Annotated in this window: 46 protein-coding genes and 1 pseudogene; 26 read left to right on the top strand and 21 right to left on the bottom strand. The window is 67.5% G+C overall.

From position 1 onward, the window contains the following. Nucleotides 1–39: 39 nt before the first annotated feature. Nucleotides 40–939: a DUF58 domain-containing protein gene (locus GBZ26_RS02135; RefSeq protein ID WP_174437386.1), complete on the bottom strand. Its 900-nt coding sequence runs from the start codon at nt 937–939 to the stop codon at nt 40–42. 10 nt (nt 940–949) lie between these two features. After that, nucleotides 950–1,993, bottom strand: coding sequence for an AAA family ATPase (locus GBZ26_RS02130; protein ID WP_376998767.1), 1,044 nt, complete (start codon nt 1,991–1,993; stop codon nt 950–952). Nucleotides 1,994–2,197: 204 nt separating this feature from the next. Here GBZ26_RS02130 and GBZ26_RS02125 point away from each other — a divergent pair, with 204 nt between their 5' ends. From GBZ26_RS02125 to GBZ26_RS02110, 4 genes are read left to right on the top strand one after another with little or no spacing between them, the layout of a single operon-like run. Next, a complete protein-coding gene (locus GBZ26_RS02125) occupies nt 2,198–2,755 on the top strand; it encodes a DUF1285 domain-containing protein (RefSeq protein ID WP_174437384.1) in 558 nt (185 codons plus the stop codon). Further along, the gene (locus GBZ26_RS02120) at nt 2,752–3,411 is read left to right on the top strand and encodes a CoA pyrophosphatase (RefSeq protein ID WP_343207260.1); all 660 of its coding nucleotides are present in this window, start codon (nt 2,752–2,754) and stop codon (nt 3,409–3,411) included. The genes GBZ26_RS02125 and GBZ26_RS02120 overlap by 4 nt, the downstream gene beginning before the upstream one ends. Nucleotides 3,412–3,424: 13 nt before the next feature. Beyond that, a complete protein-coding gene (locus tag GBZ26_RS02115) occupies nt 3,425–3,715 on the top strand; it encodes a DUF6111 family protein (protein WP_174437382.1) in 291 nt (96 codons plus the stop codon). A 25-nt stretch (nt 3,716–3,740) separates the two neighbouring features. Continuing rightward, nucleotides 3,741–5,024, top strand: a complete 1,284-nt coding sequence (locus tag GBZ26_RS02110) for a CCA tRNA nucleotidyltransferase (protein ID WP_174437381.1) — start codon at nt 3,741–3,743, stop codon at nt 5,022–5,024. A 106-nt stretch (nt 5,025–5,130) separates the two neighbouring features. Here the strand turns inward: GBZ26_RS02110 and hemF are convergent, their stop codons facing one another. Together hemF and GBZ26_RS02100 are read right to left on the bottom strand one after the other, a co-directional pair. Then, nucleotides 5,131–6,018, bottom strand: coding sequence for an oxygen-dependent coproporphyrinogen oxidase (gene hemF, locus GBZ26_RS02105; protein ID WP_246653869.1), 888 nt, complete (start codon nt 6,016–6,018; stop codon nt 5,131–5,133). A 20-nt stretch (nt 6,019–6,038) separates the two neighbouring features. After that, on the bottom strand, nt 6,039–6,512 hold the full coding sequence (locus GBZ26_RS02100) for a tRNA (cytidine(34)-2'-O)-methyltransferase (RefSeq protein WP_174437380.1): 474 nt from the start codon (nt 6,510–6,512) through the stop codon (nt 6,039–6,041). Nucleotides 6,513–6,768: 256 nt separating this feature from the next. Between GBZ26_RS02100 and petA the strand changes: the two genes are divergently transcribed. The 4 genes from petA (at nt 6,769) to GBZ26_RS02080 (ending at nt 10,068) form a co-directional block, all read left to right on the top strand. Next, the gene (gene petA / locus GBZ26_RS02095) at nt 6,769–7,338 is read left to right on the top strand and encodes a ubiquinol-cytochrome c reductase iron-sulfur subunit (protein WP_014198445.1); all 570 of its coding nucleotides are present in this window, start codon (nt 6,769–6,771) and stop codon (nt 7,336–7,338) included. Nucleotides 7,339–7,367: 29 nt separating this feature from the next. Beyond that, nucleotides 7,368–8,636 (top strand): cytochrome b, encoded by a 1,269-nt coding sequence (locus GBZ26_RS02090; RefSeq protein WP_041812444.1) that lies wholly within the window; start codon nt 7,368–7,370, stop codon nt 8,634–8,636. After that, complete coding sequence (locus tag GBZ26_RS02085; RefSeq protein ID WP_035676897.1) at nt 8,636–9,400, top strand: cytochrome c1; 765 nt, start codon at nt 8,636–8,638, stop codon at nt 9,398–9,400. The genes GBZ26_RS02090 and GBZ26_RS02085 overlap by 1 nt, the downstream gene beginning before the upstream one ends. 116 nt (nt 9,401–9,516) lie before the next feature. Continuing rightward, nucleotides 9,517–10,068: a DUF924 family protein gene (locus tag GBZ26_RS02080; protein ID WP_174437379.1), complete on the top strand. Its 552-nt coding sequence runs from the start codon at nt 9,517–9,519 to the stop codon at nt 10,066–10,068. Here GBZ26_RS02080 and GBZ26_RS02075 read toward each other — a convergent pair. Further along, entirely contained in the window at nt 10,043–10,597 is a 555-nt protein-coding gene (locus GBZ26_RS02075) for a response regulator (protein WP_174437378.1), read from the bottom strand. The two genes, GBZ26_RS02080 and GBZ26_RS02075, sit on opposite strands and share 26 nt — an antisense overlap. Nucleotides 10,598–10,781: 184 nt before the next feature. On the opposite strand from GBZ26_RS02075, the gene GBZ26_RS02070 reads away from it, so the two are divergent. Next, on the top strand, nt 10,782–11,186 hold the full coding sequence (locus GBZ26_RS02070; protein ID WP_174437377.1) for a DUF423 domain-containing protein: 405 nt from the start codon (nt 10,782–10,784) through the stop codon (nt 11,184–11,186). Between the two features lie 32 nt (nt 11,187–11,218). On the opposite strand, the gene GBZ26_RS02065 is transcribed toward GBZ26_RS02070, so the two are convergent. Beyond that, nucleotides 11,219–11,578 (bottom strand): ArsR/SmtB family transcription factor, encoded by a 360-nt coding sequence (locus GBZ26_RS02065; RefSeq protein WP_174437376.1) that lies wholly within the window; start codon nt 11,576–11,578, stop codon nt 11,219–11,221. A 256-nt stretch (nt 11,579–11,834) separates the two neighbouring features. Here GBZ26_RS02065 and GBZ26_RS02060 point away from each other — a divergent pair, with 256 nt between their 5' ends. The 7 genes from GBZ26_RS02060 to GBZ26_RS02030 all read left to right on the top strand — a co-directional run bounded on the left by GBZ26_RS02060 (nt 11,835) and on the right by GBZ26_RS02030 (nt 18,383). Beyond that, nucleotides 11,835–12,062: a sulfurtransferase TusA family protein gene (locus GBZ26_RS02060; RefSeq protein WP_174437375.1), complete on the top strand. Its 228-nt coding sequence runs from the start codon at nt 11,835–11,837 to the stop codon at nt 12,060–12,062. Between the two features lie 168 nt (nt 12,063–12,230). After that, nucleotides 12,231–13,160: a histone deacetylase family protein gene (locus tag GBZ26_RS02055; RefSeq protein WP_174437374.1), complete on the top strand. Its 930-nt coding sequence runs from the start codon at nt 12,231–12,233 to the stop codon at nt 13,158–13,160. 156 nt (nt 13,161–13,316) lie between these two features. Then, nucleotides 13,317–13,571, top strand: a complete 255-nt coding sequence (locus tag GBZ26_RS02050; protein ID WP_149167076.1) for an exodeoxyribonuclease VII small subunit — start codon at nt 13,317–13,319, stop codon at nt 13,569–13,571. A 25-nt stretch (nt 13,572–13,596) separates the two neighbouring features. Beyond that, nucleotides 13,597–14,463: a polyprenyl synthetase family protein gene (locus GBZ26_RS02045; protein WP_174437390.1), complete on the top strand. Its 867-nt coding sequence runs from the start codon at nt 13,597–13,599 to the stop codon at nt 14,461–14,463. An 18-nt stretch (nt 14,464–14,481) separates the two neighbouring features. Next, nucleotides 14,482–16,398 carry a 1-deoxy-D-xylulose-5-phosphate synthase gene (gene dxs, locus GBZ26_RS02040; RefSeq protein WP_174437373.1) on the top strand — a complete coding sequence of 639 codons (1,917 nt, stop codon included), beginning with the start codon at nt 14,482–14,484 and terminating at the stop codon, nt 16,396–16,398. A 237-nt stretch (nt 16,399–16,635) separates the two neighbouring features. Continuing rightward, nucleotides 16,636–17,541, top strand: a complete 906-nt coding sequence (locus tag GBZ26_RS02035; RefSeq protein WP_174437372.1) for a sensor histidine kinase — start codon at nt 16,636–16,638, stop codon at nt 17,539–17,541. 89 nt (nt 17,542–17,630) lie between these two features. Continuing rightward, entirely contained in the window at nt 17,631–18,383 is a 753-nt protein-coding gene (locus tag GBZ26_RS02030; protein ID WP_174437371.1) for a TlyA family RNA methyltransferase, read from the top strand. A 49-nt stretch (nt 18,384–18,432) separates the two neighbouring features. Here the strand turns inward: GBZ26_RS02030 and GBZ26_RS02025 are convergent, their stop codons facing one another. The 9 genes and pseudogenes from GBZ26_RS02025 to GBZ26_RS01985 all read right to left on the bottom strand — a co-directional run bounded on the left by GBZ26_RS02025 (nt 18,433) and on the right by GBZ26_RS01985 (nt 32,955). After that, complete coding sequence (locus tag GBZ26_RS02025) at nt 18,433–19,557, bottom strand: AI-2E family transporter (protein ID WP_211104534.1); 1,125 nt, start codon at nt 19,555–19,557, stop codon at nt 18,433–18,435. A 130-nt stretch (nt 19,558–19,687) separates the two neighbouring features. Then, nucleotides 19,688–22,468 (bottom strand): MGH1-like glycoside hydrolase domain-containing protein, encoded by a 2,781-nt coding sequence (locus GBZ26_RS02020; protein ID WP_174437370.1) that lies wholly within the window; start codon nt 22,466–22,468, stop codon nt 19,688–19,690. Nucleotides 22,469–22,571: 103 nt separating this feature from the next. Further along, on the bottom strand, nt 22,572–25,697 hold the full coding sequence (locus GBZ26_RS02015; RefSeq protein WP_174437369.1) for an efflux RND transporter permease subunit: 3,126 nt from the start codon (nt 25,695–25,697) through the stop codon (nt 22,572–22,574). Continuing rightward, nucleotides 25,694–26,821, bottom strand: coding sequence for an efflux RND transporter periplasmic adaptor subunit (locus tag GBZ26_RS02010; RefSeq protein ID WP_174437368.1), 1,128 nt, complete (start codon nt 26,819–26,821; stop codon nt 25,694–25,696). Before GBZ26_RS02010 ends, GBZ26_RS02015 begins: the two co-directional genes overlap by 4 nt. 35 nt (nt 26,822–26,856) lie before the next feature. Beyond that, a complete protein-coding gene (locus GBZ26_RS02005) occupies nt 26,857–27,969 on the bottom strand; it encodes an efflux RND transporter periplasmic adaptor subunit (protein WP_174437367.1) in 1,113 nt (370 codons plus the stop codon). A gap of 27 nt (nt 27,970–27,996) precedes the next feature. Beyond that, complete coding sequence (locus GBZ26_RS02000; protein WP_174437366.1) at nt 27,997–29,184, bottom strand: acetate/propionate family kinase; 1,188 nt, start codon at nt 29,182–29,184, stop codon at nt 27,997–27,999. 7 nt (nt 29,185–29,191) lie between these two features. Then, nucleotides 29,192–30,121: pseudogene (locus GBZ26_RS01995) on the bottom strand (bifunctional enoyl-CoA hydratase/phosphate acetyltransferase); the annotation flags it as partial. Between the two features lie 42 nt (nt 30,122–30,163). Continuing rightward, on the bottom strand, nt 30,164–30,640 hold the full coding sequence (locus GBZ26_RS01990) for a hypothetical protein (RefSeq protein ID WP_174437364.1): 477 nt from the start codon (nt 30,638–30,640) through the stop codon (nt 30,164–30,166). A gap of 47 nt (nt 30,641–30,687) precedes the next feature. Beyond that, entirely contained in the window at nt 30,688–32,955 is a 2,268-nt protein-coding gene (locus GBZ26_RS01985) for a DUF3141 domain-containing protein (RefSeq protein WP_345772033.1), read from the bottom strand. Nucleotides 32,956–33,861: 906 nt separating this feature from the next. On the opposite strand from GBZ26_RS01985, the gene GBZ26_RS01980 reads away from it, so the two are divergent. Next, nucleotides 33,862–34,263: a Rap1a/Tai family immunity protein gene (locus tag GBZ26_RS01980; RefSeq protein ID WP_174437363.1), complete on the top strand. Its 402-nt coding sequence runs from the start codon at nt 33,862–33,864 to the stop codon at nt 34,261–34,263. A gap of 72 nt (nt 34,264–34,335) precedes the next feature. Further along, complete coding sequence (locus tag GBZ26_RS01975; RefSeq protein ID WP_174437362.1) at nt 34,336–34,620, top strand: glycine zipper family protein; 285 nt, start codon at nt 34,336–34,338, stop codon at nt 34,618–34,620. Between the two features lie 186 nt (nt 34,621–34,806). Here the strand turns inward: GBZ26_RS01975 and GBZ26_RS01970 are convergent, their stop codons facing one another. Both GBZ26_RS01970 and GBZ26_RS01965 read right to left on the bottom strand, forming a co-directional pair. Continuing rightward, nucleotides 34,807–35,352 carry a hypothetical protein gene (locus GBZ26_RS01970; protein WP_174437361.1) on the bottom strand — a complete coding sequence of 182 codons (546 nt, stop codon included), beginning with the start codon at nt 35,350–35,352 and terminating at the stop codon, nt 34,807–34,809. A gap of 248 nt (nt 35,353–35,600) precedes the next feature. Beyond that, nucleotides 35,601–36,449, bottom strand: a complete 849-nt coding sequence (locus GBZ26_RS01965; protein WP_174437360.1) for a DUF2092 domain-containing protein — start codon at nt 36,447–36,449, stop codon at nt 35,601–35,603. A gap of 620 nt (nt 36,450–37,069) precedes the next feature. Between GBZ26_RS01965 and GBZ26_RS01960 the strand changes: the two genes are divergently transcribed. Next, nucleotides 37,070–37,693, top strand: coding sequence for a hypothetical protein (locus GBZ26_RS01960; protein WP_174437359.1), 624 nt, complete (start codon nt 37,070–37,072; stop codon nt 37,691–37,693). A 150-nt stretch (nt 37,694–37,843) separates the two neighbouring features. After that, nucleotides 37,844–39,769 carry an esterase/lipase family protein gene (locus GBZ26_RS01955; RefSeq protein WP_174437358.1) on the top strand — a complete coding sequence of 642 codons (1,926 nt, stop codon included), beginning with the start codon at nt 37,844–37,846 and terminating at the stop codon, nt 39,767–39,769. A gap of 70 nt (nt 39,770–39,839) precedes the next feature. On the opposite strand, the gene ppk2 is transcribed toward GBZ26_RS01955, so the two are convergent. Together ppk2 and GBZ26_RS01945 are read right to left on the bottom strand one after the other, a co-directional pair. Then, the gene (gene ppk2 / locus GBZ26_RS01950; RefSeq protein ID WP_174437357.1) at nt 39,840–40,670 is read right to left on the bottom strand and encodes a polyphosphate kinase 2; all 831 of its coding nucleotides are present in this window, start codon (nt 40,668–40,670) and stop codon (nt 39,840–39,842) included. Between the two features lie 89 nt (nt 40,671–40,759). After that, nucleotides 40,760–41,011, bottom strand: a complete 252-nt coding sequence (locus tag GBZ26_RS01945; RefSeq protein ID WP_174437356.1) for a hypothetical protein — start codon at nt 41,009–41,011, stop codon at nt 40,760–40,762. Nucleotides 41,012–41,517: 506 nt separating this feature from the next. On the opposite strand from GBZ26_RS01945, the gene GBZ26_RS30825 reads away from it, so the two are divergent. From GBZ26_RS30825 to GBZ26_RS01930, 3 genes are all read left to right on the top strand, one after another. After that, nucleotides 41,518–43,395, top strand: a complete 1,878-nt coding sequence (locus GBZ26_RS30825) for a tetratricopeptide repeat protein (RefSeq protein ID WP_174437355.1) — start codon at nt 41,518–41,520, stop codon at nt 43,393–43,395. Nucleotides 43,396–43,526: 131 nt separating this feature from the next. After that, the gene (locus GBZ26_RS01935; RefSeq protein WP_174437354.1) at nt 43,527–43,934 is read left to right on the top strand and encodes an EF-hand domain-containing protein; all 408 of its coding nucleotides are present in this window, start codon (nt 43,527–43,529) and stop codon (nt 43,932–43,934) included. A gap of 210 nt (nt 43,935–44,144) precedes the next feature. Further along, on the top strand, nt 44,145–44,717 hold the full coding sequence (locus GBZ26_RS01930) for a DUF2087 domain-containing protein (protein ID WP_174437353.1): 573 nt from the start codon (nt 44,145–44,147) through the stop codon (nt 44,715–44,717). 30 nt (nt 44,718–44,747) lie between these two features. Here GBZ26_RS01930 and GBZ26_RS01925 read toward each other — a convergent pair whose 3' ends face one another. Further along, a complete protein-coding gene (locus GBZ26_RS01925; protein WP_174437352.1) occupies nt 44,748–45,476 on the bottom strand; it encodes an aspartate/glutamate racemase family protein in 729 nt (242 codons plus the stop codon). A gap of 61 nt (nt 45,477–45,537) precedes the next feature. Next, complete coding sequence (locus GBZ26_RS01920) at nt 45,538–46,986, bottom strand: helix-turn-helix domain-containing protein (protein ID WP_174437351.1); 1,449 nt, start codon at nt 46,984–46,986, stop codon at nt 45,538–45,540. Between the two features lie 219 nt (nt 46,987–47,205). On the opposite strand from GBZ26_RS01920, the gene GBZ26_RS01915 reads away from it, so the two are divergent. Genes GBZ26_RS01915 through GBZ26_RS01905 form a run of 3 tightly spaced genes read left to right on the top strand, consistent with a single transcriptional unit; the run spans nt 47,206 to nt 51,394 of the window. Continuing rightward, nucleotides 47,206–48,738: an acyl-CoA carboxylase subunit beta gene (locus GBZ26_RS01915; RefSeq protein WP_137141242.1), complete on the top strand. Its 1,533-nt coding sequence runs from the start codon at nt 47,206–47,208 to the stop codon at nt 48,736–48,738. A 23-nt stretch (nt 48,739–48,761) separates the two neighbouring features. Further along, nucleotides 48,762–50,762: an acetyl-CoA carboxylase biotin carboxylase subunit gene (gene accC / locus GBZ26_RS01910; RefSeq protein ID WP_174437387.1), complete on the top strand. Its 2,001-nt coding sequence runs from the start codon at nt 48,762–48,764 to the stop codon at nt 50,760–50,762. A 38-nt stretch (nt 50,763–50,800) separates the two neighbouring features. Continuing rightward, a complete protein-coding gene (locus GBZ26_RS01905) occupies nt 50,801–51,394 on the top strand; it encodes a biotin transporter BioY (protein WP_174437350.1) in 594 nt (197 codons plus the stop codon). The last annotated feature ends 44 nt before the right edge of the window (nt 51,395–51,438 follow it).

Raw genomic sequence — 51,438 nt, 5'->3', positions numbered from 1 at the left:
GCTCCGCATGGGGAGGGTTGGGGCAACGCGCCGCCCCACCTAAACCGCCTCGCGCGCCAGGGCGCCCCACAGCCCGAGCAGGGCGGTCTGGGGCGGCCGGTCGGTGCGGTGGACGGCGTAGGTCCAGCCGGCGGTGCGGGCGAGCGCGTCCAAACCGTCCTGGTGGGCGCGCAGCCGCTCCAGATAGGTCTCGCGCACCGCCTCGACCCGCGGGACCAGCAGTTCCTCCTCGCCTTCGAAGCCCTCGAACTCGACGCGGCCCTCGTAGGGCAGGGTCTCCTCCGCCGGGTCGAGGATCTGCAGCAGTTGGCCGCGCACGCCGCGTCCGGTGAGCGCCGACACGGTGGCGTGGATCTCCGGCAGCGGCGACAGCAGGTCGCCCACCAGGACCACCTGGGCGTGGCGCGGCAGCGGCTCGGGCTGCGGCAGCGCGTCGGGGGAATGGGCGTTGCGCGGGTCGGTCATCTGCCCGGCCATGCGGTTCAGGGCGAACTTGCCATGGTCCGGGCGCTGGCCGGAGTTGAGCAGGCCAACCCGCTCGCCGCCGCGCACCAGCAGAACCGCGGTGGCGAGGGTCAGCAGGTCGGCGCGCTCGCGCTTGGTCGGCAGGCCGTTGACGGAGCGGTAGTCCATGGAGGGCGAGCGGTCGCGCCACAGCCAGACGGTCTGGGCGGCCTCCCACTCGTTCTCGCGCACATAGACGGGCTGGGTCTTGCCGGACTGCCGCCAGTCGATCATCTGCGGCGAGTCGCCGGGCTGGTAGCGGCGGAACTGCCAGAAGGTCTCGCCCAGCCCGACGCGGCGCCGCCCGTGCACGCCCTGCGCCACCGTGGAGGCGACGCGCTCCGCCGCGACCAGAAGCGGCGGCAGGGTGGCGGCCAGCCCCTCCGCGCGCTGCTGCGCCCGCAGGGTGGTGGCGCCGAGGGTGGGGGAGGCCATCGGCGGGTCCTTACGACAGCGGGGCGCAGAGGCGGTTGATGATGTCGTCCAGCGTGATCCCGTCCGCCCGCGCCGCGAAGTTCAGCGCCATGCGGTGCCGCAGCACGGGCTTCGCCAGGGCCACCACGTCGTCCAGCGACGGCGCCAGCCGCCCGTCCAGCACCGCGCGGGCGCGGGCGGCGAGCATCAGCGCCTGGCTGGCGCGCGGGCCGGGACCCCAGGCGACGTGGCGCTGCACCTCCGGCAGGTCGGTCGCCTCCGGACGGCCCCGACGCACGAGGTCGAGGATGCCGTCGACGACGCCCTCGCTGACCGGCACGCGGCGGACGAGCCGTTGCGCGACCTGGAGGTCGGCGGGGGAGAGCACCGTCACCGCCTGCTCGTCCAGCGAACCGGTGGTGGCGATCATCATCCGCCGCTCGGCGTCGCGGTCCGGGTAATCGACGTCGATCTGCATCAGGAAGCGGTCGAGCTGGGCTTCCGGCAGCGGGTAGGTGCCTTCCTGCTCCAGCGGGTTCTGGGTGGCCAGCACGTGGAAGGGCTGGGGCAGGGCGTGGTAGTGGCCGGCGACCGACACGCGCCGCTCCTGCATCGCCTGGAGCAGGGCGGACTGGGTGCGCGGGCTGGCGCGGTTGATCTCGTCCGCCATCAGGAGCTGGCTGAACACCGGCCCGGGAATGAAGCGGAAGGAGCGGCGGCCCTGCTCGTTCTCCTCCAGCACCTCCGATCCCAGGATGTCGGCGGGCATCAGGTCGGGCGTGCACTGGATGCGCTTCTCCGCGAGGCCGAGCACGGTGCCCAGCGTCTCGACCAGCCGCGTCTTGGCGAGGCCCGGCACGCCGATCAGCAGCACGTGGCCGCCGGCCAGGAGCGTGATCAGCGTGAGGTCGATGACCTCCTGCTGGCCGAAGATGATCCGGCCGATGCGGTCGCGGACATGGGTCAGCCGGCCGCCCAGCGCCTCGATCTCCGCCATGAGCTGATGCGGGTTCTCGCCGGCGGGAAAGTTCTGGCCCGGATTGGCCCCCGGATTGACGGCGTCGGTTGCGCTCACGTCTCTGCTCCCGTTTAAGACCATGCACTCGGTGGGCAATCATGACCGCCCGATCATGACCGCCCAATCATGACCGCTGGGGGTCGAAACGGCCATCGTGGCAAATCCGCCAGTCCGGACCTATGTGACGAGTATGGCGAAATTACGTTGCGCGGCCAGTTCCCTCTGCGCCCCTCAGGGCCGAAAAACACGAGAAGGCTAGCGATGAAGGTCGGCAATGAACGGACGAATGACAAGCGCCCAGGTGAAGAGAGCGGCGAAAGCCTGCCCTTGACCCTGAGGGAGCAGCGGTTCGACATCCGCATCGCCCGCGACGGCACCTGGTTCCATGAGGGCGACCCGATCCGGCGGATCGAACTGGTCAAGCTGTTCGCCACGGTCCTGCGGCGGGACGAGGCGGGTGACTTCTGGCTGGTCACCCCGGTCGAGCGCGGGCGGATCGTTGTCGAGGACACGCCGTTCGTCGCCGTGGAAATGGCCGCAAGCGGACATGGAGACGAACAGGTCCTGTCTTTCCGTACAAATTTAGACGAATGGGTCGAATGCGGGCCGGATCATCCGATCAGGGTCGTCCACAATCCTGAAAATGGCGAACCGACGCCCTATATCCTCATAAGAAACGGGCTCGAAGCGCGAATTCTCCGGCCGGTCTACTACGAAATGGTGGACCGGGCCGACACGCGCGGCCATGATGGTGAGGCTGAGGTGGGGGTATGGAGCAAGAAGGTCTTCTTCGCGCTGGGCAGGCTGCCTGGCGGGTGAGTCTCGATGAGATCCGCAAGCGCTTTCCGGGAAGCGCCGCCGCCGGCCTGCACCCCGTCAAGGTGCGCGGCGACCATGATCTGAATCCCGGTTTCGAGCCTTCCCAGGCTAAGCTGCGGGAGGCCGCCGTCCTGGTGCCGCTGGTCGACCGTCCGGAGGAACTGACGGTCATCTTCACCCAGCGCACCGCCAACCTGACCGCCCATGCCGGGCAGATCAGCTTCCCCGGCGGGCGGATGGAGAGCGACGACCGCGACCCGGAGGACACCGCCCTGCGCGAGACCGAAGAGGAGATCGGGCTGGCGCGCGACCATATCGAGGTGCTGGGACGGCTCGACACCTATGTGACGCGCACCGGCTTCCGGGTGACTCCGGTGGTCGGGCTGGTGCGCCCGCCCTTCCAGGTGACTCCCGACCCGACCGAGGTGGCGGAGGTGTTCGAGGTGCCGCTGGCCGCCATCCTCGACCCGACCAACCCGCAGCGCCACAGCCGCGAGTTCCAGGGAGCCCAGCGCTATTTCTACGCCTTCCCCTACCAGCAGCGCTTCATCTGGGGAGCGACGGCGGGGATGCTGGTGAATCTTTGCGATGTCCTGCGCGCCGAAGGGCTGGGGTGCGACGGCCTGGGCGACGTGCCTGCCGGCGAACCATCGTAGGGCGGGTGGCGCGGTGCTTCGGATCTTCCTGACGGTCATCCTGCCCCTGGTCCTGCCCACGGTGGGTTACGTTCTGTACGTCTTCGTCGTCGAGCGCCGCCGCCGCGAGGCGGAGGAGGCCCACACCCCGGCCCCCTGGTGGGCGACGGCGCCCTGGCCATGGCTGGTCTTCGCCGGGGTGGCGGCGATGGCGGTGACGCTGGGCTCCGTCGCCCTGACCAGCGGGGTGGCGCCGCACACGCCCTACACCCCGGCCCATGTCGAAGACGGGCGGGTGGTCGGCGGCGGGCCGTCTGGCAATTGAGCGTTCCGCGGGCTAGCCTGCCGCCATGACCATCAACGCCCGCATCGCTCCCCAGCCCTGGATGACCGCGTCCGAGACGCGCGCCGTGTTCGACGCCCTGGCCGCCGGAGGGGCGGACGCCCGCTTCGTCGGCGGCTGCGTGCGCGACGCGTGGCTGGGCCGCAAGGTCAAGGACATCGACATCGCCACCCACGCTCCGCCGGAGCGGGTGATGGAACTGCTGAAGGCCGCGGGCATCGGCGCCATCCCCACCGGGATCGACCACGGCACCATCACCGCCGTGGTCGGGAAGGCCCATTACGAGATCACCACGCTGCGCCGCGACGTCGAGACCTTCGGGCGCCACGCCCGTGTCGAGTTCACCGACGACTGGCGTGAGGACGCCGCCCGGCGCGACCTGACCATGAACGCGCTGAGCTGCACGCTGGACGGCTGCGTCTACGACCCCTTCGGCGGGTTGGCGGACATGGCCGCCGGGCGGGTGCGCTTCGTCGGCGAGCCGCGCGAGCGCATCGAGGAGGACGTGCTGCGCCTGCTGCGCTTCTTCCGCTTCCACGCCCATTACGGCCGGGGCGCACCGGACGCGGCGGCGCTGGCCGCCTGCGCGGAGATGGCCCCCCGCCTGCCCACCCTCTCGGGGGAGCGGGTCCGGGGCGAGCTGTCCCGTCTGCTGGCGGCGCCCGACCCGGCGTCGGCCTGGGATTTGATGATCCGGCTCGGCGTGATGGCCCATCTGCTGCCGGACGCCGTCCGCACCGCCCGGCTGGATGGGCTGGTCCGGCTGGAGCATGACCTGGACGAGCCGCCCGAGGCGGTGTGCCGCTTCGCCGCCGTGCTGGACACCGACCGGGCGGGGGCGCTGGCCGTGGCGCAGACCCTGCGCCTGTCCAACGCCGACCGCGACCGCCTCGCCGCCCTGACCGAGCCGCCGATATCAGTGGCGCCGTCCGACGGGCCGGTGAAGCGGCGGCAGGCGCTCTACCGGCTGGGCGACGCCGGGCTGTACCGCGACCTCGTGCTGCTGGCGGCGGTGGACGCCCCCGGCCCGATGGCGCTCGACGCGGTGAAGGCGGCGCTGGCAACCGCCGAGGATCTGCCGTCCCTGGTTCTTCCCATCGCCGGGCGCGACCTGCTGGCCATGGGGATGCCGCGCGGCCCGGCGGTGGGCGCGCTGCTGAAGCAGGTCGAGGCGTGGTGGATCGCCGAGGACTTCCGGCCGGGACGGGACGAGTGCTTGGCGGAGGCAAAAAGGCGGTTGGATAAACCCTCTCCCGCCCCGGGAGAGGGTGCCCGCGTAGCGGGCGGGTGAGGGTGCCGGCAAAGATCAACGCACTATTCTCGGCGGTACCCTCACCCTCCCGCCGCTTTGCGGCGGGTCCCTCCCTCTCCCGGGGCGGGAGAGGGGATTATAAAGGTTACGGCCACTTCACCTCGGGCGGCATGCTCATCAGGATGGCCTCGGTGTTGCCGCCGGTCTTCAGGCCGAAGGTCGTCCCGCGGTCGTAGAGCAGGTTGAACTCGACGTAGCGGCCGCGGCGGATCAACTGGTGCTCGCGCTGCTCCGGGGTCCAGGGCCGGTTCATGTGGCGGCGGACCAGGGTGGGGAAGACCTCCAGAAAGGCCAAGCCCACGTCGCGGGTGAAGGCGAAGTCGGCCTCCCAGTTCCCGGAATCCAGGTTGTCGTAGAAGATGCCGCCGACGCCGCGCGCCTCGCCCCGGTGCGGCAGGAAGAAGTAGCGGTCGCACCACTCCTTGTAACGTGCGTAGCAGGTCGGGTCGTGGCGGTCGCAGGCGCTGCGGAAGGCGGCGTGGAAGTCGGCGGTGTCCTGATCGTCGGGCACCATCGGGGTCAGGTCGGCGCCGCCGCCGAACCAGCCAAGGCTGGTCACGATGTGGCGCGTGTTCATGTGGGTGGCCGGCACCAGGGGAGAGCGCATGTGTGCGACGAGGCTGATGCCCGACGCCCAGAACCGCCCGTCCTCCGCGGCGCCGGGAATGTTGGCGCGGAATTCCGGGCTGAAGGTGCCGTGCACCGTGGAGACGTTGACCCCCACCTTCTCGAAGACGCGGCCGCGCATCACCGACATCACGCCGCCGCCGCCCTCGCCGCCGCCATGGTCGGGGCGCTGCCAGGGCTTGCGCTCGAAACGGCCCGGCGGCAGGTCGGAATGGGTGCCGGTCAGCTCGTCCTCGATCCGTTCGAACTCGGCGCAGATGCGGTCGCGCAGCTCGGCGAACCAAGCGCTGGCCTGGGCCTGACGGGCGGCTCTGATGTCCATGGCGTCGGCGGGGGAGGTGGTCATGGGCGGGCGTCCGGCATCGGTCAGGGCGAGGGGAGGGGCGAGGGGCTCGGCAATGCGGCCGTCTGCCGCAGCGCCTCACCCAACACCATCGCGGCACTCAGCGCACCATTCAGCGACCGGGCGGGCGGCATCAGGGGGATGACCAGCCGGGCGTCGGCCGCCGCATGCACCTCGTCGGGCACCCCGGCGCTCTCGCGCCCGACCATGATCCGGTCGTCCGGCGCGAAGGCGAAATCGGTGTAGGGAACGGCGCCGCGGGTGGTCAGAAGCACCAGCCGCCCGCCCTGCGGCAGCGCCCGGTAGGCCGCCCAGGAACTGTGCCGGACCAGGGAAAGCTGGTCAATGTAGTCCATGCCGGCCCGCCGCAGCTTGCGGTCGTCCAGAACGAAGCCGCAGGGCTCGATCAGGTCCAGAGGCACGCCGAGTCCCGCCGCGAGACGCATCAGAGTCCCGGCGTTCTGGGGAATGTCCGGTTCGAAGAGAACGAGGCGCATGAAATTCCCTTTTGGTTCAGCGAAGTCTAATGGTGCACCGCAAAGCGCGACAAGTTGTCCCGATGACAAAACCTTTTCAAGGCGTTGCCGCGACTGTATACCGCACCCCGGATACCCGGGAGATACAACCCCGGTCGACGCGGCGCGCACCCACCCACCCAGTGAGCGGACATGCCCGTCAAGTCGTGATAAACACTGGTCCACGTGTCTTAGGGCGCTTCGGCGCGCCGCGTATGCCTTGAGGAGATTAACGCTTATGGCTCAGACCACGCATCCGCCCGGGACGGGTGGCCACGCGGCCCCCGGCGGCGAGGGGGCTTCCCGCCGTGATTTTCTCTACCTCGCCACCGGGGCCGTGGGTGCCATTGGTGTCGCGTCGGCCGTGTGGCCGTTCATCGACAGCATGAACCCGGCCGCCGACACCCTCGCGCTGGCTTCGATCGACGTGGATCTGGCCCCGGTCCAGGAAGGCCAGGCGATCACCGTCACCTGGCGCGGCAAGCCGGTCTTTGTCCGCCACCGCACGGCGAAGGAGATCGAGGAGGCCCGCACCGTCAACCTCGGCGAGCTGCGCGACCCGGCCGCCGACGACGCCCGCGTCAAGAAGCCGGAATGGCTGATCGTCGTCGGCATCTGTACGCACTTGGGCTGCGTGCCGCTGGGCCAGAAGCCGACCGATCCGCGCGGCGACTACGACGGCTGGTTCTGCCCGTGCCACGGCTCGCACTACGACACCGCAGGGCGCATCCGCAAGGGTCCCGCCCCGGCCAACCTCGTCGTCCCGCAGTACGCTTTCACGAGCGACACCGCGGTTCGGCTCGGCTAAGCGGCCCTTAAGGTTCTGGAGACCCCAAGATGGCTCAGGCTCACGCCCCCCAGTTCAAGAATCCCGTCGTGAAGTGGATCGACAGCCGCCTGCCGATCTTCACGATGCTGGACCATGAGTACAACCAGTATCCGATGCCCCGGAACGTCAACTATCTGTGGGCGTTCGGTGCCATCGCCGGCATCATGCTGGTCATCATGATCGCCACCGGCCTCGTGCTGGCGATGCAGTATGCGGCCAACACGCACATCGCCTTCGAGTCGGTGGAGCGCATCATGCGCGACGTCAACTACGGCTGGCTGCTGCGCTACGTCCACGCCAACGGCGCGTCGATGTTCTTCATCGCCGTCTACATCCACATGTTCCGCGGTCTCTACTACGGCTCCTACAAGGCGCCCCGCGAGATCCTGTGGATCCTCGGCGTGCTGATCCTGCTGGCCATGATGGCGACCGCCTTCATGGGCTACGTGCTGCCGTGGGGCCAGATGAGCTTCTGGGGCGCCACCGTCATCACGAACCTGTTCTCGGCCTTCCCGCTGGTCGGCGACCCGATCGTGACCTGGCTGTGGGGCGGCTTCTCCGTCGACAACCCGACGCTGAACCGCTTCTTCGCGCTGCATTTCCTGCTGCCGTTCGTGCTGCTGGGCCTGGTCGTCCTCCACACCGCCGCCCTGCACGTCTCCGGCTCCAACAACCCGCTGGGCATCGACGCCAAGGGCCCGCAGGACACCGTGCCGTTCAACCCGTACGTCACGATCAAGGACGGCTTCGCGGTCGTCGTGTTCCTGATCTTCTACGCGGCCTTCGTCTTCTTCGCCCCGAACTACCTCGGCCACCCGGACAACTACATTCCGGCCAACCCGCTGGTCACGCCGGCGCACATCGTTCCGGAATGGTACTTCCTGCCGTTCTACGCGATCCTGCGCGCGATTCCGGACAAGCTGGGCGGCGTGCTTGCCATGTTCGGCGCCATCGCGGTGCTGGCGGCCCTGCCGTGGCTCGACACCTCCAAGGTACGCAGCTGCAAGTTCCGTCCGATCTACCGCCAGTTCTTCTGGATCCTGGCCATCGACGCCCTGGTTCTGGGCTACGCCGGCGCGATGCCCGCGGAAGGCGTGTGGCTGCTGGTCGCCCGCATCGGCACGGCCTACTACTTCTTCCACTTCCTGATCCTGCTGCCGCTGCTGGGCAAGCTGGAGCGTCCGCTGCCGCTCCCCGCCAGCATCTGCGAACCGGTTCTGAAGGGCGGTGGCCGCGTTGCCGCCGGCGCCCACGCCAAGCCCATGGAGAAGGCATAATGCGCTCTCTGAAGTCTGCCATCCTCTCCGCGGCCGTCGCCCTGGGCCTGGCCGGCGCCGCGCAGGCGTCGGAAGCGGTGCACATTCCCAAGCAGGAGTGGTCGCACAGCGGCGTCTTCGGCACCATCGACAAGGCCTCGGCGCAGCGCGGCTTCCAGATCTACAAGGAAGTCTGCTCGACCTGCCACTCGGCCAAGCTGGTCCCGATCCGCACGCTCGCCGGCATCGGCTTCAACGAGGACGAGCTGAAGGCGATCGCCGCCGGCTATGAGGTCCAGGCCGGTCCGAACGACGCCGGCGAGATGTTCATGCGTCCGGGCATCCCGGCCGACCGCTTCCCGTCGCCGTTCCCCAACGACAACGCCGCCCGCGCCGCCAACAACGGCGCCCTGCCGCCGGACCTGTCGCTGATGGCGAAGGCCCGCGTCGGCGGCGAGGACTATCTCTACGCCTTCCTGACCGGCTTCGAGGAGAACCCGCCGGAAGGCGTGACCCTGATGCCGGGCATGAACTACAACAAGTACTTCCCGGGCCATCAGGTGGGCATGCCCAACATCCTGATGCCGGACGGCGTGACCTACGCCGACGGCACCCCGGCGACGGTGCAGCAGCAGGCCCACGACATCAGCACCTTCCTGACCTTCATCGCCGAGCCGCACATGGATGCGCGCAAGCAGATGGGCGTGAAGGTGATCCTGTTCCTGATCGTGCTGGCCGGCCTGATGTACGCCACCAAGCGCAAGCTGTGGAGCACCCTGCACTGAGCCGTGTCCCAGCCCGGTGTGGATGATCGAGACTGGACAGGGCGCCTTCGGGCGCCCTGTTCTTTTGTGGCCGAGGCTTTTACCGACGACCCCATTTCCAGGCGAAGGTGGTGCAGATGACCGACAGTCTGATCGACGAGATCGTGGATTTCTGGTTCGACGAGGCGACGAAGCCCTACTGGTTCCGCCAGTCCGACAGCTTCGACCGGGCGGTGCGCGACACGCTGCTTCCCCATCACGAGGCGGCGGCGGCGGGCCGCTACGATCATTGGCTGGAGGATGTGGACGGCTGCCTGGCGCTCTGCGTCCTGCTGGACCAGGTGCCGCGCAACGTCTTCCGTGGTTCCCCGCGGGCCTTCGCGACCGACGGCAAGGCGCTGGCGGTGGCCCGCCATGTGGTGGAGCAGGGCTACGACCTGGAATGCACCGAGGACGAGCGCATCTTCCTCTATCTGCCGTTCGAGCATCAGGAGGACATGGACTGCCAGGATCTGTCCTGCACCCTGTTCCGGGAGCGGGTCAGCGATCCGGAGGTCGTGGATTACGCCGAACGCCACCGCAAGGTCATCGCGCGCTTCGGGCGGTTTCCCCACCGCAACGCGGTCCTCGGCCGCGAGACGACGCCGGAGGAGGCGGAGTTCCTCAAGGAGCCGGGTTCGTCCTTCTGACGGTCTCGCCCTCCGGCACCCCAGGCTCCAGCCAGCGCTTCAGGGCGGCCAGCAGTTCAGGGCGGCGGACCGGCTTGGGCACGTAATCGTTCATGCCGGCGAACACGCAACGGTCGCGGTCCTCGGCGAAGCCGTGGGCGGTGACCGCGATGATCGGCACCATGGCGCGGGGGCCGGCCATCGCCCGGATCGCCAGGGTCGCGGCGATGCCGTCCACCTCCGGCATGGCGACGTCCATCAGCACGGCGTCGTAGGGGGCCTCCGCCGCGGCGACGGAGGCGATGGCCTCCGCCCCGCCGTCCGCGGTGTCCACAGTGAAGCCGACCTTGCGCATCAGCGCCGCGGTCAGCAGCCGGTTGGTCGGGCTGTCGTCAACCACCAGCAGACGTCCGCCGCGGGCCAGGGCCCAGGCGACCAGGCGCTCCTCCCCGGACGGTGGCGGCGTGCCCAGGGAAACCGGCGAACTGGGTGGCGCCGGCTCGGTGTGGGACGTGTCTAGCGGCTGTCGGTGCAGAATGATGTGGTTCACGACGAGCCTTTGGCATTTTGCAAATCAATTTGCGCCGAACCGCCGCAGACTCCCGGTTTCCCGTGGGGGTAGGATGGCTCGCCGGCCCACATCAAGCAAAGGGTGGGCCAATTGGTTACGAGATCGAACTTTTCCCGCCGCCCGCAATGGACGGAATGCGGGAACGCCAGCGTGGAGAGGACCTATGGGATTGGTTGATCGGCTCTGGGTGGCCTTCGCGGCCCTGAACGGCGCCGTCGCGGTGGGGGCTGGGGCTTATGCCAGCCACGGACTGGCCGGCGACCCGCGCGGGCAGGAGCTGTTCCGGCTGGCCGGGCAATACCAGATGTGGCACGCGCTGGCCCTGGTCGCCCTGGTCGCGCTGCTGCGCACCGCCGACGGCCCGGCGCGCCTGGCGCTGCGCCTGTCGGGTTGGTTGTTCGTGGCGGGGATTGTGCTCTTCAGCGGGACGCTTTACGCGACCGCCGCCAGCGGCCCGCTGCCCTTCGCCATGACCGCTCCGACCGGCGGCAGCGCCTTCATTCTGGGCTGGCTGGTGCTGGCCCTGGCGGTTCTTCTGTTCGGGCGGCGCTTCTTCGGGCCAGGCTGAAACGGGAAGGGCTGAAACGGGAAGGGCGGCGCTCAGGCCGAAGCGCTGCTCGTTTCCTCGGCGGAGGTTGGCGACCCCTCGTCCGTCTTGCGGGCGACAGGCGCGCAGAACAGCTCATGGAGGGTCGCCATGATGGTCTGCGCCTCGTGCCCGTTCAGCGAGTAATAGATGTTCTGGGCGGCGCGGCGCGTCCGCACCAGCTTGTCGCGACGCAGGCGGGCCAGATGCTGGGACAGCGCCGACTGGCTGAGGTCGACCAGTTCCTCCAACTCGCCGACCGACTTCTCGCCCTCGGTCAGGTAGCACAGGATGAGGAGGCGGCGCTCGTTGCTCATGGCCTTGAGCAGCGTGCTGGCCCGCCGTGCGTTGCTCTGCAGATCGGCAATGTTCATGAAACGACCGTTTCTGTCGACGCCAAGCAACAGCGAACCGTTGCGCCCAACCCTTGCGCCGCAGCACCGCCGTTTATCGTTCGTGTTCAATCATATGGAAGAGTGTACCGCGCTGTCTACCCGTGGATGTCCCGTAGTCGAAAGAATGTTCCCCAGGCCGCGAAATCACCGTTCAACGGGTTGAGGGCCGCGCGCCGCCGTTCTAGACTCACCGTCTGGACGTGTTGCGGCGGTGCCCGAAGGAGTGCAAGGAACGATGGCCGACCAGACGCTCGACGCCAAGGGTCTGCAATGCCCGCTGCCGGTGCTGCGCGCGCGCAAGGCGCTGAAGACGGTGCCGCCCGGATCGACGCTGACCGTCGAGGCGACCGACCCCAGCGCGCCCAAGGATTTCGCCGCCTTTTGCGAAGCCACCGGCAACCGGCTGGCCGCAAGCGTGGAGGAGGGGGGCGTCTACCGCTTCGTGATCGAGCGCTGCGCCTGACGGAGTCGCGAAACAGGGTGGCCTGCACGTTCGCCGCGCAAAAGGGGTGGAGGCGGCGGTTGGGGGATGTGACGATAAGCCCTGCAATCATCCTGTACTTTCATTAGCGATCCAGGAAGAATGGGCGCAGGGAAATGCCTCGAACACGAACGAAAAAGACAGAAAAGCATGTTCACCACCCTGTTCACCCACGCCGCCTGCCTGGACCACGACACAGGGCTGGGCCATCCGGAATGCGCCGACCGGCTTCGTGCGGTGCTGGCGGCCCTTGAGACCGAAGAATTCTACATGCTGGAGCGGCAGGAGGCGCCGCTCGCCACCCTCGAGCAGCTCTCGCGGGCGCACCCGCGGGAGCATATCGAGCGCATCCTGGCCCTGGTGCCCGAGCAGGAGCACGCCGGCATCGACGCCGACACGGTGATCTCCCCCGGTTCGGGCGAGGCCGCGCTGCGCGCCGCCGGCGCGGTGGTCGCGGCGGTGGACGCGGTGGCGTCGGGCCATTCGCGCAACGCTTTCTGCGCCGTGCGCCCGCCGGGGCATCATGCCGAGCATGAAAAGGCCATGGGCTTCTGTCTGTTCAACAACGCCGCGGTCGGTGCCTACCACGCGCGGGCGGCGCACGGGCTGCAGCGGGTGGCGGTGATGGACTTCGACGTCCACCACGGCAACGGCACGCAGGACATTTTCCAGCGGGACCCGGACCTGCTCTATTGCTCCACCCACCAGTCGCCGCTCTATCCGGGCACGGGCGACGCGGGGGAGAAGGGCGATTACGGCAACTGCGTCAACGCGCCGCTCGCCGCCATGTCCGGTTCGCCGGAGTTCCGGCACGCGATGACCCACATCATCCTGCCGGCCATCGACCATTTCAAACCGGACCTGCTGATCATCTCCGCCGGGTTCGACGCCCATTCGCGTGATCCTCTGGCCGGGCTCCACCTGACCGACGACGACTTCGCCTGGGCCACGCGCAAGCTGGGCGATCTGGCCCGCACCCACTGCGGCGCCCGCGTCGTGTCCGTGCTGGAGGGCGGCTACAATCTGCGTGCCCTGGCGTCGGCCACCGCGGCGCATGTGCGCGAATTGATGTATTGCTGAGCTTTCCGATTCTTCCGGCCGATTCTTCCGGCTAGGCCCGTGGTGGGAGTGTGATACGCCCGCCGCGGGCCTTGCGCATTTGGGGGCTGAGCCATAATTTCGGTTTTCGGTCCCATCGCGGGCACCCCATCGTATGGATCATTGGCCGGATGGATCATGGCTGACCTCGCTCACATTCCCCCCGACATCGCCGCCCTCAGCTTCGAGGACGCGCTGGCCGAGCTTGAGCGCATCGTGCGCCAGCTCGAAGACGGGCGCGGCAAGCTCGACGACGCAATCTCCTCCTACGAGCGCGGCACCGCGCTGAAGCGGCATTGCGAGGCCAAGCTGCGGGAGGCCCAGGCCAAGATCGACCGCATCACCGTTGCCGCCGACGGCACCCTCGGCACCGAACCCGCCCGGATCGACTGACGTGCAGACCGACCTCAAGACAGCCATGGCCGACATGGCGGCGGATGTGGAGCGTGCGATCCTGCACCTTCTGCCGACCACCGACCTCCCCGAATCGCGCGTGCTGGAGGCGATGCGCTACGGCTGCCTGAATGGCGGCAAGCGGCTGCGTCCCTTCCTGGTCTGCCAGTCCGCCGCCCTGTTCGGCGTCAACCCGGACTGCGCGCTGCGCGTCGCCGTGGCCGTGGAGTTCGTCCACAGCTACTCGCTGGTCCACGACGACCTGCCGGCGATGGACGACGGCGACCTGCGCCGCGGCCAGCCGACCGTGCACCGCAAGTTCGACGAGGCCACCGCGATCCTGGCCGGCGACGGGCTGCTGACCTACGCCTTCGAGGTGCTGGCCGATCCGGCCACCCACGAGGACCCGAACGTGCGCTGCCAGCTGGTGGCGGCGCTGGCCAAGGCCGCCGGGCCGCACGGCATGGTCGGCGGCCAGATGCTCGACCTGATCGCCGAGCATGAGACCTTCGACCTCGGCACGACGACACGGCTCCAGCGCATGAAGACCGGCGACATGATCGCCTTCTCCTGCGAGGCCGGCGGCATCCTGGGCAAGGCCCCGCCGCCGCAGCGCCTCGCGCTGCGCGCCTACGCCCACGATCTCGGGCTGGCCTTCCAGATCGTCGACGACCTGCTGGACGTGGAAGGCACGGAGGCGGAGACCGGCAAGTCGGTCGGGCGCGACGCGGAGGCCGGAAAATCGACCTTCGTGTCCATCCTCGGGCGGGACCGCGCCCGCTCGCAGGCCGCGATGCTGGCTGTCCAGGCCAAGGCGCACCTGGAGATCTTCGACGGGCGCGCCGATATCCTCAAAGCGGTCGCCGACTTCGTCGTCGCGCGGCGGACCTGAACGGAGGACGTTTCCAACGTGACCCCCAACGACAAGACGCCGCTTCTCGACCTCGTCCACACCCCCGCCGATCTGCGGGCGCTCAAGCCCGAACAACTCCGGCAGGTGGCCGACGAGTTGCGAACGGAGACCATCAGCGCGGTGTCGGTGACCGGCGGGCATCTGGGCGCCGGGCTGGGGGTGGTCGAACTGACCGTCGCCCTGCATTACGTGTTCCAGACTCCGGCCGACCGGCTGATCTGGGACGTCGGGCACCAGTGTTACCCGCACAAGATCCTGACCGGCCGCCGCGACCGCATCCGCACGCTGCGCACCGGCGGCGGGCTGTCGGGCTTCACCAACCGGTCGGAGAGCGAATACGACCCGTTCGGCGCCGGCCACAGCTCCACCTCCATCTCGGCGGGGCTGGGCATGGCGGTGGCGCGCGACCAGCTGGGCCGCGACAACCATGTGGTCGCCGTGATCGGCGACGGCGCCATGAGCGCCGGCATGGCCTATGAGGCGATGAACAACGCCGGGTCGGCGAACAGCAAGCTGATCGTCATCCTGAACGACAACGACATGTCCATCGCCCCGCCGGTCGGCGCGATGAGCGCGTACCTGTCGCGGCTGATTTCGTCGAAGCCCTATCTCAGCCTGCGCCATCTGGCCAAGGACATCGCGGAGCAGCTGCCGCGTCCGCTGCGCACGGCGGCGCGGCGGGCGGAAGAGTACGCCCGCGGCATGGTCACCGGCGGCACGCTGTTCGAGGAGATGGGCTTCTACTACATCGGGCCGATCGACGGGCACAATCTGGACCATCTGCTGCCGGTCCTGCAGAACGTGCGCGACGCCGAGGACGACAAGCCGGTCCTGATCCACGTCGTCACCAAGAAGGGCAAGGGCTACGGCCCCGCCGAGGCCTCGGCCGACAAGCTGCACGCGGTCGCCAAGTTCGACGTCGTGACCGGCGCCCAGTCCAAGCCCAAGTCCAACGCCCCGACCTACACCCGCGTCTTCGCCAACGCCCTGATCGCCGAGGCCGAGCGCGACTCCCGGGTCCTCGGCATCACCGCGGCCATGCCGTCGGGCACCGGGCTCGACCTGTTCGGCCAGCGCTTCCCCGACCGCTGCTTCGACGTCGGCATCGCCGAGCAGCATGCCGTGACCTTCGCCGCCGGGCTGGCGACCGAGGGCTTCAAGCCCTTCTGCGCGATCTACTCGACCTTCCTGCAGCGCGCCTACGACCAGGTGGTGCACGACGTGGTGCTGCAGCGCCTGCCGGTGCGCTTCGCGCTCGACCGCGCCGGTCTGGTCGGGGCGGATGGGGCGACCCACGCCGGGGCCTTCGACGTCGCCTATCTCGGCTGTCTGCCCGACATCGTGCTGATGGCGGCGGCGGACGAGCTGGAGCTGATGCACATGGTGGCGACCAGCGCCGCCATCGACGACCGCGCCTCGGCGCTGCGCTACCCGCGCGGCGAGGGGGTGGGGCTGGAGCTGCCGGAGCGTGGCGAGGTGCTGCCCATCGGCAAGGGGCGCATCCTCCAGGAAGGCACCAAGGTGGCGATCCTCAGCTACGGCACGCGTCTGGCCGAGGCGCGCAAGGCGGCGGCGGAGCTGGGCGCGCGGGGCCTGTCGACGACGGTGGCCGACGCGCGCTTCGCCAAGCCGCTGGACGAGGAGCTGGTGCGCCGTCTGGCGCTGGAGCACGAGGTGCTGATCACCATCGAGGAGGGCTCGGTCGGAGGTTTCGGCAGCTTCGTGCTGCAGCATCTGGCGATGACCGGGCTGCTGGACGGCGGCCTGAAGATCCGCCCGATGGTCCTGCCCGACCGTTTCCTCGACCATGACAGCCCAGCCAAGCAATATGAGGAAGCCGGGCTGACCGCCCGCCACATCGTCGCCACCGCCTTGCAGGCGCTGGGGATCGAGGCGGCGGCGGTGCGAGCCTGAATCCGGAAGGAAAGCGTCACCGATTCGACCCTGGTCGAAGGAGCTAATGCCATTAGCCTAAGGTCGGGCGGGGCGCTTTCTCTGGTGCGGCTGGGATCGCTGTCTTACAATTCGAAAACAATAGATAATTAACGTATCGGCCGGGACTGGATGTTGTCGAACATGCCTCAGGTGTTTGCAGCGGGCGCTGGGCGCGCATCCGACGAAAACAGAGCTTCGGCTCAGGATGGTCCGGAGATGTTCCGGTCCATCGTTGAAACGTCGCCGATGCCCACCGCCGTGATCGACGGCGCATCCTTCCGTTGTCTTTACGCCAACGCGACCATGCGCGCCCTGGGCTTGGAAGCGGGTCATCCCTTGGCGGACCGATTCCCGGAGGTTTCCGCCGATCGGATCGCCGAGGCGCTGAGCAGAGCCGAGGGCACCCGCCTGCGAATCAGCGGACCGGAAGAGGTGTCCTGGAACCTGGAGTTGGCCGCGCTCGACGGCGGTCCGACGCTGCTGGTCACCCTGCGTCCCGCCGAATCCGAATCGACCGAGACCGCCCACCATCACGCGCGTGAGGTCAGCCACCGGGTCAAGAACACGCTCCAACTGGTGTCCAGCCTTCTGACGCTCCAGACCCTGTCGGCCAAGGACCCGGACATGCGCCGCGCTTTTCAGGAGGCGTGCAGCCGCATCGGCACGGTGACCCAGGCGCATCAGCGCGTCCACGCCGCCGCCCGTGGCAGCCTCGTCGATTTCGGGGCCTATCTGAGCGATGCCTGCCGGGAGATGGAAAGCCATTTCGCGGTCGGTGGGCCGGAACGGCGCATCGCCGTGACGGTTGAGCAGGCGATGTTGCCGGTGGATTCGGTGATTCCGCTCGCGCTCATCGTCAACGAACTGGTCGGCAACGCCACCAAATACGCCTACGCGGCCGGCAGTCCGGGAGACATCGAGGTCAGCCTCGTGCCGCAGGAGGGTGGCCGCCGCCTGACCGTCGCCGATCACGGGCGCGGTCTGCCGCAGGGATTCGAGGTGGCGCGCGCCGACTCGCTGGGCATGAAGGTGGCGCGGGCCTTCGCCGGCCAGTTGAAGGGCAAACTGCGCGCGGAGCCGAACGTCCCCGGTGCGCGCTTCGTCCTGGACCTGCCTTTCTGACCGTCCTTCGCTTGTGATGGTCCATCGCCTCTTGCCGAACGCCGCATCCTGCGCCATGCATCCACCCTCTTCGATGGGGGAGTTCTGAGATGGCGCGTGTGCGTGCGGATGTGGCGCTGGTGGAGCGCGGGCTGGCCGAAAGCCGCGCCAAGGCGCAGGCGCTGATCCTGGCCGGGCTGGTCTATTCCGACACCAAGCGCATCGACAAGGCCGGCGATCCGATCGCCGAGGACGCACCGCTGTCGGTGAAGGGGCAGGACCATCCCTGGGTGTCGCGCGGCGGGCTGAAGCTGGTCAAGGGACTGGACGCCTTCGGCATCGACCCCACCGGCCTGACCGCCGTCGACGTGGGTGCCTCGACCGGCGGCTTCACCGACGTGCTTCTGACCCGCGGTGCCGCCAAGGTCTACGCGGTGGACGTCGGGCACGGGCAATTGGCCTGGAAGCTGCGCAACGACCCGCGCGTGGTGGTGCTGGAGAAGACCAACGCCCGCCACCTGACCAGCGCCGAGATTCCCGATCCCGTGGACATCGTGGTGTGCGACGCCAGCTTCATCGGGCTGGAGGTTGTGCTGCCGGCGGCGCTCGCCCTGGCCGTGCCGGGCGGGCGGCTCGTCGCCCTCATCAAGCCGCAGTTCGAGGTCGGCAAGGGCCGCGTCGGCAAGGGCGGGGTGGTGCGCGAACCGGAACTGCACCAGGAGGTCTGCGACCGCATCCGCGAATGGCTCGACGCCTTGCCGGGTTGGCGCGTGCTGGACATCACCGAAAGCCCGATCACCGGCCCCGAGGGAAACAAGGAGTTCCTGATCGGGGCGGTGAAAGACCTCCCGGTGGAACCATAAATTTTTGCGGGAACATCCGTGAACCGCACTTCCGAGATTTGCAGGGAGCCTACTCCGCCGCAGCGTCGCCGGGCTCGTTCCCCCCGCTCCATTCCCGAATGAGGCCGTACGCCACGGCGAGCAGCGTCGGGCCGAGAAAGATGCCGATCAGGCCGAAAGCGACGAGACCGCCGATGATGCCCAGGAAAATGATGATGAAGGGAAGATCGCTGCTTCGGCCGATCAGGATCGGGCGCAGGACGTTGTCGAGGCTGCCGACCAGAACACCGACCCAGGCCACCAGAAAGATCGCCATGGCGGTGCGACCCTGGCTGGCCAGCCAGATCGCGGCGGGCAACCAGATCAACACTGGCCCCATCGGCACCAGCGTCAGAAAGAAGGTGACGAAGCCAAGGAACAGGACGCCGGGAATTCCTGCAATCCAATAGCCCACGGTGGCGGCGATGGCTTGCACCAGAGCGGTGCCGAGCACGCCATGGACGACCCCGTTGATCGTTTCGGCGGCAACGTCGAGGGACTGCCGTGCGCGGGCACCGGCGATCCGTCCCACGACGCTGCGCAGCCGGCGCACGGCGGTGCGGCCGTCCCGATAGAGGAAGAAGGCGATCAGGACGCTCAGCGCGATCAGCGACGTCCCTGAGAGAAGATGCCCGCCGCTCTCCAGCACCCAGTCGCGGATCTGGCCGGAATAGGGCTGGAGCGTCATGCGAAGATTGGATTCGCCGCTCACCAGCACGCTCCAGATCCCCTGCAACTGGTCCCCGAGGATCGGGAGGCTGACCAGCCAGTCCGGCAGCGGTGGAAGTCCCCGGTCCATGGCCGCATGAACCGCCTCGAAGACCCGGACAACACTTTCCGACAGTTTCATTCCGAGCGCCGCGAGGGGGCCGACGAGAATCGCCATGACCATCAGCGTCATGATCGCCGCCGCCAGCGTTGTGCGGCCGCCGAGCGCGCGTTCGATCCGCCGGTGCAGCGGCCAGGTGCTGAAGGACAGGATGACGGCCCAGAGGATCGCCGGGATGAAGGGGCGCAGCACGACGAAGCAACCGATCAGCAGGATCAGCATCATCGACAGGACGAGCGCCTTGCGGACGTAGCTCATCTCGTACCGCTCCGGGAATTCCGAGGCGTCGGCGTGCGGCATGAGCCGGTCGTGAACGAAGTCCGCCATGGTTCGTGATCCCTTCAGGGCGCGATGGTCCAAACATCCTTGTCGATCTTGCAGACGTTCATCGGGTGGGGATGCCTCGGCTCCCGCATGACGTTGAACCGGTCATGACGGCCGGAAGGCTGGCGCACCCTCACACGCGCTGTTCGTGGACGGCTCTGTCGGCGTAGGCTTCCTTCGCGTTGCCGAGGAAGCCGTCCGCCGTGGTCGTTGCAAAGACATGCATGAGACGGGCGACCACACCGGTCCAGCCGGTCTGGTGACTGGCCCCCATGCCGGCGCCGATGTCGCCGTGAAAATACTCGTAGAAGAGGATGTGATCCTTCCAGTGCTGGTCCTGCTGGAACGTCCGGGCGCCGCCGAACACCGGACGATTGCCGTGTTCGTCGTGCAGGAAGATGCTCTCCAGGCGCCGCGATATGTCCCGGGCGACCTCATAGAGGTTCATCATGCTCCCCGACCCGGTCGGGCATTCGATGAGGAAGTCGTTCCCGAAATAGGCGTAGTATTGGAGCAGCCCGCGAACGATCAGCGCGTTGATCGGCATCCAGATCGGCCCGCGCCAGTTCGAATTGCCGCCGAACATGCCGCTGTCGGACTCCGCCGGCAGGTAGGGAACGCGGAATTCCTGGCCTCCCACGACGAAGACGTAGGGGTGGTCGGAGTGATGCCGGGACATCGACCGGATGCCGTAGGGGCTGAGGAATTCCCGCTCGTCCAACATGCGCGTCAGAACCCGGCGCAGCCGGCCTTCGTTCAGGATGGCGCCAAGCCGGCGCCCGTCGAACCCGACCTGTCGCGGGTCGTGCATGGCGCCCACCAACTCCGGGCGATCGGCCAGGAAGGACTGGAAACGCGCGGCGATGTCCGGGTGCTTGGCCAGGACCTCGCCGTCGAAGACGCAAACGGCGCACAGCGGCAGCAGGCCCACCAGGGATCGGACCTTCAGGCGCTCCGCCCGTCCGTCCGGCAGCCGCAACACGTCGTAGAAGAAGCCGTCCTCCTCGTCCCACATGCCGGTGTCGTCGCCGATGCGGGTCATCGCCGAGGCGATCCACAGGAAATGTTCCGCGAACTTGACGGCCATGTCGGCGTGGAGCGGGTCGGTCTTCGTCAGTTCCGCCGCGATCTCCAGCATGTTCAGGGAGAACAGCGCCATCCAGGCCGTGCCGTCCGCCTGCTCCAGACAGCCGCCGGTCGGCAACGGCGCGCTGCGGTCGAACACGCCGATGTTGTCGAGCCCGAGGAAGCCGCCTTCGAAGACGTTCCTTCCCTCGCGGTCCTTTCGGTTGACCCACCAGGTGAAGTTCAGCAGCAGCTTGTGGAAGGTCTGCTCGAGCCAGCGGCGATCCGTCTCGTCGTTCCGCGGCTTCAGCAGCCGGTAGGTGAAGATGGTCGCCCAGGCGTGCACCGGCGGGTTCACATCACCGAAATTCCACTCGTAGGCGGGAATTTGCCCGTTGGGGTGCAGGTAGCGTTCGCGCAGCATCAGCTCCAACTGCTGCTTGCCGAAGTCGGGATCGACCAGCGTCAGGGCGAGCACGTGGAAGGCCAGATCCCAGGCCGCGTACCAGGGGTATTCCCACTTGTCCGGCATCGACACGATGTCGGCGTTGTGCATGTGGTGCCACTGGCTGTTGCGCGGGCCGATCCGGCGGGCCGCCGCGAACGGGTTCGCTCCGTGCTGCTTCAGCCAGGTGCCGACGTCGTATTCGTAATACTGCTTGCTCCACAACATGCCCGCCAGGGCCTGACGGAACACCAGGGACTCGTCCGCGGTGAACGACGGCGGGGTGAGGAACGCGTAGAACGCGTCGGCCTCCCGGCGGCGGGCGTCGAACAGGTCGGTGAAGGCGGTGCCGAAGACATCGTCGCCCGCGGATTCTCCGCCGGGCGTCATCCCACCGGCCGTACCGTCCGCGTCCAGGCGCAGGCGGATGGTTCGACTCTCGCCGGGGGCGAGGGTCAGCCGATAGTGGGCGGCGGCCTTGGTGCCGGACTTGTCCGGGTTCACCGCTTCCGCCAGCCCGCGCACGACGCAGGCGTCGATCCCGTCCTTGACGTAGGGGGTGCGGTTCGGGACTCCAAACAGGCGCTGGCGGTTGGTCTCGTTTTCGGTGAACAGCAGCGCTGGACCACCGTCGCAATGCAGCGCCTTTTCTCCCTCCTCGGGATCGAGGGCGGCGATGCGGCGGCCCGCTACGGCTTCGCGAAGCGTGGGCTTGCGCGCGGTGTCCTCGGAACCGTCGTCTTGTGACCACTGGTTGCGCCACCACAGCGTCGGCAGGACGTGCAGGTCCGCCGCCTCCGGCCCACGGTTGTGCACGGTGATCTCGATCAGAATTCGCTTGGGAGACGCCTTGGCGTATTCCACAAAGACGTCGAAATAACGATTCTGGTCGAACACCCCGGTGTCGAGCAATTCGTATTCCAGGTCCTGCCGGTTCCGCCGGCGGCTCGTCTCGACCAGATCGTTGTAGGGAAAGGCCGCCTGCGGATACTTGTAGAGATACTTCATGTAGGAGTGGGTCGGCGTGCTGTCGAGGTAGTAATAGTATTCCTTCACATCCTCGCCGTGGTTGCTTTCGCCGTTGGTCAGACCGAACAGCCGCTCCTTGAGGATGGCGTCGCGCCCGTTCCACAGCGCCAGCGCGAAGCAGAGCCGCTGGCGGTCGTCGGAGATGCCGGCCAAGCCGTCCTCCCCCCACCGGTAGGCGCGCGAACGGGCGTGGTCATGCGGGAAGTGGTTCCAGGCATCGCCGTGTTCGCTGTAGTCCTCGCGCACGGTGCCCCATTGCCGCTCGCTGAGATAGGGCCCCCACGTCTTCCAGGGGACGCCCTGTTCGCGCGCCTGGTCGAGCCGCACCTGCTCGGCGGTCCGACCGCCTTCCAGCCGTTCAGCCCGGTCCGGCATGTTCCCCTCCCTCGCTGGATCGTTCGTTGATGCTCCCGCTCATCGGGTGCCGACGGTGATGCCCGCGGAGGCGCGCCGCGTGAGGGAGTGGATCGGCGGGTGGTCACACACCGCTCGTCACGCCCTTGGTCGGCGCCGGGCCCGGCGGGTGGACGGATTCGTCGTACCGGGGCTTGGCGCGCTCCTCCGCCGCCGGTTCCCGGATCCGGAACCAGGCGACATACAGCGCCGGCAGGAAGAGCAGCGTCAGCAGGGTCGCCACGATCAGGCCGCCGATGATCGCGTAGGCCATGGGGCCCCAGAAGACCTCCGGGGCGATGGGGATCATGCCCAGGCTGGCCGCCGCCGCCGTCAGCAGGATCGGCCGCACGCGGTGCATGGTGGCGTTGATGACGGCGTCCCAGGGATGCTCCCCGGCTTCCAGATGCTCGTCGATCTGGGCGATCATGATGACCGAGTTGCGGACGATCATGCCGATCAGCGCGACCACGCCCAGGATGGCGACGAAGCCCAGCGGCGTGCCGGTCGGCAGCAGCGCCGCGACGACGCCGATCAGGCCGAGCGGCGCCACGCTGATGACCAGGAACAGCTTCTGGAAGCTTTGCAACTGGACCATGAGGATGGTCAGCATGATGAAGACCATGATCGGAAAGACGGCGGTGATCGAGGCCATGCCCTTGGCGCTGTTCTCCACCGTGCCGCCCGCTTCGATGGAGTAGCCGGGCGGCAGGCTGCGCCGCAACTCGTCCACCGCCGGGGCCAATTGCTGCACCACCGTCGCGGCCTGGAGCGGGGGGACCAGATCGGCCTGGACGGTGATGGTCGGCAGGCGCGACCGCCGCCAGACCACCGGCTGCTCCAGGTCGTAGCGCATGGTCGCGACCTCGCCCAGCGGCACGGTGCGGCCGTCCGGAATGGCGATCTGGAGATTGCGCAGCGTCTCGATGGAGCTGCGCTCCGCGTTGGTCGCCTGGGCCACCACGTCGATCAGGTAGATGTCGTCGCGCACCTGGGTGAAGGCCGCACCCGACACCGTGGCGTTCAGCGCCTGGTTGAGCGACTTGGAGCTGATCCCCAGCAGGCGGGCCTTGTCCTGGTCCACATCGACCCGCACCACCTTCGACGGCTCGTTCCAGTCGTAGTTGACCAGCAACGTGTAGGGGTTTGTGCCGATGGTGTCGGCCATCCGGGCGGCGATGGCCCGCACCTCGCCCACGTCGGGTCCGGAGACGCGGTACTGGATCGGCCAGCCGACCGGCGGCCCCATCTCCAGCGGGCTGACCCGCGTGTTCAGGTCGGAGAAATCCTCGTTCAGCACCTTCTCCAGCCGGGCGCGGACGGCCTCGCGGACCTTGTAGCCCTTGGTCACCACCACCGCCTGCGCGAAGTAGTCGTTGGCCAGCTGCACGTCGAGCGGCAGGTAGAAGCGCACCGCACCCTGGCCGATGTAGAAGCTCCACCGCTCGACATCCGGGTCGGCCGCCAGCACCTTCTCGAAGCGATTCACCACCTCCTCGGTCGACCGGATCGAGGCCGTCTGCGGCAGGGTCAGATTGACCAGCAGTTCCGGACGGTCGGAGGCGGGGAAGAACTGCTGCTGGACGAAGCGCAGGCCGAAGACCGACAGGCTGAACAGCAGCAGCGTGGCGACGATCACCAGATAGCGCGCCCGCATGGCCAGGCGCAGGCTGCCCCGGAACATCCGCATCAGGCGCCCCGGTTCGCCGCCATGCTTCGCCTTCATGGTCTTGGGCAGCACGTTCACCCCGATGAGGGGCGCGAAGAGGACCGCCACGATCCAGGAGAACAGCAGCGCCATCGCCACCACGGCGAACAGCGTGAAGCAGTATTCCGCCGCACCGCCCTGGGCGAAGCCGATGGGGATGAAGCCGGCGACGGTGATCAGCGTGCCGGTCAGCATGGGAAAGGCCGTGGAGGTGTAGGCGAAGGTCGCCGCCTTATCGAGGCTGAAGCCCTCCTCCAGCTTGGTGATCATCATCTCCACGGTGATCATCGCGTCGTCCACCAGCAGGCCGAGCGCGATGATCAGCGCGCCCAGCGAGATGCGCTGGAGCGTGATGTCGAAGAACTCCATGCCGATGAAGGTCATGCCCAGCACCAGCGGGATGGAGGTCGCCACCACCAGCCCGGCGCGCAGGCCCAGGCTGATGAAGCTGACCACCAGGACGATGACGACCGCTTCCTTCAGTGCCTTGGTGAAGCCGGCGACCGATTCCTCCACCACCACCGACTGGTTGGCGACGAGGTGGACGCCGATGCCCACCGGCAGGTTCGCTTCGACCTGCCGCATCCGCTCGCGGATGCCCTCGCCGAAGGTCAGCACGTTGCCTCCGGCCGCCATGGAGATGATCATCCCGATGGCCGGCTGCCCGTTGTAGCGGAACAGCGGCGACGGCGGGTCGGCGTAGCCGCGCCGGATGTCCGCCAGATCGGCCAGCCGGTAGAACTTGTCGTTGGCGCGCAGGCTGATGGCCCGCAGGCTGTCCTCCGACGTGAAGGCGCCGCTGACCCGGACCGAGATCTTCTCGTCGCCAGCCTGCACCACGCCGGCCGGGGCCACGGCGTTCTGCGCCTGAAGCTCGGCGATGACCTGCTCGCGGTCGATCCCCATCGCGGCCAGCTTGCGCGTCGAGAAGTCGAGGTAGATCCGCTCGTTCTGGACGCCGACGAACTGGATCTTGCCGACGTCCGGCACGCGCATCAGGTCGGCCCGCGCGGTCTCCGCATAGTCCTTCAGCTCGCGGTAGCTGAAGCCGTCGGCGGTGAAGGCGAAGACCGTGCCGAAGGTGTCGCCGAACTCGTCGTTGAAGGCCGGCCCCTGCACGCCCTGCGGCAGGGTGGACTTCATGTCGGCGATCTTCTTGCGGACCTGATACCACAGGTCGGGCACCGCCTCGGCCGGCGTGTAGTCCTTCAGGTTCACGTAGACGACCGAGATGCCGGGCTTGGTGTAGCTCTTGACGTAGTCGAGATAGGGGATCTCCTCCAGCTTCTTCTCGATCGGGTCGGTCACCAGCTTCATGGTGTCCTCGATGGTGGCGCCCGGCCAGTTGGCCTGGACCACCATGGTCTTGATCGTGAAGGCCGGGTCCTCCTCGCGGCCGAGGCGCATGTAGGCCATGCCGCCCGCCACCGTCAGCGAGATGATCAGGTACCAGACGAAGGAGCGGTGGCGCAGAGCCCACTCGGAGAGATTGAAGCCGGTCATGGTGCCGCCGCCGTTTCGATTTTCTGGTTGAACCGCACCCGCTGGCCTTCGCTCAGGCTGTGCACGCCGGCGGTGACCACGACATCGCCGCGGGTCAGGCCCTCGGTGACGATGACCGGGCCATCGCTTTCCCTGGCGCCGTCCCTGGGCCGGATCACGACCGGCTGGCGCCGGACGGTCTGGGCCTTCGGGTCGACGAGCCAGACGAAGCTCCGCCCCGCCTCCTCGAACAGCGCCGTTCCCGGCAGTTCGACCACCGGGGTGGGGGGCTGCTTCAGGCGCCCGATGACGGTCGCGCCGAGGCGCAGGGCGTCGGGCGGGTTGTCCAGCGCGATCCGGACGGTGTGGGTCCGGGTGACGGGATCGGCCTGGGGCGAGATCTCGCGGACGCGGCCCACCGCCGTGATGTCCGGTGCGCCGGCCAGCGAGACCTCGATCACCGGGTCCTTCGGCGCCGCCCGGATGCCGGTCTCGGCGACGTTGAAGACGGCTTCGCGCTGCTCCGGCTGGGCGACGCGCACCACCATCTGGCCGGCTTCGACCACCTGTCCGGGCTCGGCCCCGATGGTGGTCACCACGCCGTCCCGATCCGCCCGCAGCTCCGTGTAGCCGACCCGGTCGCGGGCCGATTGCAGCGCCGCCTGCGTCGCGACGACCTTGGCGTCGGCGGTGCGCATCGCCAGCAGCGCCGCGTCGTACTGCGCCTGGGGGGCGTTGCCGTTGGCCAGCAGTTCCCGCTTGCGGGCCTCCTCGTTGCGCGCCTGCACCTGATCGGCCTGCGCGGAGGCGAGGTTCGCCTCGGCGGTCCGCAGCGCGTTGCGCTGGTCCTGGTCGTCCAGCCGGGCCAGCACGTCGCCGGCCTTGACCAGACTGCCGACATCGACCTGTCGCTCGACCAGCTTTCCGGCGATGCGGAAGCCAAGGTCGGCGTCGGCCCGCGCCTCGATGGTTCCGGTGGCGGAGCCGCCCATCCGGAAGGTCACCGGCTCCACGGTGATGGTCCGCACCGGGCGGATCACCGGCGCCGCGTCGGCGTGATGGCCGCCCTGCGGCTGACAGGCCGCCAGTGTCGGGGCCAGGGCCAGCAGCGCGATGAGAAGCGGGTTCGTGGTAGGCTGCCGCATGCCTGGGGGCCGCATGGTTGGTCGCGCGATGCGGGTCATGCGCCGCTCCCCTGCTTGATGGTGACCTTCTGGTCCGGCCGCAGCTTCTGGACGCCGCCGATCACCACCAGATCGCCATCGCTGAGGCCGCTGGAGACGGTGACCGTGCCGGTGTCGTATTGCAGGACGGAGACGGGACGCAGGCTCACCGTGTCGGCCGGCCTCGCCACGACCCAGACCGCCGGTTTTCCATTCTCCGTCTGGAACAGCGCCGAGGACGGCAGATTGACCACCGGCCGCGCCGGCAGCTTGGCCCGCCCGACGACGGAGGAGCCGAGCAGGAAGGCGTCGGGGGCGTTGGGCAGGGAAACCTTCACGGTGTAGGTCCGGGTCACCGGGTCGACCCCCGGAGACACCTCACGGATCGTTCCCTCGGTGACGGCCTTCGCATCGTTGACGAGCCTCACCTCGACCGTCGGCAGGCCCTCCCGTCCTTCCAGCCGGATGCTGGCGCCCGGCACCTGGAAGACCGCTTCCCGCTCATTCGGGTCGGCCAACCGCAGCACGGTCTGGCCGACGGCGACCACCTGGCCGGGTTCCGCCGCCTTCGCCGTGATGACGCCGTCGCGGTCGGCGCGCAGTTCGGTGTAGGACAGCGTGTCCCGGGCCGAGCCCAGCTGCGCCTCGGCGGAGTTCAGCTCGGCCTGCGCCTGCTGGTAGCGCTTCAGGGCGTTGTCGTACTGGACCCGGGTGGTGAAGCCGTTGGCGAGCAGGGAGCGCTGGCGCTCTTCCTGCGTCCGGCTCTGCTCGACGGCGGCGCGCGCTGCCGCCACGTCGGATTCGGCGGACCTCACGGCGTTGGTCTGGTCCTGGTTGTCCAGCCGCGCCAGCAGTTGCCCGGACGTGACCGCCTGCCCGACGTCCACCAGCCGCTCAACCACCTTGCCGCCGACGCGGAAGCCGAGGTTGCTCTCGTGACGGGCCTGGATTTCACCGGTCAGCGCGGCGGTGCGGTCGAACTGGCTCACCTGCACCGGCAGCGCGCGGATCAGCGTCGCCTCGGCCGGCGGCGGCGTCGGCTGCTCGCAGCCGAGAAGCAGGAGGCCGGCGAGGATCGCCGATCTGGATGACCCAAGCCCGAATGACCCAAACCCGGATAGCCAGGACATGATGCCTCTCTCCTTCTCGGGTCCGTGTCAGGCGGAGCGGTGGCGGCGGAGGATGGCGCGGGTGTGGAGCGCGATCATCCGTTCCTCGTCGGTCGGGATGACGCAGCCTTTGACACGGCTGTCCGGCGTCGTGATGCACAGCGCGTTCGCGGCGTTGGCCGCCTCGTCGAGGTCGAAGCCAAGCCAGCGCGCCCGCTCCGCGATGGCCTTGCGGATGGCCGGCGCCCGTTCGCCGATGCCGGCCGTGAACACGAGCCCGTCGATGCCCCCCATGGCGGCGGCCAGCGTTCCGATGGCGAGGCTCGCCCGGTAGACGAAGCAGTCCAGCGCAAGCCTGGCGCGTGGATCGGTGCTGGCCAGCAGGTCGCGGACGTCGTTGCTGATGCCGGACAGTCCCTTCAGGCCGCAGTCGTGGTACAGCAGCCGTTCGATGGCGCGGGCGTCCATGCCCTTGTCCATCAGGTACAGGACGACGCCGGGGTCCAGTTGCCCCGGCCGCGTGCCCATCGGCAGCCCGTCCAGCGCGGTGAAGCCCATGGTGCTGTCGACGCTGCGCCCGTCCCGGATGGCGCACATGCTGGCTCCGCTGCCGAGATGCGCGACGACGACCCGCCCGCCGGCGATGCCGGGGGCGAGGTCCGGCAGACGCCCGGCGATGTATTCGTAGCTCAGCCCATGAAAGCCGTAGCGCCGCACACCCTCCCGGTGGAGGGCCTCCGGGATGGCGTAGCGGTCGGCCAGCTCGGAATGGTGCCGGTGAAAGGCCGTGTCGAAGCAAGCCACCTGAAGCACGTCCGGCAAGAGTTTCCGGATCGCCCGGATCGGCGCCAGATTGTTCGGCTGGTGGAGCGGGGCGAGCGGAACGTAGGTCTCCAGCGTGCCGATCACCGCGTCGTCCACCGCCACATGGCTGTCGTAGGCCGGCCCGCCGTGAACCACCCGATGCCCGACCGCCACGGGCATGGCACCGCCCAGCCGCTCCCGCAGCCACGCGCCGAGAAAGGCCAGCGCGCCGGGTACCCCGTCACCGCATTCGGCCGGCAAGGGAAGACTGCCGTCCTGACCAACCAGCCGGGGCGTCGTGCCGATCCCCTCGATCTGGCCGCGCAGGCGCACCGGCAGCGTCCCGTCCGCCGCATCGAACAGCTGGAACTTGATGCTGGAGGAACCGGCGTTGATGACCAGGATCGTCTCGGTGATTGTCGTCTCGGTCATGGCGGCATCACCCCTTCACCGGCTGCTCGATCCGCTGCCGGTGCGCGTACAGCGCCGCCACGGCGCAGGAGGCCATGCGCGTCATGACGCTGTCGGCCCGGCTGGTCAGCACGATGGGCACCCGCGCCCCCAGCACGATGCCGGCGGCATCGGCGTTCGCCAGGAAGGTCAGGTTCTTGGCAAGCATGTTGCCCGCCTCCAGATCCGGCACGACGAGAATGTCGGCCTGCCCGGCGACCGGGGACGCGATGCCCTTGATCCTCACCGCTTCGGGGCTGATGGCGTTGTCGAGCGCCAGCGGACCGTCCAGCAGGCCGCCGGTGATCTGCCCCCGGTCGGCCATCTTGCACAGCGCGCCGGCCTCCACGGTGGAGGGGATTTTCGGGGTGATGGTCTCGACCGCCGACAGGATCGCCACCTTCGGCTGGGGGTTCCCCAGCGCCCGCGCCAGATCGATGGCGTTCTGGATGATGTCGCGCTTGTCCTCCAGGGTCGGCGCGATGTTCACCGCGGCGTCGGTGATGAACAGCGGCTTGCCGTAGGTCGGCACGTCCATGATGAAGACGTGGCTGATGCGCCGCTCCGTCCGCAGCCCGCTGTCCTTCCTGGCGACCTCGCGCAGCAGCTCGTCCGTGTGCAGGCTTCCCTTCATGAGAAGCTGCGCACGCCCCTGGCGCACCAGTTCCACCGCCGTGGCGGCGGCGGCGTGGCTGTGCGGCACGTCCACGATCTCGTACGGGGCGATGTCGAGGCCGGCCTCGTCCGCAACGGCCCGGATGCGCGCGGCCGGACCGATCAGGATCGGGGTGATGAAGCCCTGACGGGCCGCATCGACGGCGCCGCCAAGGGATGACGCATCGCAGGGGTGCGCCACCGCCGTGGGGATGGGGGGGATATCGCGGCAGGCGGCGACCAGCCGTTCGTACTTCTCATGCCGTTGCGGGGGCGGTGGCTGGCTGCCGGCCATGGCGTTCCCTCCTCACCAGCGCAGATACAGCCCGACGTCCCCCGGCATGCCGCCGGGATAGTCCAGGATCTGCGCCCGCAGCTTGTAGCCCTTGGCCCTCAAATTCTTGTCGAAGACCTCGTAGGCCTCGCGGGCGAAGCCGGTCAGGGAGTTCGGCCAGTCCGGCTCGAAATTGTTGATCGCCCGGCCACCGTCGGTGCAGTAGCTGCTCGGGAAGCGGGCCACCTGGATTTCCTTCACGCCGCGCGAAGCGGCGTCGCGCACCGCGCGGGTGAACCGCTCCTTGGCGTCGGGGCGGACGTGCTGGTTCATGAAGGCTTCGCGGACGGTGTCCTGTTCCTTCATGTGCTTCTTTTCCCGCTCCAGGGCTTCCTTGAGCAGCGCCATCTCGTGCTCCTCGGCGAGCTTCCGGAGTTCATCGGGCGTGATCAGGTCGTCACCGATGTCGGGGACGGCCGCGGCCGCCTTGGTCTGATCAACGTTGCTCATGACGCGTTCCCCTTGCTTCTTGTCAGCTTCGTGCGTCGGCATCGGATTCATTTGCCCTTCACAGCGTGCATCGGTCGCTGCTGCGTGTCCGTCCTGGCGATGTCGGAGGCGGCCTTGGCCAACGACGATCCGCCGGCCCTGGGCAGCACGCGCAGGGGCGGTTCACGCTCGGCCTCGATGCGCTCCTCCTTGTTGTGCAGAAGGGCGTCCACCTGCCGCAGGCGGGCGCGCTGGTCCGGAGTCAGCGGTCCGGAGGCCTCCAGGACCCGTTCCGCCAGCGCCATCACCTCCTTGCGCTCCTTCTCACCGGGCAGGAGCTTGGGCAGCGCGCTCATCGCCGCGGCTTCGTCCATCAGCATCAGGAAGACCTGTTCGCGGAAGACCGCGCGGACGGCGTCCACGGACAGCTGTTGTGTGCCGGGATGCTCCTCGCGGATTTTCCGCAGCATTTGGAAGGCGCGCTCGTCGAGGGCGCCCTCGCCGCGCCGTGCGTGGATCAGGACGCGGAACAGAGCCTCCCGCACACCGCCTTCGTCCACGCGGGCCATGATTTCGGCCATCCGCTTGTCGAACAGGGCGTCGAACGCCTCGTCGCGGACGCGTGGCGGCCGTGCGTCCTCGCCCGGCGCGGCCAGACCGACCAGAGCCTGAAGGAGCGGAGCGTTGTAGAGGCTCATGAACAGGCGCTCGACGGCACCGTCCCGCGTGTCCCGCCAGCGGTCGAGTCTCTGCACGATCTCGTCCGAGACGCGGTTCTGCGCGCTCAGGTACGGGTTGTCCGGGCTTACCGGGCGGCGGTGCTCGCGCACCCAGTCGGCCATGGGGCCGACCGGCGCCATGAAGGGGTTGAGGTGCGAGAACAGGTAATACTGGCTGCGCGCCGGGTTCATCATGCGCAGCCATTCGGCGAAGGGCTCGTTGACGGTCGCCTGGATGGAGGGCCGCGCGAAGGTGGCGTACAGGCCCTTGTTGATGTCCGAGATGCGGGCCACCGCGGCGAAACGCCGGTCGTCCTCCGGCGTGTTGCCGCCAAGCCCACGGATGTCGTCGAGCGTGCGCGGCTCGAATCGCGTCACGTAATCACCCGCGACCAAATCGGCGCCGGGGACGTTCGGATCCTTCGGCTGAAGGATCATCTCGTAAAGACCGGGCGGCAGCAGGTCGATGAAGTCAATGTTCTCGACGAACTCCGCCGTCTCCTTGCGGGCGACGCGGCTGGACACGAAGATGCCCAGGTGTCCGATGTCGTGATGGAGGTTGTAGACGATGGTCTGCTCGTGGGCTCGGATGTCCTCGACGTCGCTGTAGAGATCGAGGATCCAGCCCAGCGCCTGTTGCGGCGGCGTGATGTTGTCGCCGAAGGATGCGAAGACCAGGATGGGCGAGCGGATGTTCCGCAAATCCAGCCGGCGCTCGTTCCTGACGATGCCGCCGCTGGTCATCTTGTTGCCGACGAACAGCTCGTCGGTGATGGCCTCGATCTCCTCCCCGTTCAGCAGGAAGAAGCCGCTCCACCACTTTTCGAACTCCAGGTACCGGTCCGCTTCCGTGTCGATATGGGCGTACAGGTTGTACGCCTTCTTCCAATAGGTGTTGGCCGGGTCCAGCTTCTCGAAGTTGCCGACCAGATGCGCCCCGTCGAAGCGGCCATTGCCGAGATCGCTGGCCAGGGCGGCGAGCCAGGAGCCACCATAGAGTCCGCCGAGATAGCGCATCGGGTTCCGCCCCTTCACGCCGGCCCAATAGGACAGCGGGGAGCCCGCGATGATGATCGGCCCCATCAGGTCGGGCCGGACCGCGCTCAGCGCCATCACCGCCCAGCCGGCCTGGCAATTGCCGATGACGCACGGTTTTCCGCCGGCGCCGTCGTGCAGTTTTCCGACATGTTCGATGAAGAAGGCCTCGGCCTCACCGACGTCGGCCAGGGTCTGGCCCGGCTCCGGTTCAGGATGGAAACCGATGAAATAGCAGGGATGGCCGGCGCGCAGAGCGGTGCCGATCTGGCTGTCCGGCTTGAAGCCACCGATCCCTGGCCCGTGACCGGCGCGCGGATCGACGATCACGAACGGACGCTTGGACGGGTCGGTGCCGACGGCGGGGTCCGGCAGGATACGAAGCAGCATGTAGTTGCACGGCCGCTTCAGCCTCCGCCCTTCCATCACGACCTCGTACGGGAAGGTCAGGACAGGCGGCTTTCCTTTATCGGCGTGGTCCACGAACTGGTCGCCGCGGCGCCGCAGGACGTCCAGGAACAGGACCCAACGCTGCATGGCATCGACGCCATAGTCGAAAGCGTCCTGGAACGGGTTGGGCACGTTGAGCGGGTTGGGAAAAATCGGCGGTGGCCAGACATCCGCGCCTTTTCCGGTCGCCGCCTCTCCAACGGGCTTCCTCCCAGCCGATTTTGCCGAGGCTCCATCACCTGCGGGTTCGAAGAAGGGGCCAGGGGAAGGGCCAAGGAAAGGGCCAAGGAAAGGGAATGCCGCAGTCCAAGCTGAAAACCAAGGCATCAGAGGCTGTTGTTCAGTCGGGGGACGCTCCCGCCGAGTCTTCATCACATGTCCTCTCTGGCTATACGCTCTTGCGCCGGCTGTGCGTTTGCAGTGCCGCCCGGCGTCTTTGCGTTCGCGAAGGTGTTGCGAAGCTGGCGGTGCGGATAACGCCCCGTCGGGAGGGCGGGGGCCGAGGCGCTGGCTTTGACGCAGCTAGCTTTTGACTCGGTAAAGCCTGCACCGGATCACCCGCCGCGTTGAAGCATGCAACTGTTGGCCTTGTTACCGTATCAAGCCACGCTCCCTTGGTGGCCCATGCCCGAATCAGGGCAGTGACACCGTCTGCCGGTGCAGGCCCCGGTTTCAAGTTCCCCAAGATCGAGTTTTATTATTGGATACATTTTATCCGACGGATTTTTTGCGCAATTTATCTTTAAATTTTTCTTTTTCTTCAAGAAGTCAACAACGCGACGGGTAATCAATTCTGATTACTGATCGGTCTTTCGAAGAGAAAATGGCTTTCTTCACATGACAGATACGTTGGGCGTTACCGTAGCATGACTGCGTTGATTTTTGAGGAATGCTACTTTTTGAGGCGCAGTGTCTTGCAAGGTAAATCCTTCCCCGACATCCGCTTCCTGACCATCCGATCGGCTGTCCATCGATTGCGTGTCGGGACGGCCGGTTCGTCGGGGGCGTCCCCTCCATGAAAAGCGCTGGGAGCAAACCATGAAACACCGGATCAAGGTCGCTCTGGCCGTTGCCCTATCGGCGACGGTGATCACCGCCGCGAACGCGCAGATGGGGCCAACCCCCACGGAAACCAATTTTCAGGTCCGGACCACGGGCGACCTTGTGCGGCTGTGCGAAGCCACGCCGAACGACCCGACGGGCATTGCGGCCCTCCATTTCTGCCACGGCTTCGCCGTCGGTGCCTATCAGTACCATCAAGTCGTGGCGGCCGCCGAAGGCAAGCGCCAGTTGGTGTGCGCGCCGACCCCGCCGCCGTCGCGCAATGATGCCGTTTCCGCATTCGTCGCCTGGGCAAAGCAGAACCCCAGGCAGATGGACACGCCGCCGGTGGAGGGGCTGTTCCGCTTCCTGTCCCAGCGCTACCCCTGCGGCGCCTGATCGCGCCGGCATCCGATTCCTCCGCCGCGGTCCACGGTTTTTGATCGAAGGCCAACCAGGATGGGAAAGACCATGAAACTCATACCGCTCTTCCGCGTCGCCCTCATCGCGCTTCCCCTTGCCGCTTGCGCCGACATGTCGCCGACCCAGCAGCGCGCGCTCACCGGCACGACCGGGGGCGCCGCCGGCGGGGCGCTGATCGGCGCCATAGCCGGCAACGCCGGCATGGGTGCCGCTATCGGCGCCGGCGCCGGCCTGGCCGGCGGTCTGCTCTACGACTATCACAAGCGGACCGAGGCCTCGGCCTATCAGCGCGGCGTGCAGCAGGGGTCCTCCCAGCGAAGCGGCACTCAGTGACCGCTCGGGCTCATCGACGCTCGGGCCCATCTACGCTCGGGGGGCGTCCGCTGGCGGGAGAGCTTTCGCCATGACGCTGATCTCAATGGAGGGCAAGCGCGGCCTTGTCACGGGCACCGCGCAAGACAGCATCAGGGCGTCCGCGCCCGCCCTGGTGCTGTCACGCCATGACCACGCTCACAGCGGTCAGTATCCGGGAGGCGCAGCGACGGTGACGTAGGTGACGCTTCCGTCCACATAGCTGCGATTGTACCAGGTTCCGCCGCAGCCGTAGTAGCTGACGCCGCCGTACGGCACGATGGTGGGGGTGCAGGGAAGCACCGTCACATAGTTGGGCCTCGCCGTGGCGGCACCGGCGATATAGCCGGCGGTCGCTCCAACCGCCGCACCCGCAAGAGCCCAGCCCCAATCGTCGTCATCGTCGTCGTAGTGATGGCCGTCCCAGTCGTTGGCGATGTTCTGCGCCGCGTAGGCCCGCGACTCCGTGCGTTCGGTCTGGCCTTGCTGGCGGGCTTCCGTGCGTTCGGTCTGGCCCTGCTGCCGCTGCCCCTGCCTCTCGGTCCGCTCCTGCTGGCCCGACGTGCGCGTGTCGGCCCGGGAGTCCGTGCGCGTCTGCTTCGTCTCGGCGCGTTGCGCGGAACGCTCCGTAGCGCCGGTCTGCCGGGACGCCGTCTGCGCGGAGGCCATCCGGTCGCTCGACCGCTGGGTGGCTCCGGCCTGACGAGCCCCCACTCCCGCCGTGGATCGTCACGCCGTGGAACGCTGAGCGGAAAAGCCGCCACCCGCCGCCGGACCGGATCGGGAATAACCCCCTCCGCCCGCTCGGCCTCCTCCTCCTCCGCCGCCGCCGCGACCGCCGCCGCGGGCATAGGCATCCGCGACCGATCCAGCCACCAGAAGCAGGGATGCCGCGATGGAAAAGGCGATCTTTGACGATGGCGTTGATGATGGCCTTGACGATGGCTGTGACGACGACCTGTTCATTTCGGCGCTCCTTCCGAACTGCCGGCCGCGGTTCGGCGGACACGGACCATCACCGGGATGCGTTCCGCGCCGTCCGGAGGGTGGAAGGCGAGCTGCACCGGCTGGACGTCGGGGTTGAGGTTCCATTCGGAAAAGTCGGCCCGGTATTGCGGCTCGCCTTCGTCGGCCTTGTAGGTGATGGTCACGCGCTGCGGCAGAGGCGGGCCTTCGGTGGCGATCCAGATCTGGAAGTCGACGTCCTCGGTCCGCCCCGCCAAGTGATCGGTCGGCACCGCCGTGAGCATGTCCCGCTCCACATAATCGAGCGACTGAAGGCGTTGCTCCAGTTCATCCGGCAGCGTGCTGACCAGCAGCAGCGCCAGCGGCAGCCGCACCCGAAGATCCTGGACCAGATAGCGCACGGCGTCGTCGATGGTGCCGGACCGGTCGATCTGGCCATAGACGTTCTCATCCACGTTGAGCACGGAGATCGCCTTGCCGTCGAACGTCACCAGCGACCGCTTCCCGTCGCTTTCCTGCGCTTCGACCCGCAGCCCGTCGGGACGGTTCAGGGTGACGGCGCGCCGCTCGCTGAACGTGATCTTCTCGCCCGTATCCTGAACCACGTCGTAACTGGCCCGGATGGTCACGGTGAAGCGCTGGGTTTGGGCGAGCGTGTCGGCCATGCGCAGCAGGACGCTCATCGCCTCGTCGTCGATCGGCGAGCCTTCCGGTTCGTCCTGCTCGACCGCTTGCGGCGGGCTGTCGGGGGGCGGTGCTTCGGCCCCGAAGGCGGGCCCGACCAGGACGAACGCGCAGAGCGCTGGGAACAGCGCCGACCGTATCAGCCACCTGGGTCCGTTCATCAAAGTCCCTCCTGGCCCGGATGCCGCGCCCGGATGCCGCGCCGACGGTCATGCTCCCGCGAGCCGACTCCGGAAGTCATTGAGCAACATGGAGCGGAGCCATTGAAAGTAGCAGCCACGTTCAACGCGGGCCGCTACGGTAACGCTGCCCGGAGTTGCCGGCGCACCCGCAAATATGCGCGTTGCTCGGAAGGGTGCCGGGGGCGGGGCTGAGTCTCTGTTGAAAAGAAACACCGCTCGACCGCCGCCTCCTCATGGTTGGGACCCTTGATGGCGGTTGATGGCCGTTTCCCGTGGTGATCGGCGGCGGCAAACCCTAATGGTGCCAAGTACGCTACCGTAACATCCATTACGGTAACTGAAATCGCTGAAGCCGTCCGATGCTTACGCTCTTCGCCGTGCCGGGTGTGTTCTGAGCGCTTGGTCCAACGGCAGAGGTCGGCGAAGTCCAGGCTACCGTAGAATACTCGTCAGAGACCGCCTCTCCGGCTAAAGGACTTGGCTGTGGACAACAACGTTCCACACCGGGACGTTCCACACCGGATGGTTCCAGACCCGCACGCCGACTTTGCGCTTCAGAGGCGGCGGTGGGGCATGACGGGCAAAAACAGGAGGATAGCATGAAGCGTCGTGCAACCTTGCCAACGGTCACCGCCACCGCGGTGGGCATTCTCTGCGGCGCGCTCCTGGCGGCGGTCACCGTTCCGCATCCGGCATCGGCGCAGAGCAGGCCCGTTCTGACGAACGTCATTCCGGAAAGCGCCGCCGTCACCCTTCACGCGAAGATCACAGGCATCGATGCGGACAAGCGGAAGGTCACACTGGCCGGACGGTCGGGCACGCCGGTCTCCGTCATGGCCGGGCCGGCGGTGCGTTTGGAGATGCTGAAGGTGGGAGACACCGTCGACGCGCAGTTCTACCGCTCCGTGGCCTTCATGGTGTCGCAACCCGGCACCCCCGTGCCCGAGGACGAGGTGCAGCAGGCAGTCGCGCGCCCGGCCGAGGCGCCGGGCGGTATCGGCGTGCAGGTGACACGGCTCAGCGGGCTGGTCGTCGGCATCGACCTCGGTGCGAACAGCGTCGACCTCGTCAATCCCAACGGCGGCGAGGTCTACACCGTCAGCGTGACGGACCCCGCCCGTCAGGCGAAGCTCCCCTCGCTGAAGGTCGGCGACACGATCACGGCCGTCGTCAGCGAGGCCATTGCGGTGTCGATCGAGCCGGCGCGCAAGAGCTGGTTCTGAGCGGCGGTCATTGCGAGCGCATTCGAGCCGCGAGCGCATGTGAAGTGTGTGGACCAGGAGCACGGGCCAACAGCACGGGCGGAGGGCATGGGAGTGCACGCAAGCCAGGATGCCCGGACGGTGGCGGCGGTCCGCACCGGAGGCTGCGGGATGAGGCGGCCGCCCTTTCCTCGGGGCTTCACCGTCGCGGTTCTTCTGGCCGCGACGGTCCTGGCCGAGGGTTGTGCGTCGGCGGTCAGCGTCGAGCGCGTGGACCATGTCACCGTCCACCGGCAGCTCACGCACAATGTCCTGTCGGCGCACGCGCTCAGCGATCCGAGCCACAACGTGCTGCGCCGGTGGTCTCTGACGGACCGCTTCCTGGCGCAGCCGGAAAACGCCATGGCCGACCTCCGCGCGGTGGTCGTGCAAGGGCGTGGCGGCGCCGACGAGATCTTCGCCCTGGCCGAGATGTCGTTCCTGCACGCCGAGGAGCGGGGAGGGCGGCCCTATTATCTGGCGTCCGCCCTGTACGCCTACGCGTTTCTTTTTCCGGGAAGCGTGGACCAGCCGCCCAGCCCCTACGATCCACGGTTCCGGCTGGCCACCGACCTGTACAACCGTGGTCTGACCTCCGGGCTGGCGACGGAGGACAGAACCGGCATCGCCATTCGGGAGGCGCGCCACCCGCTGCCGTTCGGTGAATTGGATGTGGGCTTCGATCCTCGGGAACTGGTGTGGGGCGGGCGCCAGCTGACCGGCTTCTTTCCGGTCGCCGAACTGGAGGTTCATGGCCTCGACGCCCGTTATCGCCAGCCCGGCATCGGCGCCCCCTTGGCGGCTGGAACCACGCAGGGCACCCTCGCGAAGGGCTTCCAGGTCGCCCCACGCGTCAAGACGCCCGTGACCGCGCTGCTGCGCATCCCCGATCCCCGGAGCCAGATCACGGGCGGGCAGGTGCGCGCGCAACTCGAACTCTATCCCTCATCCGACACCGAAGCGGTGCTGATCGACCGCCGACCCGTGCCGCTGGAGGTCGAGTACACCTCCACGCTGGCCTACATGCTGGACGGCATGCCGGTCTGGGAATTCGAGTTCGGCGGCTTCCTGCGCGGCGCCCTGCTGGACAAGATGCCGTCCCGCCTGGTCGCGCTGGAACCCTACCGGTCCGGCCGCATTCCCGTCGTCTTCGTTCACGGGACGGCGTCGAGCCCGGTGCGCTGGGCCGAGATGCTGAACGATCTGAAGAGCGACCCGCGCATCCGCGACCATTTCCAGTTCTGGTTCTTCAGCTATGAAACGGGCAACCCCGTTCCCTATTCCGCCCTGTTGCTGCGTGACGCGCTGCAGGACGCGGTGGCCGCCCTGGACCCGTCCGGGCAGGAACCGGCGCTGCACGAGATGGTCGTCATCGGGCACAGCCAGGGCGGCCTGCTGACCAAAATGGTGGCGGTGAACACCGGCCCCCGGCTGTGGAACGCGGCGTTCCGCAAGCCGCCCGACCAGCTTCAGCTCGATCGGGACACGCGCGACCTGCTGACGCGCGCCCTGTTCGTGAAGCCGGTTCCGTCGGTCAAACGCCTCGTCTTCATCGCCACGCCGCACGGCGGCAGCTATGTCGCCGGCAACCGGATCAGCCAACTGGTCGCAAGCCTCGTGCGATTGCCGGGGCGCATCCTGAAAGTGACCTCGGAAATCGGCCGGCTGGACGACGCCAGCACCGCGCTTGCCGGACAGACGGGGTTTGGCAGCGTCCATGCCATGACCCCGGGCAGCCTGCTCGTCCAGACCCTGGCGCACACCCCCATCGCCGAGGGGGTCAAGGCCCACTCGATCATCGCGGTGCGCGGCGACGGACCGGTCGAAACCGGCGACGATGGCGTCGTGGAGTACAAGAGCGCCCACATCGACGGGGTCGAATCCGAATATGTCGTGCGTTCCGGACACTCGACGCAGTCCGATCCGCGCACCATCGAGGAGGTGCGCCGCATCCTTCTCCTCCATTGGGAGGAATCCTGCACGAAACGCACCGAGTGCGGACCGCCGGTCAGCGGCGCCAATGCGGGCGCCCGGCGCATCGCGAGCCGGACCCGATGACGGTGCGAACCGCGCCAAACCGTGAACCGCGCCGAACGGGTGCTGCGTTGACCGGGGATGACGTTCGGCTTCATCCCGTAGGCCAATGCCGTTCCGGAATGACCTTCAACGGGTAATTGGGCTCCTCATAGCCGTTCGGGTCCTGGCGCTTGGGCAGCGTCACGGTTTCCCTAGGCAAATCCTCGTAGGGGATGTGGTCGAGCAGGTGGCGGATGATGTTCAGGCGCGCCTGCCTCTTGTCGTCCGACCGCGCGACGAACCACGGGGCCCAGGAGGTGTCGGTCTCCGCAAACATGTCATCGCGGGCGCGGGAGTAGTCGTACCAGCGGCTGTAGGACTTCAAGTCCATCGGCGACAGCTTCCAGACCTTCCGTCCATCGTTGATCCGTGCTTGCAGACGGCGCGTCTGCTCTTTCGGACTGACTTCAAGCCAATATTTCAGCAGAATCACCCCGGACTCGATGATGGCCTTCTCCACGCTCGGGACGGCGTCGAGGAACCGCTTCACCTGTTCCTCGGTGCAAAAGCCCATCACCCGCTCGACCCCGGCGCGGTTGTACCAGCTCCGGTCGAAAATGACGACTTCCCCGGCAGCCGGCAGATGCGGAATGTAACGTTGAATGTACATTTGCGACTTTTCGCGCTCGGTCGGCGTGGGCAGGGCAATGACTCGGAACACCCGCGGGCTCACGCGTTCCGTGATGGCCTTGATGGTTCCGCCTTTGCCGGCGGTGTCGCGCCCTTCGAAGACGACACAGATCTTCATGCCTTTGTGAACAACCCATTGTTGCAGCTTCACCAGTTCGACATGAAGCTCCGCAAGCGCGCGTTCATAGTCCCGCCGCTTGAGCTTTTGTTGCGCGTGCTCCACGCGCTGCGTGGTCTTCAGCTTCTTTGCCATGCTCATCATCCTCGCGGACGGGTGTTCAGTGCAATCGGTGACGGGGCTGGCGGTTCATTGACGGGCTCGGCGGCAGGCTCAGCGGATGGTCATACTCCATCGATCCGGCTCTGGAGTTCGAGCAGGATCTCCTGTTCGAGATCCGCGATGAGATCGCGGCACGCATCGGTGCGTTTCGAGCGCCGACCACTGTTCGATGCTTCCCATCCGCGCAAAATCTCGACAGCTTCTCCATAATCTTCGCAAAGGCTGCGAAAGAACCGGTTGTCGGCGCTGTGTTGTTTGAGTATCTCCTCCAAATCCGGGAACCGCTCCACGACGTGCCGTAGCTTACCGGACATAGGCTAGTCTCCCCGCTTCTGGAAGAGCGCCGGGGTGCCTGCCTTATTCCGGACTTTGCTCCTGAACAATTTTCACTGGATTGTCCGCCGCCTTGAAGCGTGAAACGGTTGGTGTTGATACCGTAACAGGTAAACAGAGCGGATTTTGTGTTACGCAAAAAGGTAAGGGTATTGCGATTCCGGGCGAAGCAATGCAGCCAGAACGTAAGAGTAAGGCGTCTATACCGTCAGTGTGTGTTTATGGCGCTACTTGTTTGGAATAGACTGCTTCATGGCTTTGAATCTTCATAGTTTTTTGCAATGATCGCGTGTGAGCTTCGCGTGGAAAACTTTATGCATATTATAGTAACTTCACAAAATGCATGTTCCATGCGCGCCGTGATCATGATGTCCACAGCTTCAGGCGCATCGCTTGAGCAGGCTGTCCCGGCATGAACCGCATGGTGTAGCCACCGCTTGCCTCGTGGGCGCGACTGCCGGATGGACCTAACGGAAGGAGGGCGCTCGTGCTTCACGCCTCCGACGAACCGCAGACCACTGATTTGCCCATATCCACCATCACCGCACCGCTCATCGAAGCGGCGCTGGCGCGCGTGCTGTCCAGCCGCAGCCTGCGTGGTTCCGCCCGTGGCCGCCGCTTTCTGCAGTTCGTCGTGCAGGAGGCTTTGGCCGGACGTGCCAATCGCATCAAGGCCTACACCATCGCCATCGACGTGTTCGACCGTGATGCCAGCTTCGACCCGCTGCTCGATCCGGTGGTCCGCATCCAGGCTGGGCGACTTCGCCGCGCCCTGGAGCACTATTATCTGACCGAAGGCGCCGCCGACTCCCTGCGCATCGCCATTCCCAAGGGGGGCTACGTTCCCCAATTCTCGCTGGTGCCGGTCACTGCCGGGAGCGACCTTCCGAACGATGTTTCCGGCCCGGCGCCGGAGCCGGCCCGTGTAGAGTTGGACCCACCCCGCGCGCCGCTCTTCCTCCGACGCCTTGCCGACCGTCCGCTTCGCTGGCTGGCCGTCGCAGCCATGGTCACGCTTCTGGCCGTGGTCGGCCTGGCGCTCTTCGGCGGGTGGCGTGGCGTTGCTCCCGTCCCGACGAAGGGCGCCCTGGAGCGCGCCACGGCGCCGGCCATGACACAACGAGCGGTGCGGGGGCCGGCGCTGTTGGTTCTGCCGTTCACCAACGGCTCCGGAGATCCGACTCTCGATCTCGTCGCCGATGGCATCACCGAGGATCTCGTCGCGGCGCTCATCCGCTTCGAGGATTTTTTGGTCTTCGGTGCCGACACCAGCTTCCGCTACCCTTCGGCGCCGGCCTTGCGCGATGCCGTGCCAGCCACCCGCGTCGACTACATGCTGAAGGGCAGCGTCGCTCAGACCGGTGACTACATCCAAGTCACGGCCACCCTGATCGCGGCCAAGGACCATCGTTACCTTTGGTCGGACAGTTTCCGTCGCGCCGTCACGCCGGCCAACCTGCTTGATCTGCGCCATGACATCGCCGTTCAGGTCGCCCGTACCCTGGCGCAATCGGACGGCGTGATCGAGCGTGAGGAAGCGCGGCTGAACGGCCAGCACGCACCACAGGATCTTTCATCCTATGCCTGCCTTCTGCGCACCCGCCAGTATTGGCGCCAGCTCAGTGTCGCCCTCCACGCCGAGGTGCGCGATTGCCTCGAACGGGTGACCAGAAGCGACCCCGGCTACCCGGAAGCCTGGGCGGCGCTGGCCATGATCACCATCGACGAAGCCCGGCTCGGCTTCAATCCCAGTCCGGCGCGCCCCGATCCGATCGATGACGGGCTGCAATTGGCCGAGCATGCGGTGACGCTGGCTCCGGACAGCGCGCTGTCCTATCAGGCGCTCGGGCTTGCCTTGTGGTTGAGCCGCGAGCCGCAGCGCAGCATCGCCGCGTACGAACGGGCGCTCGCGCTCAACCCGAACGACAGCGCGATCCTCGCCGACCTTGGGCGCTGCTACAGCTTGACCGGCGAGTGGGAGCGCGGCATTCCGCTGATCCGCGAGGCGTTCACGCGCAATCCGGCGCAGCCGAGCTGGTACCGCATTGTGATTGCCACCCATCATTATATGAACGGTCGTTATGACGACGCTCTCGAGGAGATGCGGCGGGCCAATCTGGGTCGGGAGGTCATTCTCGGCCACGTCGCGCTGGCGATGATCCACGGCCAAACCGGAAACCGGACCGAGGCGGCGAAAGCGGTTTCCGAGATCCTGCGGCTCGACCCGAACTTCGCGGTCAAGGCGATCTCCGAATTCGAACGGCGCAACATCCACCCGGACATCATCGTCCGGATCGTTGATGGCCTGCGCAAGGCCGGGCTTGCCATTCCGCCGTCACAGATGGCCAACGGCGCGGGGTTGTGAGCGCCGTGATGCAACACGGCGTTACCGTAGCATTCCCGAAAGCGGCTGCATGCTACTTTTGAAACGACGCCGGCCTGCGCCCCGATAGTGGGGAGGAGCAGAGCATTTCGCTCTGAACAAGGAGATCGGCCATGGCTGCGAAGGCGCGAGTGGTGTGCACGTTGATTGCGGCCCTTGCGATGCACATGCACATTGCGGCGACCGCGGCGGCGGCTTCCGTGGAGTCTGCGCGCGACGCCAGGATCTTCGAGCTCCTCGACGACGATCAGGACGGCAGCGTCTCCATGATGGAGTTCAAGAACAACCAAATGCTGGTGTTCTATATTCTGGACCGCAACAAGGACCTTGCGCTGACCGCCGATGAGACCTTTCTGCCGACCGACGTGTTCGCGAGCATTGCCGGAGCTGACGGCAAGATCGACACCATTGAGTTCCTTGATATCGTCGATTCGGCCTTCAAACAGGCCGACACCAATCACGACGGGCTCCTTGATCGCCAGGAATTCGGCGCGCTGCTGAAACGCGTCAGGAACCGGTGAGTGAGCCGCCCCGGGTTTCCCGGTTGCCGTTGCCGCCGCCTTGCGGTAGAAAGCAGCTCTGGTCGGCAGTTCACCAAGGCGTCGCCGCCCCGTCGAGGGGAGCTAAACCTGCCACGACACTCTCTCGACCGACACCTCATCGCGTGCCGCGTCGGAAGTCGGCGACCACCGGCATCCCTTCGCGGATTGGCGCGTCGTGAGGATGATTCCATGTGCAGAACATCGCTGCCCTACAGCGCGGGCGACATTTCCGCGCTTGCGCGCTCCTTGCGCGCGCAACTCGCCGGCCGGGCCGAGCCGCCCGGCCATGTCGAATGGCTCAACATGCTGGCCAAGGCGGTCGGATGCCGGAACTTCCAGCATTTCCGAGCGCAGACGGCGGAACAGACGGCGGCGCAGGATCGCCTCGGCGCGACGGCCGAAGCGCCGCCACCGGCCGATCCGGTCAGGGTCCTGAAGGTGGCGCGCTGCTTCGACGCCGCCGGCGCCTTGCTGCGCTGGCCCCCGAAACGCTCCGAGCGGGATCTGTGCCTGTGGGTCCTGTGGTCACGGATCGCCGCCGGCCGGATGATGAGCGAGGGCGAGGTGAACGACCTCCTGCGCGACGGCCACCGTTTCGGCGACCATGTCCTGTTGCGCCGGGAACTGTGCGACTTCGGTCTGCTCGACCGGACTCGCGACGGGAGTGTCTATCGGCGCGTCGAGCGCCGGCCGCCGCCGGAGGCGCTCGCCATGATCCGCCGCTTGAAGCCTGTGCCCGCTACCGGACGGGCGCTGTCCTAAATGGTGCATCCCTCGCAGCGCGGAGGTGGCCTATTCGCCCAGCGCGAAGGCCACCGCCGCGTCGGTGTGGAGCGCCGTCGTGTTGAACATGGGGAACCCCGGCCGGTCGGCCTGATCGACCAGCAGGAAAATCTCGGTGCAGCCGAGGATCACCCCCTGCGCCCCGCCGGCGGCCAGCCGGTCGATGATCTCCAGGTAACGGGCCTTTGACTCCGGGCGCAAGTCGCGCCGCACCAGCTCGTCGAAGATGATGCGGTCCACGGCCTCCTTGTCGGGGTCGGAGGGCACCATGATCTCGACCCCGAAGCGCTCCTGGTAGCGGCGGCGCAGGTCCTCGGAGAGCATTGTCGCCATGGTGCCGAGCAGCGCCACCCGCGACAAGCCGGCGGCCCGCATCGCCGCGCCGGTCGGGTCGGCGATGTGGATGAAGGGGGTGGCGCGGTCGGCCATGATCGGCTCGACCACGCGGTGCATGGTGTTCGACACGCACAGGATGACGTCGGCCCCGGCGCGTTCCAGCGCGTTGACCTTGCCGGACAGATAGCGCTGCGCGGCGTCCCACTCGTTCCGGCGGACGAAATGCTCGATGTTGCCGAAGTTGACGCTGACGATGACGATCTCGCCGTTGTCCCAGCCGCCGAAGCGGGCGTTCAGCCCCTCGTTCAGCAGGCGGTAATATTCGGCGGTGGCCTGGTTGCTCATGCCGCCGAGGACGCCGATGGTCTTTTGGGGCAGGGGCCGGGCGGTGGACGTCGTCATGTCGTGATCCTGTCGGTTGAGGCCGCGGATGATAGAGCGGTCGCAACGGATCGCCAACCGTTCAGGCCTTCTCCACGGTCCGCCCCTCCTGGGTGAACAGGTAGGGGACGAAGCTGCGGTGGTGCTCGTCCACCGACAGCTGGCTGCCGATGGGCGGGAAGGCGCGCTGCTGGCAGTCGGTGCGCTCGCAGATGCGGCAGTTCACGCCGATGGGCACGGCGGCGGCCTCGTTGGAGGTGTCGATGCCGGCGGCGTAGACGATCTCGTTGGCGTGGGTCGCCTCGCAGCCCAGCCCGACGGCGAACTGGCGCGACGGCTTCAGATAGGCGCCGCCGCGCTTGGTCACCGTGCGGGCGATGCCGATGTAGGTGGTGCGATCGGGCATGGTGGCGAACTGCACCAGGATCTTGCCGGGCTGGGCGAAGGCCTCGTGCACGTTCCACAGCGGGCAGGCGCCGCCGAAGCGCGCGAAGTGGAAGCGCGTCGCCGAATGGCGCTTGGTGATGTTGCCGGCCATGTCCACCCGCACGAAGTAGAAGGGCAGGCCGCGCCCCCCCGGCCGCTGCAGGGTGGACAGCCGGTGGCAGACCTGCTCGAAGCTGGCGCCGAAGCGGCTCTGCAACTGCTCCACGTCGTGGCGCAGCGCGCGGGCCTGGGCGGCGAAGGCGCGGTAGGGCAGGACCAGAGCCCCCGCGAAATAGTTGGCGAGCCCGACCCGGCAGATCGACTGCGCGTCCTCGCTGGAGAACTTGGCCTGGGCGACCAGATCCTCGATGACGTCGCCGAAGCCGAGCAGGGCGATCTGGTGGGCCATGTGGAAGGCGCGGCTGGGGCCGTTCAGCAGGGCCGACAGGCGCAGCGTGCCGGTGCTGCCGTCGTAGCTGCGCATGGCCGTCTCGCCGTCGTCGGCGACGATCTTCACCCGCACGTCGTGCCGCCGCTTCAGATAGGCGGCCAGCTCGTTGAGCAGGGCGCCGGAGTGGATCTTCTCCGTGTCCCACAGCTTTTCCGCCGCCTCGTCCAGCGGGCCGATGTAGTTGTTGCAGTAGTGGAAATAGTCGCGGACCTCCTCGTAGGGGAACTGCGGCCCGGCGAAGGCGTCGCTCGGTTCCTGGTTGGACAGGCTGTCGGCCAGCGACTGCACCCGCTCGTGAAGCTTCTGATAGGCCTGATGCAGGCTCAGCACGCGGCGGGCCAGCTCCGGACTGGAGCCGACGGCGCTGCGCAACTCGGCGTTGGTCAGCGGCGCTCCGGCGAACAGCGGGTCGGCCAGGGCCTCGCGCAGGTCGGCGACCAGACGGCTGTCCTCGTCCTCCACGAAGTTGGACAGATCCACCTCGAACACGGCGGAGATCTTCAGCAGCACCGGCAGGGTCAGCGGGCGCTGGTTGTTCTCGATCTGGTTCAGGTAGCTTGGCGACAGGTCCAGCGTCTTGGCCAGCGCCGCCTGGGTCAGCCCGCGCTGCTCGCGCAGGCGGCGGAGCTTGTAGCCGAGGAAGAGCTTCTGCATGGACCCGCCTATCACCCGAAGATTATGCCGAAGTGCATATTTGCAACCTTGGCAAACCGCGCGCTGCGTTTGCAAAGATGTTCGCAACTTCGCACATTTTTCCCGCCCGGCCAATTGCCCTGTTGCAAATCTTGTGAATAATCCAGGCGTTCCGGTGAGAGGACCGCTGCCACAAGGTTCGCAAGGTCCTCCGCCGCTCGCCAAAGTGGGAAACGCCTGATGCAAGAAATTCTGGCCAAGTTGGACGCCATGCGCTCCGGTGCGCGGCTGGGCGGCGGCGAAAAGCGCGTCGCCGGGCAGCACGCCAAGGGCAAGCTGACCGCGCGGGAGCGCATCGAACTCTTCCTTGACGAAGGCTCGTTCGAGGAGTTCGACATGTTCGTGCAGCACCGCTGCAACGACTTCGGCATGGAAGGCCAGAAGGTTCCCGGCGACGGCGTGGTCACCGGTCACGGCACGGTGAACGGGCGTCTCGTCTTCGTCTTCAGCCAGGACTTCACCGTCTTCGGCGGCTCGCTGTCGGAAGCCCACGCCGAGAAGATCTGCAAGATCATGGATCAGGCGATGAAGGTCGGCGCGCCGGTCATTGGCCTGAACGACAGCGGCGGCGCCCGCATCCAGGAGGGCGTGGCCTCGCTCGGCGGCTACGCCGAGGTGTTCCAGCGCAACGTCAACGCCTCGGGCGTCATCCCGCAGATCTCCCTGATCATGGGGCCGTGCGCCGGCGGTGCGGTCTATTCGCCGGCCATGACCGACTTCATCTTCATGGTGAAGGACAGCTCCTACATGTTCGTGACCGGCCCGGACGTGGTGAAGACGGTCACGCACGAGGTGGTGACGGCGGAGGAGCTGGGCGGGGCGATCACCCATTCCAGCAAGTCCGGCGTCGCCGACATGGCCTTCGAGAACGACGTGGAGGCGCTGCTCCAGCTCCGCCGCTTCATCGACTTCCTGCCGGCCTCCAACCGCGAGCGGGCGCCGGAGCGTCCCTGCACCGACCCGATCGACCGCGACGACCTGTCGCTCGACACGCTGGTGCCGGAGAACCCGAACAAGCCCTACGACATGAAGGAGCTGATCCTCAAGACGGTCGACGAAGGCGACTTCTTCGAGCTTCAGCCGGACTACGCCAAGAACATCATCATCGGCTTCGGCCGCATGAACGGCAGCACGGTCGGCATCGTCGCCAACCAGCCGATGGTGCTCGCCGGCTGCCTGGACATCGACAGCTCCAAGAAGGCCGCGCGCTTCGTGCGCTTCTGCGACGCCTTCGAGATCCCGATCCTGACCCTGGTGGACGTCCCCGGCTTCATGCCCGGCACCTCGCAGGAATACGGCGGCATCATCAAGCACGGCGCCAAGCTGCTGTTCGCCTACGCCGAGGCCACCGTGCCGAAGATCACCGTCATCACGCGCAAGGCCTACGGCGGCGCCTATGACGTGATGGCGTCCAAGCATCTGCGCGGCGACATCAACTACGCCTGGCCGTCGGCGGAGATCGCGGTGATGGGGCCGAAGGGTGCCGTGGAGATCATCTTCCGCGGCGACATCGGCGACACCGCCAAGATCGAGGCGCGCACCGAGGAGTACCGGCAGAAGTTCGCCAACCCGTTCGTGGCGGCGTCGCGCGGCTACATCGACGACGTCATCATGCCGCACGGCACCCGCCGGCGCGTCATCAAGGCGCTGTCCATGCTGAAGAACAAGCAGCTCCAGAACCCCTGGCGCAAGCACGACAACATCCCGCTCTGAAGGCGCGCCGCCCCATGACGACCCTGTTCTCCAAGATCCTGATCGCGAACCGCGGCGAGATCGCCTGCCGCGTCATCCGCACGGCGCGCCGCCTGGGCATCAAGACGGTCGCCGTCTATTCGGACGCCGACAGGAACGCCCTGCACGTCGAGATGGCCGACGAGGCCGTCCACATCGGCGCCGCTCCTTCGGCGCAGAGCTACCTGTTGATCGACCGCATCGTCGACGCCTGCAAGAAGACCGGCGCCCAGGCCGTCCATCCCGGCTACGGCTTCCTGTCGGAGAAGCGCGAGTTCCAGGAGGCGCTGGCCGCGGCCGGGATCGCCTTCATCGGCCCGGACGCCCACGCCATCCAGGCGATGGGCGACAAGATCGAGTCCAAGAAGCTGGCCAAGGCCGCGGGCGTCAGCACGGTGCCCGGCTATCTGGGCGTCATCGCCGACGACAGCGAGGCGGTGACCATCGCCCGCGACATCGGCTATCCGGTGATGATCAAGGCGTCGGCCGGCGGCGGCGGCAAGGGCATGCGCGTGGCCTGGAACGACGAGGAGGCCCGCGAAGGCTTCCGCTCGGCCCAGAACGAGGCGCGCTCGTCCTTCGCCGACGACCGTGTCTTCGTCGAGAAGTACATCCAGCAGCCGCGCCACATCGAGATCCAGGTGCTGGCGGACGGGCAGGGCACGGCCCTGTACCTGGGCGAGCGCGAATGCTCGATCCAGCGCCGCCACCAGAAGGTCATCGAGGAGGCGCCGTCGCCCTTCCTCGACGCCGCCACCCGCAAGGCGATGGGCGAGCAGGCCGTGGCGCTGGCCCGCGCCGTGGACTACAAGTCCGCCGGCACGGTCGAATTCATCGTCGACGCCGAGCGCAACTTCTACTTCCTGGAGATGAACACCCGCCTCCAGGTGGAGCATCCGGTCACCGAGCTGGTCACCGGCCTCGACCTTGTCGAGCTGATGATCCGCGTCGCGGCGGGCGAGAAGCTGACGCTGCGCCAGGAGGACATCCACCTGCACGGCTGGGCCATCGAGTCCCGCGTTTATGCGGAGGACCCGTTCCGCAACTTCCTGCCCTCCACCGGTCGGCTGACCCACTACCGTCCGCCGTCGGAGGACCCGCATGTCCGCGTCGACACCGGCGTCTACGAGGGCGGCGAGATCTCCATGTACTACGACCCCATGATCGCCAAGCTGTGCAGCTGGGGTTCGACGCGCGACGCCGCCATCGCCCGCATGCGCGAGGCGCTGGACCAGTATTACATCCGCGGCGTCAGCCACAACATCCCGTTCCTCGCTTCGCTGATGGCCAACCCGCGCTTCGTCGAAGGCCGGCTGACCACCAACTTCATCGCCGAGGAATACCCCACCGGCTTCCACGCCTCCGACCTGCCGCCGGACGACCCGGCGATCCTGATTGCCGTGGCCGCGGTGATCCACCGCTGCCTGAACGACCGCGACATCCAGATCTCCGGCAAGATGCCGGGCAACAAGGTCCGGGTGCGCGACGACTGGGTCGTCGTGATGGACGGCGCGCAGCATCCGGTGCATGTCCACCCGACGGACGGCAGCCCGCAGCGCATCGGCTACACCGTCGATTTCGAGGGCAGGCACCATGTGGTGTGGAGCGACTGGACGCTCGGCCAGCCGCTGTTCCGCGGTACGGTGAACGGCGCGCATGTCTGCGTCCAGGTCGACCGCGTCGGCGTCGGCTACCGCCTGTCCCACTCCGGCGCCCAAGCGCTGGTCAAGGTGCTGACACCGAACGCCGCGCGGCTCGACGCGCTGATGCCGGTGAAGGCGCCGCCGGACATGTCGAAGTTCCTGCTGTCGCCGATGCCCGGCCTGCTCGTCTCGGTCGCCGTGACCGAGGGGCAGGAGGTCAAGGCCGGCGAGGTGCTGGCCGTGGTCGAGGCGATGAAGATGGAAAACATCCTGCGCGCGGCGCAGGATGGCACGGTGTCCAAGGTGCACGCGACGCCCGGCTCCAGCCTGGCGGTCGATCAGAAGATCCTGGAGTTCGCGTGAGCCAAGCGGGCTCCGACATATAGGGAAAGGTAAGGACGATGGCTTTCGCAAACACGCTTTCGCAGCGTGCCGCTTCGCTTCTCGAGACGGTCGCCCCGCGGGGCGGCCTGCTCACCGCCGCCACCGCGGCGGTTCTGGGCAGCCTGCTCCTGGCCGCCTCGGCCAAGGTGCAGGTGCCCTTCTGGCCGGTTCCGATGACGATGCAGAGCATGGTCGTCATCCTGCTCGGCATGGCCTACGGCAGCCGCCTCGCCACGGCGACGGTCCTGCTGTACCTGCTGGAAGGCCTCGCCGGTCTGCCGGTCTTCGCCGGTCCGGGCGCCGGCCCGGCCTATATGGCCGGCCCGACCGCCGGCTACCTGCTGGGCTTCGTCCTGGCCGCCGGCGTCACCGGCTGGCTGGCCGAGCGCGGCTGGGACCGCAGCCCGCTCAAGGCCGTCGGCGCCCTGGCGATCGGCCATGCCCTGCTGTTCGTTCCGGGCGTGGCCTGGATGGCCGTCCTGTTCGGCGGCGAGAAGGCCGTCGCTCTGGGCCTGACGCCGTTCCTGGCCGCCACGGTCCTGAAGACCGCGCTGGGTGCCGCGATCATGCAGGCCGCCTGGAAGGTCGTCGCCCGCCGGTCGCAGGCTTAATCAGGCTGGGTTTGCCCCCTCCCTAACCCTCCCCCGCCTTTGGC

Source organism: Azospirillum formosense, assembly GCF_013340925.1.
GTDB classification, from domain to species: Bacteria; Pseudomonadota; Alphaproteobacteria; order Azospirillales; family Azospirillaceae; genus Azospirillum; species Azospirillum formosense.
Note: the sequence above shows the minus strand (reverse complement) of the source record. Positions and strands in the feature narration are given on the sequence as shown.

Coding starts and splice junctions, on each gene's coding strand:
- GBZ26_RS02135 (WP_174437386.1), bottom strand. CDS start 939: ATGGCCTCCCCCACCCTCGGCGCCACCACCCTGCGGGCGCAGCAGCGC.
- GBZ26_RS02125 (WP_174437384.1), top strand. CDS start 2,198: ATGAAGGTCGGCAATGAACGGACGAATGACAAGCGCCCAGGTGAAGAG.
- GBZ26_RS02110 (WP_174437381.1), top strand. CDS start 3,741: ATGACCATCAACGCCCGCATCGCTCCCCAGCCCTGGATGACCGCGTCC.
- hemF (WP_246653869.1), bottom strand. CDS start 6,018: ATGACCACCTCCCCCGCCGACGCCATGGACATCAGAGCCGCCCGTCAG.
- GBZ26_RS02100 (WP_174437380.1), bottom strand. CDS start 6,512: ATGCGCCTCGTTCTCTTCGAACCGGACATTCCCCAGAACGCCGGGACT.
- petA (WP_014198445.1), top strand. CDS start 6,769: ATGGCTCAGACCACGCATCCGCCCGGGACGGGTGGCCACGCGGCCCCC.
- GBZ26_RS02090 (WP_041812444.1), top strand. CDS start 7,368: ATGGCTCAGGCTCACGCCCCCCAGTTCAAGAATCCCGTCGTGAAGTGG.
- GBZ26_RS02085 (WP_035676897.1), top strand. CDS start 8,636: ATGCGCTCTCTGAAGTCTGCCATCCTCTCCGCGGCCGTCGCCCTGGGC.
- GBZ26_RS02080 (WP_174437379.1), top strand. CDS start 9,517: ATGACCGACAGTCTGATCGACGAGATCGTGGATTTCTGGTTCGACGAG.
- GBZ26_RS02070 (WP_174437377.1), top strand. CDS start 10,782: ATGGGATTGGTTGATCGGCTCTGGGTGGCCTTCGCGGCCCTGAACGGC.
- GBZ26_RS02065 (WP_174437376.1), bottom strand. CDS start 11,578: ATGAACATTGCCGATCTGCAGAGCAACGCACGGCGGGCCAGCACGCTG.
- GBZ26_RS02060 (WP_174437375.1), top strand. CDS start 11,835: ATGGCCGACCAGACGCTCGACGCCAAGGGTCTGCAATGCCCGCTGCCG.
- GBZ26_RS02055 (WP_174437374.1), top strand. CDS start 12,231: ATGTTCACCACCCTGTTCACCCACGCCGCCTGCCTGGACCACGACACA.
- GBZ26_RS02050 (WP_149167076.1), top strand. CDS start 13,317: ATGGCTGACCTCGCTCACATTCCCCCCGACATCGCCGCCCTCAGCTTC.
- GBZ26_RS02045 (WP_174437390.1), top strand. CDS start 13,597: ATGGCCGACATGGCGGCGGATGTGGAGCGTGCGATCCTGCACCTTCTG.
- GBZ26_RS02035 (WP_174437372.1), top strand. CDS start 16,636: ATGTTCCGGTCCATCGTTGAAACGTCGCCGATGCCCACCGCCGTGATC.
- GBZ26_RS02030 (WP_174437371.1), top strand. CDS start 17,631: ATGGCGCGTGTGCGTGCGGATGTGGCGCTGGTGGAGCGCGGGCTGGCC.
- GBZ26_RS02025 (WP_211104534.1), bottom strand. CDS start 19,557: ATGGCGGACTTCGTTCACGACCGGCTCATGCCGCACGCCGACGCCTCG.
- GBZ26_RS02020 (WP_174437370.1), bottom strand. CDS start 22,468: ATGCCGGACCGGGCTGAACGGCTGGAAGGCGGTCGGACCGCCGAGCAG.
- GBZ26_RS02015 (WP_174437369.1), bottom strand. CDS start 25,697: ATGACCGGCTTCAATCTCTCCGAGTGGGCTCTGCGCCACCGCTCCTTC.
- GBZ26_RS02010 (WP_174437368.1), bottom strand. CDS start 26,821: ATGCGGCAGCCTACCACGAACCCGCTTCTCATCGCGCTGCTGGCCCTG.
- GBZ26_RS02005 (WP_174437367.1), bottom strand. CDS start 27,969: ATGTCCTGGCTATCCGGGTTTGGGTCATTCGGGCTTGGGTCATCCAGA.
- GBZ26_RS02000 (WP_174437366.1), bottom strand. CDS start 29,184: ATGACCGAGACGACAATCACCGAGACGATCCTGGTCATCAACGCCGGT.
- GBZ26_RS01990 (WP_174437364.1), bottom strand. CDS start 30,640: ATGAGCAACGTTGATCAGACCAAGGCGGCCGCGGCCGTCCCCGACATC.
- GBZ26_RS01980 (WP_174437363.1), top strand. CDS start 33,862: ATGAAACACCGGATCAAGGTCGCTCTGGCCGTTGCCCTATCGGCGACG.
- GBZ26_RS01975 (WP_174437362.1), top strand. CDS start 34,336: ATGAAACTCATACCGCTCTTCCGCGTCGCCCTCATCGCGCTTCCCCTT.
- GBZ26_RS01965 (WP_174437360.1), bottom strand. CDS start 36,449: ATGAACGGACCCAGGTGGCTGATACGGTCGGCGCTGTTCCCAGCGCTC.
- GBZ26_RS01960 (WP_174437359.1), top strand. CDS start 37,070: ATGAAGCGTCGTGCAACCTTGCCAACGGTCACCGCCACCGCGGTGGGC.
- GBZ26_RS01955 (WP_174437358.1), top strand. CDS start 37,844: ATGAGGCGGCCGCCCTTTCCTCGGGGCTTCACCGTCGCGGTTCTTCTG.
- ppk2 (WP_174437357.1), bottom strand. CDS start 40,670: ATGGCAAAGAAGCTGAAGACCACGCAGCGCGTGGAGCACGCGCAACAA.
- GBZ26_RS01945 (WP_174437356.1), bottom strand. CDS start 41,011: ATGTCCGGTAAGCTACGGCACGTCGTGGAGCGGTTCCCGGATTTGGAG.
- GBZ26_RS01935 (WP_174437354.1), top strand. CDS start 43,527: ATGGCTGCGAAGGCGCGAGTGGTGTGCACGTTGATTGCGGCCCTTGCG.
- GBZ26_RS01930 (WP_174437353.1), top strand. CDS start 44,145: ATGTGCAGAACATCGCTGCCCTACAGCGCGGGCGACATTTCCGCGCTT.
- GBZ26_RS01925 (WP_174437352.1), bottom strand. CDS start 45,476: ATGACGACGTCCACCGCCCGGCCCCTGCCCCAAAAGACCATCGGCGTC.
- GBZ26_RS01920 (WP_174437351.1), bottom strand. CDS start 46,986: ATGCAGAAGCTCTTCCTCGGCTACAAGCTCCGCCGCCTGCGCGAGCAG.
- GBZ26_RS01915 (WP_137141242.1), top strand. CDS start 47,206: ATGCAAGAAATTCTGGCCAAGTTGGACGCCATGCGCTCCGGTGCGCGG.
- GBZ26_RS01905 (WP_174437350.1), top strand. CDS start 50,801: ATGGCTTTCGCAAACACGCTTTCGCAGCGTGCCGCTTCGCTTCTCGAG.